Origin of the sequence: Roseibium sp. MMSF_3412, assembly GCF_030733265.1 — a bacterium.
Taxonomy (GTDB): domain Bacteria; phylum Pseudomonadota; class Alphaproteobacteria; order Rhizobiales; family Stappiaceae; genus Roseibium.
Window position 1 is genome coordinate 173,015 of the sequence record NZ_JASHJI010000008.1, and the last position, 54,347, is coordinate 227,361.

Consider the following 54,347-nt stretch of genomic DNA (forward strand, 5'->3'; position numbering starts at 1 on the left):
ACTTCGCAATTCGGGGTTCGATTGCGCAGCTTTTCCTGCATCAGAATGGTGTAAGCGCTGACCTGGATGAAGAAGATGAACCCATTGCACCGGAAACGATCGCAGAAGAGCTCAGCGAATATACACTTGTTGTGAGGTGCAACGGATAAGCCCGTCGCGGCGCTTCTCCTGACGGGACGCCTTACCGGACCCGCATTGAACCGGGCACCAGGAGTGCCCGTTTATTCCGTTCTGCGCCTTTGGGATCGGCCCTCACAAAAGCGGCTTGGCCACGTTTGTTGCTGAGTGCATCGCATGATCCCTGTGCCGCTCGAAGGATACGGCAATCACCCGCGTCCACTTGATTGTTCAGGTGATTTGTGACTGTTATCATTCACAATTCCATGCCTTTGACCCGCTTATCGGAAACCACGACAATGACCACCCCCGCCTATGACGACCAGAACGTGTTTGCCAAGATCCTGCGGGGCGAGCTGCCGAGCCACAAGGTGTTCGAAGACGAAAAGACCCTCGTGATCATGGATATCATGCCGCGCGGCGACGGACACATCCTGGTTGTTCCCAAGGCCCCGTCACGCAACATTCTGGATATCGAAACAGACGATCTGAACGCGGTCATGGCCACCGTCCGGAAAATGGCTCACGCCGTGATCAAGGCGTTCGGCGCGGATGGAACGACCATTCAGCAGTTTTCCGAGCCCGCAGGCGGACAGGTCGTGTTCCACACCCATGTCCATGTCATCCCGCGCTTTGATGGCGTTTCTCTCAGACCCCATACCGGCGAGATGGCCGACAACGACATCCTTGCAGCCAACGCCGAAAAGATCCGGGCCGCCCTCGCCTGACCGTGACGCAGTCCAGCAAAACAGCCCGGCTCTACACCTTCCAGCGAACTCCGGTGCTGGAGCTTTTTGATGCGGACGGGCGCTACCTGCCTACCTGGCCAGGAACCGGTGTCATGGGCCGGCACCGCACTGCCTATGAATTCGTCAGCAGGTATATGTGCAAGATCGGCCTGTCGGAGGGAGTGGCTCCTCCGGTCTGGACATTCGAGACCGATCCTGGAGAACTTGAGCTGCTCGCAACGATGCTCCTGTCCGATCACGAATTGTCGCAATCGGACTATGTCACGCTTGAGCTGATGGTGCCTGAAAACCGGATCCTGCGCACGTCCTACAGCGCCTGGTGCGACCTCTACTTCTCTTGCCTGGAGACCGGAAAGATCGAAGACGATGGCAAGTGGCTCGATTGCAGTCCCACGGACGAATACCCGTCACATACCGCGCAGGCCATCCTGCCTTACATAATGAAAAAATGGGTCAGAAACGTCGTGCCGCTCAAGATTCCCAAGATTGATTGATAAGTTAAATTTAAGTGGTTTATTAATGAATGTACCGTAGCGTTAATTAGCGATCCCCAAAATCGCTTCGCAACCTCGTGAACGTTTCTCCGTGTACCCTATCCTCGTTCACGAGGTTGCATTCCTTCCCGAAAATAACCTTGAGTAAACTGCTCACCGCGCCCGGGCTGCCGCGGCCGTGTCGTGGTATTCGTGCAGTTCCACAATCCGGTCGTTTTTCACCGTGAAGAACAGGGCCAGTTCCGTTTCACGGGAGACGCCGGTGTAGCGGCTGGTCATCTTGACGCTGATCTGTGCCGCAGCACGGTCGCCGGACACGATGATGTCCGTCAGACGGTATTCATCGATTTGCCAATCCGCCTGTATCCGCTCGATCGCCTTCCAGAAAGCGCCGATACCTGCGCAATCCGCCTGATATGGCCCCGTCTCCGCGTCGGCGTGAATACAATACCGGATATTGTCATGAAGCAGCGAGGAGACAGTTTCAGCGTCTCCCCGGTTGTAGCACTCAATCGCATTGCGGACGACTTCTTCGGTTGTCATCGAAACTTCCTCGCAAAAATGAATTTCGGACTTATCGACAGGTTGGTGCCGGGCTTGTGAAACAGTGGCGCACCACCACCCGGTTGCTCCCTGTTGCTACTCCCGGCAATTGAGGCAACGTTCGAACGTTCCCGTTTCCAGCGAACCAAGCTGCTGAAACAGGCTCAGGAAATCGAAATGGTTGAAAGCATCAATGATCTGATCGTCCGAGAAACGCCCATAGACGGTGCCCGTCATTCGCACGCGCTCGCCCGTCCGTCGAGATGTGCCCTGAAACTCGCACAGCGCGCAAAGCCACTCTCCGGATGTGATGCTGCGCTTGATCTCGATCCTCACGTCCTTCACAAGACCCAGCAATGCCCTTTGAAAGACCTTGAACTCCTCCGGTCCGAGCATCTCGTGTTCTCTGAATTCGTCTTTGCCACCCTTGGTTTGCTCTCCCAAGCCAACGGCACGGCCGTCCGGGACGAACATTTCCTCAATGGCGGCTTCGTCTTCTTCGCTCCACACGCGCCGGAACCACGTCTCAAGTATTTCAAGATTTGTCATGGAAAAAATGTCCCCCCTAGTTTCAATACGGCCACTATGCCATGTCCGGTTGAAATCACGAAGAAGTATCGTAAGGGAAGGTAACGCCGTTCAGGCACACTCAATCAGGAAGTCCGGCCGCCCTGGCTGCCTCCTCTTGCTCTCTGGCCAGATTCTGATCCTCCTGCAGAACCTTCACAGGGGCCGGCCGCTCAAAATATCTGGCGGTGTATTCCTTGAATTCATCAAATTCCGGCACGATCCCGAACATCATTCCCCATCTGAGCCCCATGGACCACAGGACATCCAGCGCGGTCAGCCTGTCACCCAGGACATAGGGACCTCTCGACAATTGCGCGCGCATGTTCTCCATGACCGTGTCGAAACTTCCATAAGGCGACATTGATTGCGGCGGTTCTTCACGCTTCAGCGCCCGATCGACCAGCGCTGGCTCGAAGCACGACGCCATATGGACGAACCAGCGCAGATACGGGCCTCGCAGCGGATCGTCGACCGCTGGTGTCAGTCCCTTTTCCGGGAAGAGATCGGCAAGAAAGATGTAGATGGCAACCTGCTCGGTCACGACCGTTTCGCCATAACGCGCTGTGGGAACCTTTCCCGCCGGGTTGATCGCCAGGAAGTCAGGCTTTCTGTTCTCGCCCAGCTTGAAGTTCAACACATTGAGGATGTAGGGCGCGCCCAGTTCTTCAAGAAGAACCCGCGCACCCGTGGCACGGGTCTGCGGTGCATAAAAGAGTTCCACCTGATGTGCCATGTCGCACTCCTGATCACGGTCAGAGAGCCTAGCCTAACCGATCCACCAGCCACCAGCCACCGATCAGAAATGCCTCTGCAGCCAGAACACCGACGATGACCTTTTGCCGGGACATGAAGAAAGCCGCAAAACCCGCGCAGGAGGCGGCGATGCGCAGCCACATCGGCGTTTCACTCAAGACGCCCTGGGGGAACAGGATCAGCTTCGAGATCAGCCCCGCGACCAGAGCCGTCGCGACACAGCGCACCCAGATGAGCAACTCGCTGTCTTCCCGAAGCCTGCCGCTGGCGAACACGCCGATCCAGCGCCAGACATCCGTCGCAAGCCATCCCGCCACAAGGATCATCACGTAAGGCCACCACCAGGTATCGCGGATCAGGGCCTCGGTCATGACAGCCCCTTCCGGACGATCTTCATGCCGAAAAAGGTCGCCGTGCCGCCGATGAGTCCGGTCCACAACAGGTCAAGGCCCGGCAGATAGAGGTAGACAACCGGCCCGAGGATGAGCCCGACAACCATCGCGGCCTTGTCCACATTGAGACGTGCGGCCCCCCAAAGCGAACAGAGGAAGTAGACCGGTGTCAGCAAAACCAGGGCACCGGCAACAACGTCCGGCAATCGTTCCACGGCCATATAGGCAATGCCGGTCATGCAGAAGACGAAGGATGTCACGCCCGACCCAAACCCGGAAAAATACGGCAGACGCGCCTCGCGCGGCAGGTCCGGCAAGGTGCGCATGGCGAACACCCAGGCGGTGACCGCGACGAAATGCGAGGCAATCAAAAGATGCCAGTTCTTGGTCTTGCCCGGCACCTTGACCATCGGCATCAGCGCCATCGTCATCGGCATCAGACGGACGGACGCCAGCGCAACGGCAAGCGCCGCAGGGACCAGCCCCATGCCCGAAGACAACGCACCCGTGAGAACCACGATGGACGGCAGAGCCCAGATGAGACCGGTCATGGCCAGCGTTTCGGGAAGAGAAAGGCCCGTTTCGCGCGCCAGTCCGGCAAATCCGACAAAGGCTGCGGTCAGAATCAGCGCCGGTATCGAAATCGACGCACGCATGCCCAGGAAGAACCAGTCTCTCCCGGTTCGCGCCGGAAGATCAGGCGGAGGCGTTTGCGCAGTTCCTTCAGGAACGGTCATTGGAGGGGCACTCAGGACTCGAAAAAAATAATAAGGCAGCCTTACATTTTGCGAATGGTTTTGTCCAGTTCACGCAGCACTAAACCGACCGCGTCAACCCGCCGTCAATCCGGATGTTCTGCCCCGTTACATAAGCCGCCGCGTCGCTGGCGAGGTAGGAGATCAGGCCGGAGACTTCGTCAGACCGGCCGTAGCGGCCCATCGGGATCCGCGCGCGCCGGTCGTCCTTTTCCGGAAGACTGTCGATGAAGCCGGGAAGAATGTTGTTCATGCGCACGTTCTGTTCCGCAAACTTGTCGGAAAAGAGCTTGGCGAAGCTGGCAAGGCCTGCGCGAAACACCCCTGACGTCGGAAACATCGGGTCGGGTTCAAACACGGCGAAGGTGGAGATGTTGAGGATCGTTCCGCCACCCTGCTCCGCCATGATCGGGGCAACAAGCCGGCTCGGCCGGATGACATTCATCAGGTAGTAGTCCATGCCCCTGTGCCAGTCCTCGTCGGAAATCTCCAGAATGTCGCCCTTGGGCCCATGCCCTGCCGAGTTGACAAGAACATCAATCCGACCATAAGCATCGAAAGATTTTTGAACAAATGACTTCAAGTCGTCCAGTTCAAGATTCGATCCCGTAAAACCCACGCCGCCAAGCTCTTCAGCGAGAGCCTCCCCCTTCCCGGATGACGACAGGATGGCGACATAGAAGCCGTCGGCGGCCAGGCGGCGCGCAGCGTCCGCCCCCATTCCGGAACCGCCTGCGGTGACAAGCGCAACTTTTTTCTCACTCATGTCCGACTCCTTTTGTTGCCCACAAACTAGAGCATTCTCCGACCAATTTGCATCATTTGACCGAGCTGCTTTTTCGCGCTGGCGAGACGGTTCGCCCGCCGCGGTGTTTCCCACCACAAGGGTGAACCAACGATGCCAGAGCGAAAAAGGGCCCGGCCAACCTTGATGTTTGTCGCTTGAATGCGGTCCACAATGGGTGAGCATATCCTGCCCATCGTCTGCGTTGTGCCACTTGCACGGTGCACCGCATCGCGTCTCGTGACCCGCCTGGCCGAGTGAGACGGATATCCTCATCAAATGCTCCAAATTGGTCGGAGAATGCTCTGGGAGTTGATAAGCCGGTCTACAAACTAAATTGTCGACCCGAAGTGACGACTGGCGGGAACGGCCTTCGTTTTCAGGCCACAAATAAGCCCCGGACGATGTCCGGGGCTTCAATCTGTTTCTGCTGTCAGGTCAGTCCGCCAGCGGCACCTTGGGCACCAGGCTTTTCTTGGAAGACCCGCCCTTGCCGCCACCGGACGACTTTGACTGCTTCGCTGCCGTCGCTTTCGCGGCAGGTTTGCGGCGCCGTTTCGGCTTGGGCTTTGCTTCCGTCTTGGCCTTCGGTTTGGGCGGGCTCGCCCGCTCCTCAACGCTCTCAAGCAAGAGCCCGTTGCTGTCCTCGGAGACGGAGACCTTGACCATGCCGCCCTTCTTGAGCTTGCCGAACAGAACCTCGTCGGCAAGCGGGCGTTTGATATGCTCCTGGATGATCCGCCCGAGCGGCCGTGCACCCATCTGGTTGTCGTAGCCTTTGGTCGCCAGCCATTTGACCGCATCGTCGGTCAACTCGAAGGTCACGTTCCGATCCGCCAGCTGCACTTCCAGCTGCATGACGAATTTCTCGACGACCTTGTAGACCACTTCCATCGGCAGGTTGCCGAACGGGATGATCGCGTCGAGACGGTTCCGGAATTCAGGCGTGAACAGCTTGTTGATCGCTTCCGTATCGTCGCCCTCACGCTTGATGCGGTTGAAGCCGACAGGCATTTTCGCCATGTCCGAAGCACCGGCATTCGTCGTCATGATGAGGATCACGTTTCGGAAATCGACCTGCTTGCCATTGTGATCGGTCAGCTTTCCGTGGTCCATCACCTGCAGAAGGATGTTGAACAGGTCCGGATGCGCTTTTTCGATCTCATCCAAGAGAAGAACACAATGCGGATGCTGGTCGACACCGTCGGTCAACAGGCCGCCCTGGTCGAAGCCGACATATCCCGGAGGCGCGCCGATCAGCCGCGACACCGTATGCCGCTCCATGTATTCCGACATGTCGAAACGGATCAGTTCCACCCCGAGCGAGGACGCAAGCTGACGGGCCACTTCCGTCTTGCCGACACCGGTCGGGCCGGAGAAAAGGTAGCTGCCTATCGGCTTGTCCGGCTCGCGCAAGCCCGCGCGTGCAAGCTTGATTGCCGAGGCAAGCGTTTCGATGGCCGAATCCTGGCCGTAGACGACGCGCTTCAGATCCTTGCCGAGATTTTCCAGCACTTCCGCATCGTCCTTGGAAACGGATTTCGGCGGAATGCGTGCCATCGTGGCAATCGTGTTCTCGATTTCCTTGACGCCGATGGTCTTGCGGCGACGGGCTTCGGGCACCAGCATCTGAGACGCGCCCGTTTCATCGAGAACGTCGATCGCCTTGTCTGGCAACTTTCGATCGGAGATGTATTTCGCCGAAAGCTCCACGGCCGTCTTGATGGCATCGTTCGTGTAGCGAACCTTGTGGAAGTCCTCGAAATAAGGCTTCAGGCCCTTGAGAATATCGATGGCGTCCGGAATCGTCGGCTCATTGACGTCGATCTTCTGGAACCGGCGCACCAGAGCACGGTCCTTCTCGAAGAACTGACGATACTCCTTGTACGTTGTCGAACCGATGCAACGGATCGCGCCCGAGGCAAGAGCGGGCTTCAGAAGGTTCGATGCGTCCATTGCGCCGCCGGATGTCGCACCTGCGCCGATGACCGTATGGATCTCGTCGATGAACATGACCGCACCCGGGAAATCCTCGATCTCCTTGACGACCTGTTTCAGCCGTTCCTCAAAGTCGCCGCGATAGCGGGTCCCGGCCAGCAGCGCGCCCATGTCGAGCGAGAAGATGGTCGCGTCCAGAAGAACATCCGGCACGTCCTCGTTGACGATCCGGTGTGCGAGACCTTCTGCAATTGCTGTCTTTCCGACGCCCGGGTCGCCGACAAACAGGGGATTGTTTTTCGAACGGCGGCACAGGATCTGAATGGTGCGCTGGATTTCACTGTCGCGCCCGATCAGCGGATCGATCTTGCCACTCGTTGCCTTTTCATTGAGGTTGACGCAATAGGCTTCGAGCGCATCGGTTTTCTGACTGGATTTTTTCTCTCCTTCGGAGCCCGGCAGGATGTCCTCTTCCTCCGCCCCCTCGACGGGGCGCGCCTCGGACATCCCCGGACGTTTCGCGATGCCGTGCGAGATGTAGTTGACCGCGTCGTAGCGGGTCATATCCTGGTCCTGCAGGAAATAGGCAGCGTGGCTTTCGCGTTCGGCAAAGATTGCAACGAGCACGTTAGCACCCGTCACTTCCTCGCGCCCCGACGACTGGACGTGAATGACAGCACGCTGGATCACTCTCTGGAAGCCTGCCGTCGGCTTGGAGTCCTCGTCACTGTCCGTAACAAGATTGTCCAGCTCCGTCTCTATGTATTCAAGCAGGTTCCGGCGGATCGTATCCAGATCGACGTTGCAGGCCCGCATGACCGCTGCGGCGTCCTGATCGTCAAGCAAGGCCAGAAGCAGGTGTTCCAGCGTCGCATATTCCTGCTGCCGTTCATTGGCGAAGGCAAGAGCCTGATGAAGGGCTTTTTCAAGACTGCGTGAGAAAGAAGGCACGTAGATTAGTCCTCACTTTTTTTCCATGACGCATTGCAGAGGATGCTGATGCTTGCGCGCAAAGTCCATGACCTGGGTGACTTTGGTTTCAGCGACCTCGTAAGAGAATACGCCGCACTCGCCGACACCGTGGTGATGCACATGCAACATGATACGCGTGGCTTCCTCCCGGTTCTTCTGGAAGAAACTCTCCACGACGTGGATGACAAACTCCATTGGAGTATAGTCGTCATTCAAAAGCAGCACGCGATAGAGATTGGGCCGCTTCGTTACCGTTTTCGTCCGGGTGACAACAACCGTCCCGGTGTCGCCACCGTCGTTGTCATGATCGGAGCCCGCTGACATTGCCGTATCTATCGCCTCGTTCATTCCGGCAGTTACCAGTATTTGTATCTCGTGACAGTTGCCTTTCGGCAATCAGTCCGGCTACGGGAACCCACGGTCTCTCTCCGGGGGCATTGGATCTTCGCTGATAATCCTGCCGCGCAAGCGGCGCTTGCGCAATGGTCGATTTCATCAAGATTTAGGTGAACACCTCTTTTGGGACAGGAGCGTCCCCGTCAATGAGGAATGTAGGTGTCTGAAATTCGAATAAAAGGTCCGGGCGGCACACAATTCGGTGTCTGTGTACTTTCACCTGTGCACCACATTCGAAAACTGGGTAAATCTGTGCATATAAAACAAAAACCCGGCTGCGAGGAGCCGGGTTCGATCTTCATACCGTCGTGAAACGGAGTGTCCGCAAGCTTACTTGGCCATTTTGCCGAGTACACCTTCATATGGCTTGTAGGCGTCTTTGGACATGTCGGTGACCATTTCACCAAGCTTTGTCATTTCGCCGACAAAACCTTCATAGGCGGTTTTGACATAGTCTGCCTGAGCTTCGAAAGCCTTGTCCAGCGACTTGGAAGCAACCAGCTTCTCAACAGCAGCTGTGCCTTCTTCAAAAGACTTCTTCTGATAGTCGGCGACTTCGGCTGCAATCGCCTGGAAGCCTTTGCTCATGGAACCGAAGGATTCCATCGCCATGTCCATGTTGTCTTTGCTCAACTTCTGCAAGTCATCCAAGTTGTTCATCATCTACCTGACCTCATCCAGCGGACCGGATCGAGAAGCCTTTTGGCACGGCTTGACAAGACGTCCGGTGCGCGTATCGCGTTACCTATAGGAACGTGTTCGTAATGCACTGCACAATAACTGTCAAGGTTATTTTGCATTGCAACAACAACCATTACGCGAATTTAATTCCACCTATCCCATAAGGAGAAACCCGCTTCTGACATGCAATTGCCGATTGCGGGTCTGGCGATGAAACAGATCCCGGGAACTGGACGACACGTCTCAAAAACTCCAATATTGAGCAACACAATGCTGGTCACCAACATGGGCGAAACCGGCTTTTAACAATTAATTTTCTATTTTTACGTAGAAATACAAGTGGAGTAAAAGCATTTTGTTGAATTAATTTGAAATTAACAAATAAATTAGAGCTTAATAAAGCATTAACTCTAATAAAAAACTACTCGTCACAGTGGTTTTTCTGCAATTCATTTACACATTCGTAACCGTGATTCCATCAAATAAACCGGACATCACGGAGCATTGCGTTGGATCGCGGGGGTGGAAGATTCAGCCCGCAATTCTCCAGACTGAAATATGTGACCCGGATTGGGAATGTAACAGTGTTTGGTATGCGTTCTTTTCGCATTGTTCGGTCGATGGCTCGGATCGGCAAAATTCTCGCTCTCAGCGGCCTGGTGTTCGCTTTGCCGGCCGCGGCAAATGCAAACCCGAAATACGCGGGCATCGTCGTTGACGCCAAGACGGGCAAGACCCTTTACGCTTCCTCTGCAGATGCGTACCGCTATCCCGCCTCCCTCACCAAGATCATGACGCTCTATGTTGTCTTTGAGGAACTCGAGGCAGGTCGTCTTTCCCTCAATTCCAGACTGAAGGTTTCCAAGTACGCAGCTGGCCGGCCACCGTCGAAACTCGGCCTGAAGCCCGGTAAGACCATCAAGGTGAAAGACGCCATTCTGGCGCTCGTGACCAAGTCCGCAAATGACGTCGCCACCGTCGTCGCCGAAAACATCGGCGGGTCGGAGAAGAAATTTGCCGAACGCATGACCCGCACGGCGCGCGCTCTTGGCATGAAAAAGACGACGTTCCGCAACCCGCACGGCCTGCCGAATTCCGGGCAACGCACGACTGCGCGGGACATGGCCACTCTCGGACGCGCCATTCAGGAGCACTATCCCCAGTACTACAGCTACTTCAAGACGCGTTCCTACAAGTATGGCGGCCGCACCTATGGCAACCACAACAAGCTGCTCGGCAGGGTCAAGGGCGTGGACGGGATCAAGACGGGTTACATCCGCGCGTCGGGCTTCAACCTGGTGACGTCGGTGAACCGCAACGGTCGTCAGATTGTTGCCGTCGTCATGGGTGGACGCTCCGGTGCCTCCCGAAATGCCCAGATGACCAAGCTGATCAACCGTTATCTCTCCAAGGCGAGCCGGGGCAAGAAAACCGTACCGGCCATCGCCAAGGGCGGAGCAGCGCCCATCTTCGTCGCTTCGGCACTTAAGGCACCTCCACTGCCCAAGGCGAAGCCCGGCAGCCGGCAGGCGCCTGCAAACGGTGCACCGATGGTCCTTGCATTCAATGCCAATGCTCCGAAAACCGCTGTGCCGGTGCCTTCTCCGACCAGCGCTCCGGCGGTGGTAAAGACCACAGCGAACACGGCCCCGAAAACCATTCCAGGCTTCGGAGAGACCGTCCCGGTTCCGCCCAAGCTGGTCAAGCAACGGTTTGACGAAACATTTGCAGTTGCGACCGCATTGCCCCCGATCCCGCGTGAAAGCCCAGGCCTGAACCTCACGACAAACTCGACCGGTAAAAAAGCGTTGCAGGACGCAGCGAGAAGTGCGGCAACAAGGTCAGCCGGCGTCGAGCCTGCGCGCAGCAACAACCCGGTTCCCGCAAAGACGATCACCGTGGAAACAGTGAAGATCGAAACGGTCCCGGCTCCCGAAACCGTAAAAGCTCCGGCAGCAATCGCGATCGCTTCGGTGGCCGCGGCACCCCGGGTCGAACCGGAAACACGCGGTGACAGTGTCACTGTCGCAACGAGCGACAGGCCGGACATCAAGCCGGGCTGGCAGGTTCAGATCGCCGCATCGGAGTCGGAAAACCAGGCAGTTGCCCTTTTGAAGAGGGCCAAGTCCAGAACCGGCTCGGCCCTTCGCGGACGCAGTCCTTACACGGAACCCGTCGATGCCAACGGACAGACCCTATACCGGGCACGTTTCGTGGGCTTCGAGAACAAGACCGCAGCGCGCAGAGCCTGCAGAACTCTCAAAAAGGCAAAATTCGCCTGCTTCGCCATCTATCAGTAACAGCGTAACGGATGTCCTCAATGTCTTCTGAGAAGCGTGTCTTTAGCCTCGTTGATTTTCGCCGCGAGGAAACCGGATCCCCCCTTGTCGGGATGAACGCGCAGCATAAGCCTGCGGTGCGCGGCTCGAATTTCCGCGTCCCCGGCATCGGGAGAAAGCCCCAGGATCTCGTAGGCCTCCTCATCTGTCATGGGGCCAGAGCTCGCCGGGCCTCCCTGCCCCTCTGCTCCATCCGACTGGAAGTGTTCACGCCATCCGGCAAACCGGCGGTCGAAATAAGCTTCGATTAATTTCAGGCTCTGGTCGTCCTGCTGGCATTCCTGCCAGAAGGCGTGAAGCTGCTCTTCCCTCAGTTCGTCCAGATTTCGGCCCTGGAAACTGCCTGCCAGAACAACACCTGACATTTCGCCGGTGTCATGGTCCAGTTCCATCTCGATCATTGCAGTTCTGACCCGCGAGCGTTGACCGGATGACTTGTCGGGCTTGTACGTGCCGGTCAGACCACCCAGCCCCGCCAGTCCGAGAAGCGACAGACCGAATCCGATCGTGGGAATGGCGAACATGAAACGGCCGGTGACAAGGAACACCGCTCCGAGCAGCAACAAGGCGACGCCGCCAAACGTACGTACCTTGCGCGCCAGGTCTGCGGGGTTCGCCTGAACAAAGCTTCGCGCACCGAAGATCACGGCGGCGAGCAAGATCAATCCAAAAAGAAAATAGAACATCAGCCAGGCTTGATTTGCTGCAACAGCAGACGAGCGCCCTGCCCGCCTTTCTTTTCCAGCGCCTTGAGAGCGCTGTGCCCACCACTTGCAAAAACCGCGACCGCCTTCAAGAGCTCGGCAAGTTGCTGCGCCGAACCGGCATCAAATGGGCAATATGCACCTTTGGTCAGGCGCGCCATCTCGCGGAAGGCCTGCTCAGCCACCGCATCGCGCCCTTCCTGAAAAAGAAACATCGGAACACCGAGCAATCCGAGTTGCCCGGCCTTGTCGCAAAGCATGTCGACGTCTTCCTCCATGCAGTCCCCGACATATACCACGGCCGCGATTTTCTCGTCCGCCGCTGACTGTAGGGCTGCGGACAGGACCTTGCCGATCTGCGTGCGCCCTCCCTGGACGGAAATCCGGCTCATTGCCCGGGCCAGTTCGTCGCTCCGCTCGAACCATCTGGACGCCCTGCATTCACCGAACCCGCGGAAATAGACCAGCTTGATTCTCAGGCCGCCTATCTTTCCCGCTTCCTGGAACATTTCAGCCTGGATGTGGCAGGCCCTGTCCCAGGTCGGCTGACGGCTCATCGTGGCATCAAGGGCAAAGATCAGACGCCCGGCACTCCCTGACTGGGGCTTGATTGTTTTCGCTTTCTCCAGAAACGCGGACACATCGTCGACGGTGGACGGGCTCTGCGCGTCCTGCCGGAGGGGTGTCCCAACTGTGCCGTCTCTGGATTTTGCCATGCTGTCTTTTCCCTGCCGCACTCTTTCACCAAGAAAGTGGGCATGTGAGCGCTTTTTGACAAGTTTACATCGGCTTTCCAGGGTCCATACCCTAGGGTACGGACCCATAAATGACGCCGATTTGGCGGCAGAAATGGCAAAATCTCGGGAGGAAGCGTGTGCAGAGCGGGCTTTTTGCCCGGTCAAGCGCGGTGACGCTGCGAGGTGAGGCCATTTTGCCGTCCTTTGGATTTGGCCGTTTTGGCCATCTGCCACGTCGCGAAAGGCTTGAAAATGAACCACATTTCCTGCGCTTTCACTCCTCGCAGTTAGTCAAAACGATCCAAACCAAATTGACTTCATTTATGGGTCCGTACCCTAAAGCAGACAAAGCTCCACAAGGTCGCGCCGCATCGCATCCGGGATGGTGTGTGCGTCGCCTGCTGCGCGCATGTCAGCCGGGGCGTCCCCCGGTTTCAGATACCGCCAGCCCTGAAACGGTCTCTTGGGCTGATAGCGCGTCAGGATCAGTCGCGGTTCGAGCACGAGGTCGCAGCGCTTGATGCCGCCTTCGTCGGTAAAGGGACGAATATCCAGCAGATGCTGGCGAACCTGGATCTTGCCCTTGATGACCCAGTACAGTGATCCCCCGTCAAGAAGTTCGTCCTTGCGGGTCGGCACCATCCGTGTGGTATGCGTTGTCACTTCCTCGCGCCCGGCGAGCCTTGCCTGTTCGACGCGATAGTCCACCCAGGCCTGGAGAGATTCCGCGCTATCGGCACCCACACATAATTTCACCAGATTTAAGGTCATCCTTCTGAACTAGCAGGCTTGTGGTCAACGTCAAGCTGACACGCCGAAACGCGGTGGATTGTGCACAGGCGCGCACAGCAAATCCTTGCACCCTACGGCGAACAGGGGTCTCATTGCGTCCATGGACGTGTTTGTAACCGGCGGCACCGGGACAATCGGCGCTGCCGTCGTGAAAAACCTGATATCGAAAGGAAGCCGCGTCATTGGGCTTGCACGCTCGGAGGCTTCCGCCGACAGGTTGCGCGCGCTCGGCGCAAGCGCGTTCCCGGGCGATTTGCAAACCCCCGAAAGCTGGATTGGGCGGGCCGCGTCATGCGATGCCGTCGTGCACACAGGTGCGACTTTCACCGGCGACATGGGACGCATTGACCGCCTGTCCATGCTGTCGCTGAAGCAGGCCGCAAGGCACAGGAAGCAGCCGCTGAAACTCGTCTATACCGGCGGTATCTGGCTTTTTCCCGCAACCGCCGGAACACAGGTGATCACCGAAAAAACGCCCTTTTCACCAATTCCGGCGTTTCGCTTCATGGCGGAGACAATCCGCACGCTTTCCCACGGCACCGACCTCAACCTTGTGGTCATCCATCCGGCTCTTGTCTGCAGTCTCACGGAAGGACCGATCGCCCGGATGACAGAGGCACTCAGGGACAAGAAGCCGTTCAGGACCTCGGCCTCACCGGAAACGATGTGGCCGCTTGTCGAAGCAGATGATCTGGCCTCGCTCTATGTGCTCGCACTCCAGCAGGCACGATTCAGAATGACCCTGCTCGCAAGCTCCATACCCGGCATTTCGGTTGGGCACCTTGCAGCACACATATCCGCACGACACGGTTTGCCGCTCGAGATCGAAACAACGGAAGCCGGGACATCGCCGGAAATTCAAACCGGATTTGACGCAGGTTACGCTCTGTCGCAGCAGGTCGATATTGCCCACACCAAGCGCACGGTCGGCTGGGAGCCTGAATTCGCGACCATCGAGGATCTCGTCGTTACGCTTTCCCGCTAGCCGGCCAGGGCTGGACGAACGAGGGAACTGCGTCCGCGAAAAGTCTTTTTCAACCTGTCTTCCCTATCATGCGGGCATCCAACAGACAGGACGTCTCATGAAAAGACTTGCAGCTGCACTTCTGGTTCTGGCCATCACACTCGGGCCCGCACTGGCGCGCTCGGAATACGCCGAGGGCCTGTTTTCAATGGTCAACACGGCCGCTTTTTCCGAGGTGAACGGTACAAGGGCATCCCTTGGCATTGAACGGAAGTCGGCGGAGGTCGCAGTGGCTTTTCTCACAGAAGACAGGCTCAACCTGACGATCGGTGCAGCCGATATTGTTCTTTTCCCAATCACGTCCGGCCTGGATGGATTGGCGTGGGACGCGCAAGGCACCGGCCTGCTTCACGAAAGCGATGTCGAGGCGCTCAATCTGTCCCAGATGCCGGAAAATGTACCGGCATGGGGCGCTGACCTGGCCTGGCCGGGCCTCGGAGCTGCAAGACTGGTGCTGTTTCCCCTGGGCGTCGACGCCTATGCCGGGTTCCTGATCAGCAATCCGAATGACAGGAAGATCGTGCGGCAGATGGAGTTCAGGCGGATCAGCGGTCCGAAAGACAGGCCGAACTGATCCTCAAAATCTCGGCGGGAAACCGGAATCAAAAAAGGCGTGGCCATTGACCACACCTTTCGATCATGAACGCGTCCGTCTTGCTTATTGTGCGACGGCGACGGCGTTGTTCGCGCTTTCAACATCGTTGAAAAGAAGGATCATCGTTAAAGCGAGACCTACCGCAGCGACAGTCCACAGAGTGACGCTCCAACAGGATTTCTGCACGTTTTCGTCCATTAAAGCCCTACACTTTTTTGCGGCGCCGATCCCCTGCATTTTCGAATGTGGCGCCATTGAGGCGACGAAGTAAACGAACCTTTACCAATTCGCAAGCGCAAAAAAGGTGCAGCTGCCAACCGATTTTTGCAGAGCAGAAATCCTTTCATTTTTTCAGCTGCTTATGCTTATTTTAGACCGTTGCGCCCAACTGAAGGTTTTGCCATGCATGCTCTTTCCAGCCTGGATATCGCTGCTGCCACCTGGTTTATCGCCGCCTGGTTCGGCTTCAACCTCATCGTCGACGTTACGTCATTGCGCCACAAGACGCTGTCAAGCGCGATGGATGACTACCGGCGCGAATGGATGCTGTCCATGTGTGAACGGGAAGTCCGGATCATGGATACGGCGATCATGTCCGGGTTGCAGCAGGGAACGGCCTTCTTCGCATCCACCGCACTGCTCGCAATCGGCGGAGGCTTCGCGCTTCTTGAAGCAACCGACCGCATTGTGCAGATTGCCGGTGATCTCTCGATCCCGGTCGAAAGCAGCAGAGCACTTTGGGAAATCAAGGTGCTCGGCCTCATGCTCATATTTGCATACGGGTTCTTCAAGTTCGGCTGGGCCTACCGGCTCTTCAACTACGCCAGCATCGTGATGGGTGCCGTGCCCGAACATGACAGCGCCAACAAGGAGGAAATCCGGAAAATGGCGCGCAAGGCCGCGGAACTCAATGTCCTGGCCGGGCGTCATTTCAACCGCGGTCAAAGAGCCCTCTTCTTTGCGATCGGCTTTCTTGGCTGGTTCGCAGGGCCTTTTGTCTTCGCGGCATGCACACTTGCCGTTCTGCTGGTTCTCCTGCGGCGTCAGTTTGCCTCGCGCGCAAGAGCGGCTGTGCTCTCCGGGCAGTATCCAAGCTTGCTTTCATCCGACAAGTCGGGGGAATAGACGGAAACCGGATCATCGAAGCCCTTCACCCGGTACTGGCCGAAGAGCCCGGACCTGCAGCCCATGATGTCCGACAACGCATCGGAGACAAGCACTTCGCGATGCAGATCTTTCGCAAGTTCGGCAATCCGTGCGGCCAGGTTGACGACCGGGCCGACCACCGTAAAGTCAAGGCGCGTCTCGCTACCGACATTGCCGTAGAAGACATCACCCGCATGAAGCGCGATCCCGACACTCAGATCGGGCGTAACCGCACAGGTGTTGCTGGTGTTGATCGACTCGATGCGTTTGAGGGTTTCGCGCGCTGCAAGCAGAGCCCGCCTGGCGGCGTCGCGCGCTTCATTCTCCGTTTCATAGGGAAAGATCGCCATGACCTCGTCACCGATGAACTTGAGCACTTCCCCGCCATGCGCCTCGACAGCAGCCGTCATCGCACCGAAATACTTGTTCAGGAACGACACGATCATGTCCGGGGGAAGCGTGTTGGAGAGCCGGGTAAATCCGCGAATGTCGGCAAAGCTGACCACTGCCTTGATGGTCTCGCCCTGCCCGCGGCGGGTGGTCCCGTCCAGAACCTTTGAGCCTGCGCGCCGCCCGACATAGGTATCAAGCACCGTTTCGGCGGTCCGGCGCAGGGTCTTGAGTTCGCAAACGAGTCCCAGAGGTCGGACAATCGACTCAAACACGCCGATATGCGTTTTGGTGAAACCGGCAGGTGCCTTGGAAGCAAATGTCACCACCTTCACCGAACCGTCGGAAAACGGCATCGGCAGCGCAATGTAGTCCGTGTACCCCTCATCGCGAAGCTCAACCGTGATCGGAAACTCTTCGGCCGTTTCAGGAGCTTCACCGAGCTTCACCCGAACAGGTTTGATCGTCTCGTGCACGCGTTTGATCGGGCTGGTCTGATAATCCTCGTCCGAACTGTTTTCGGCCGTATAAAGACGCAATTCGCGTGTTCCCGAGCTTGTCCAGACGGATCCTTCCGCGCGGACATTCGGATGAACGACCCATATACCGGTGGTCGCCCTGTCCACCGGCACGTGCCCTTCGCGAAGCCGCACGGCCATTTCACTGATAACTTCCAAAGTGTCGCTGAGATACGACGCGTCGCTATAAAGCCATTGCACAACGTCTGCCGCGACAAGCGGTGCTTCCAGGACCATCTGCCCAAGCCCTTTTGTTCCCTGAGATGACCCTGATATGGTGCGTCGCAACGCAAAGTGAAAGAGGCAAAATCGGCATAGCGTTAATCCTGCGCTGTTTTCACTCCCCCGCCGCGGGAAACAACACCGGGATACGCCCGGTTATCCGGTAAGCGAGCAGCCCCAGCCACTCCCTGAACGCCAGATCAAATCGCCGTAATCCCTTCGAGGCGCCGGAAAAACCAAGTCCCCTGTCTTCCAGACCGCGTGTCCTGTAGTCGACCGGATAGGCGGTGATCCCGGTCCAGCCAGCCTGTTCAAAAACGCCCATGGCTCTCGGCATGTGATAGGCGGAGGTGACAAGCAGCCAGGTCTGGCCGGGACGCGGTTCGACCAGCTTTTTGGTCAGAACGGCGTTTTCCCAGGTGTTTCTCGAGGCATCTTCGAGAATGATCCGCCCCGGCGCAATTCCAAAATCCTCGAAAAGCCTTGCAGCCCCCTCGGCCTCTGTCGCCTGGGACTGGATGATGACACCTTTTCCGCCGGTATGAATCACCAGCGCGTCGGGCACGGCTTCGGCGAGCCGTGCGGTGATCGTGATACGCTCCCCCGATGTCGTCAGAGCCGTGTCTCCACGCCCACCGGTCACCACGGTATCGACAGCACCGCCCAAAACGATGATGCCATCAACCGATTCGATCTTGTCAGGACGCGGGAACCTCTCCTCCAGCGGCAGGATGAGCCAGTTTGCCGCTGGCGAAATGCCACATACGACCAGTCCGAAAACTGCCAGCCAAACCAGACGGATACCGGTCACCGGCCATCTGCTGAACGCATTGAGCAGCAATCCCAGCAGCGCCAAGACAATCAGAAAATTTGAGGGTTGGACGAGAAAATACCCGACCTTGGAAATGTAAAAGAACAATCCTGGAGCCCATTTCCGTTTTTTCGTGATTGGAATTTATCTTCGCGTCACGTCCAAAAAAATCAGATTCACAAATTCCGCAGATCTCACCGCAACAGTTTTCCATAACTAAAACAATAATGTGGCAGATAGCGGAAGATTTCGTTTCAGACAGATTTCAGAAAAAGATCGAATGAAATCAATTTAGAAAAAACAAAATAAGCCAAAGACTTAAGTTCCATACAGACAAATCCGATCTGTAAATCAATTGTCACGTTTTGCAGCGAAAGTGCGGTCGTTTTCCTGGTTTCCGCTACGTCGAAACGAGGAGGACGGACAGTTGGTTCCTGCTCAAAATTATTGTCGTTTTTCACAAAGGCGATAACCGTGATCGAAGTCACAGGGCCGTGAGCTGAAGTGAGGCATGCTGTGTGTGTTGAACCAAGACACAGTCGAGGGTAGCCAAATGACACTCTATTTGAAACTCGGTGGACGCGAAGCAATGGTAAAGGCAATGCCACGCCTGCGCGCCAGACTTGAACAGGATCCCTGTTTCGATATCTCGCGGCTCCAGAAGGAATTCGAGCGCGGCGACGATTTCACGGAATTCCTGATTTTCCTGGCCGGAGGAGCACCTTTCTACGATGGCAAACCGATCTGCGAACTTCTGTCGCCCATCTGCACCTGCAAGGATGTTTACGAGCGATTCGTCGATCACCTCGTAATGGTGCTGCTTGCCGGCAAGAGAAGCGTCAATGACGAAAGCGATCTCCGTCAGCTGATGGCGACGCTGCGCCCCCAGGTACTCGATCCGAAACCGGTCGCTCCGATCATGGTCTATTCGGTCGAGCAGGAATTGATCAGCGCCTGATCACAAAAGCAGTTTTTCAAACAAAAACGCCGGCAGCAAAGCACCGGCGTTTTGTTTTGCAAGGTCGAGTAATGTCAGCCCAGCTCTTCCACGCTGGTGACAACCTTACCCACGAGACCGTAGTCGATCCCCTCTTCCGGGCTCATCCAGTAGTCCCTGTCGGTGTCTTTCTCGATCCGGTCAATCGGCTGCCCGGTCGCATCCGCGAAAATCTTGTTCAACCGATCGCGCATCTTGATGATTTCCTTGGCCTGGATCTCGATATCGGTCGCCATGCCGCCGGCACCACCTGACGGTTGGTGCAGCAGGAAACGCGTATTGGGTGTGCAGAATCGGTTTTCCTTCGGCACCGACACATAGATGAGCGCACCCGCGCTTGCGACCCAGCCCATGCCGAGAATGCGCACTTCCGGCGCAATGAACTTGATCGTGTCGTGGATCATGTCACCGGATTCAACGTGGCCGCCGGGAGAGGACACAATCACCGTGATCGGGTCATTGGAAACCTGTGCCAGGGCCAGCATCCGCGCGCACACGTCGCGCGCCATGTCCTGGGTTACCGGTCCGGTGATCAGCACCGTGCGGGCTTCGAAAAGGTGCTTGTCAACCTGGATGGAAGGCTGGCTCTTGGGTTTGTCGTCTTCGTCGTCGTCGAGACGCGCAGGCACATTCGTAGCGTAGTTTTTCATGCGCAGGATTAAGCTCCCTTTGCTGTTGAGCCGGCTGGACCGACAGTATCTGGCAGATTCGCGGCTGATGGCGCCGCGCCTGTTTGGACCATGTGTATGCGAACAAACGACCGCTCGCAAACCTTGAAAGCCTGAATAGACCGAAAAGAGTTATCAATCTGGGAACATTGCCACCTTCCTGGCATCTATTTGCCCTGGGGCGGACTTTCTTCCACCGCGCCATTCCTGCGTCCGACAACGAAATGCCAAACAAGAAGAAACGCAAATGGAAGAGACGGCCACACGAACCACAATGTGGAGAGCCCTGACGTCAGAAGGTTCAGCACGAAAAAGAACCCGATCAACACCACACAGGTTCGAACCCGTCTTGGCTGAACCCGCAGCCAGCGCCGCGCCTGTTCAAAACCGTTGGCGACCGCCTGCGTATCTTTGTCCCATTCGGGATGAGCGGAAGCGCCGGCCTCCTCCTGCCCGTTTTTCTCAGGATCATCCGCGATCGCGGCCGGCGCGTTGCGCCCGCCAAGCCGTACCGAATAGGTCTCGACCGGTTCGCTGACATTCTTGACGGCCTGCGGCCCGAGCGGCTCGAAACCGAGCGCGACTTTCGCCTTTACCTGGTCGTAGACGGATTGCGACAGCATGATTCCGCCACGCGGAGCCAGTTCCTGTAGACGCGCCGCAACATTGACACCGTCACCATAGATGTCATCCCCCTCGACCATGATATCGCCGAGATTGATCCCGATGCGAAAATCCATCCGGTTCATTTCGGGAAGATCGGCATTGCGGAGCGACAACTCGTTCTGGATTTCCACGGCACATTGGACCGCTTCGATCACGGAGGCGAATTCGATTATCACGGCGTCGCCCCAGGTATTCACAATCCGGCCGTTGTGACGGTCTGTCAGCGACGACATGACGTCCCTGTACGCGCGTAACCGGTCAAGCGTACCGTCTTCGTCCCGCTCCATGAGCTTGGAATATTGTGCAACATCCGCGCACATGATCGCCGACAGACGCCGCTTGACCCGTTGCATTCTGGATACCCCTGAAACCTACAGCTTAGGAATGGGAAGCCGGGGAGCAAATTGCAAGGAAAAACCGGTGAAAAACCCGATCCATGTGAGGGCGTCAGGAGCCGCTGCGCGCCAGGTTTCGCAGGACTTCCAAGGCTTCTTCAGCTCGCTCGGCGGGAACGAAAACGTGGTCGTGAAAATAGGCAGCGACCACATTGGCCGAAATCCCCTCTCTGGTCAGGGCTGCCGCGATGGCCGCAGTCAGGCCAACCGCCTCGAGCGATGAATGCACGGTCAACGTGATCCTGCGGAACCATTCGGCATCTGCAAGGCCCAGCTCCCTTGCGCGCTCGACCGGCAGGATCGCCGTCGTGCCCTCGGTTTCCGCAAAAAGACCAACCGCGTCATATTCGACGAGATCCTGAAATGACCGGTTAGCGAATGTGCAGAACACATAGGGCTCCGGATCGAGCATCGGACGCATCTGCGCAATCAGGGTTTCCAGGTCGGTTTCGCCGGTCATGTCTTCCATCCGTCTGTAGTTGTCTACGTCCGAGCCGCAGGACCGCTCTTGCGAGGTCTCCGCTCAAACGTCTGACATTGTGGTTGCGCGAGACCGGGTTCCAGCTCACGCCTTCGCCGCAAGGGCCATGTTGCACAGCATTTCAAACATGATCGACACCCCAAGGAAGGCCGTTGCCCCCGCCTGGTCGAACGGAGGCGAAACTTCCACGAGATCCGCCCCGACAATGTTTACACCCTCCAGAAGCCTGGCAACCTGCAGCGACTGAAACGAATTCGGCCCGCCCACCTCGGGCGTTCCTGTTCCCGGAGCAAATGCCGGGTCGACGAAATCAATGTCATAGGACACATACGTTTCTTGCGAACCGGCGATCTCCCTGGCTTCGACCATGACGTCTTCCGGTCCACGCGCGTGGAACTCCTCGATCGGCACGACACGAATCCCGACACTGTCTGCAAAGTCCCTGTCTTCGCTGTCATAGGCGGTTCCGCGAATGCCGATCTGAATAACCCGCTTCGGGTCCAGAAGCCCTTCCTCGACGGCGCGTCTGAAGGGTGTGCCGTGGGTGTACTGCATTCCGCCGAAATAGCTCTTGAACAGATCCGTATGACTGTCGAAGTGGATCATTCCCAAGGGCTTTTCCTTCGCAAGCGCGCGCAGGATCGGCAGCGAACACAAGTGATCTCCCCCGGCAGTCAGGGGCCGGATGCCTTTCTGGCGAACCCGGTCGTAAAACGCCGTCATGCGTGTGAGGCTGTCATCGACGCTCGCCGGGTTCGGTCCGACGTCCCCCAGGTCCGCACAGTTGGCGAGCTCGAAGGGGCGTATGCCCGTCGCCCCGTTCTGGGCCCGGATCATCGTCGACATATCCCGGAGCTGTCTTGGCCCATGGCGAGGCCCTGGCCGGTTGGTGGTTCCACCGTCCCATGGCGCGCCGATGAGACCTATTTCAACCTCCGCGATCTTCTCGTCTTCAAGCGCCACATGCGGCAGCCGCATGAACGTCGGGACACCGGCAAAGCGCGGCAGGTCGAGCCCTGATACCGGGCGGAAAAACGGATCGGTCATGGTGTTGGCCTGAGTTCGGATTTTTCGATTTCGTCGCGGGTAACCATTTCTGGCAGAATCTGCCGGTTGTTCAACAAAAACCGGACTACCAGGCAATCGGTTTTCCGAGATGATCGAAAAAACACCCGGTTTCAGCAGATGACAGGCCTTCAACAACCTGCAGCAAACGCCGCGCTGCGACGCCAGGCTCCTGCACCTCAAGACCGGTTTTGGTGAATTTCTCGGTGAGCGACGTTCTGACCGTTCCTGGATGAAGCGCGACGGCAATCGCCTCGGGGTTGCGTCTGGAAAGCTCGATGGCGGCGGTCCGCACGATCTGGTTAAGACCGGCCTTGGCTGCGCGATAGGCATACCAGCCGCCAAGCCTGTTGTCGCCGATGGAACCGACCCGCGCGGACAGGGTCGCAAACACACATCTGCCTTCCCTTGGAAAAAGCGGCAGGAAGTGTTTCATGAGCAAGGCCGGTCCGATGGTGTTGACGGCATAGGATCGGGCAAGATGGGCCGGATCGATTTCCCGCAAGCTCTTCTCCGGCCTGGAGCCGTCCAGCGCCAATGCGCCGCTGGCATCGAACACCAGCCTTACCTCTCCTTCGAGAGATTTCAGATGATCCGCACTGGCCTTGATCGTCATTTCGTCAACAAGATCCAGCGGCGGGTTCGACTGTCGGCCAAGACCGACGACCTCGTCATAGCTGCCGGAGGCCTTGACCGCTTCCACGACCGCAGACCCGATCCCGCCGGTGGGGCCGACAATGACGGCTATCTTGGGAGACATTTGCAATCCTGACTGTTTCTCGGAAATCACTACGCAGCAACGCAGCTCCGGGATTGCTTTCACGTGCAGGAAAAACCGGAACTCAGATGGTTGCCGACCAGATCCCGTCGACAAATTCAGCTTCATCATCGCCAGGCCAGGGCGGCATGGAAATGCAGATGAATTTCAGCGGCGATACTCCGTCGCATCGATACTGAAACGCCGTCCCGGCAGGAATATCGATCGAGACGCCGGCAACCAAATCCACCGTGCTCGCGTCTTCGCCGTCAGAACGCCAGATCTGCCCCTGTCCCTCAAGGACAAACCAGAATTCACTGACGCTTTTGTGCCGCGTCGCACGGTTGATCTGACCGCCGGGAACGGTCGAATGGATCATGTTGCCGGTCGGACCGTCCATCAGGAACCGGATGTCCGCACCCGCGGGCGATTTGGCATCAAAGCTGTCTGACAGGATTGTCTGCTTCACAGTGGTTTCACCTTCCCTTGGAGACGCAGAAACAACGTCTCGGCCGGGCATTCTTGCAGCACCCAATCAAGCTGTCGAGCCGACCGCTATGCCGTCTTGTTGAAAATCTCCCGGCCGATCAGCATGCGCCTGATCTCGGATGTTCCGGCACCGATTTCGTAAAGCTTGGCGTCGCGCAACAGGCGGCCGGTCGGATATTCGTTGATGTAACCGTTGCCGCCCAGCAACTGAATGGCATCAAGGGCAATCTTCGTTGCGTTTTCCGCCGCATAGAGGATCGCACCCGCCGCATCCTCGCGCGTCGTCTCCCCGCGGTCACAGGCCTTTGCGACTGCGTAGACATAGGACTTGGTCGCATTCATCGTGACATACATGTCCGCCACCTTGCCCTGAACAAGCTGGAAGGTTCCGATCGGCTGTCCGAACTGCTCGCGCTCGTGCACATAGGGCATGACCACATCCATGGCCGCCTGCATGATCCCGATGCATCCGGCGGCCAGTACGGCACGCTCGTAGTCCAGCCCGGACATCAGCACATTGACGCCCTTGCCGACCTCTCCGAGCACGTTTTCCTCCGGCACCTCGCAGTCCTGGAAAACAAGTTCGCCTGTTTCCGACCCGCGCATACCGAGCTTGTCCAGTTTCTGGGCAACAGAGAAGCCGGGAAAGTCCTTTTCGACCAGGAATGCGGTGATCCCTTTCGGTCCGGCTTCCGGATCTGTCTTGGCGTAGATGATCATGGTGTCTGCGGAGGGACCATTGGTGATCCACATTTTCGAGCCGTTCAGGACATAGCGGTCTCCCTTTTTCTCCGCACGGAGCTTCATGGAAACAACATCCGAGCCCGCACCCGGCTCCGACATCGCCAGCGCCCCGAGATGTTCGCCGGTGATCAGTTTTTCAAGATAGCGCTTTTTCTGATCGTCTCGGCCCCAGCGGCGCAACTGGTTGACGCACAGGTTCGAATGCGCGCCGTAGCTCAGCCCGATTGACGCCGAGGCACGGCTGACCTCCTCCATGGCAATGCAGTGCTCCAGATAACCAAGACCCGAGCCCCCCCAGTCTTCTTCAACGGTGATGCCGTGAAGCCCGAGTTCTCCCATTTCCGGCCAGATTTCTCTCGGAAACCAGTCTTCCCTGTCGATCTTTTCCGCAAGCGGTGCAATCCGGTCCTGGCTGAAGGAACGAACCGTGTCCCGCAGCATGTCGGCAGTTTCGCCCAGGTCGAAATTGAACCCGGGAAAATCGTTGCGAATCATAATTTTACCTCCCGGCGACCTGACATCAGGTGCGCGTGTAACGTATGGAATCGCTCAGCTCGCCGATCCGGTCATAGAGCAGCCGAGCGCGTTTGTTGTCTTGATTGGTGTGCCAGTAGACCTTGCCGCTGGCTCCGGGTTCCTTGTCCGCCGCCGCGTAAACCGCTTCGATGAGCCTTCGCCCGGCGCCAGTGCCCCTCGCCTCGGGGCTTACGTAGAGATCTTCAAGGTAGCAGACCGTCTCCAGTGACCATGTGCTGTCGTGAAACAGGAAATGAACGAAACCGACCACTTCACCGTCGCGCTCAGCGACAAGGGCAGAGTGTGACCCCGGCGCAAGCAGGCGTTTGAACATTCCGTCGGTGACTTCCGGGGCAAGGTCCTGCTCGTAGAATTCCAGGTAGGCTGCCCAATGCCGGTCCCAGACGGGTCTGTCGGCGGATGTCAGATCGCGGATCAGAATATCAGTCATGGTTCAATCCTTCACGCCCTGAACGCTGACCAGTGTGAACAGGCCGGTGGCCACATGAACCTGCAACCCGTCTTCAAGACCGTAGACATCCGCCTTTGCAATGGTCAGCGTTCTGCCAGGTTTGACCACCCGTCCCCTGGCCAAAAGAACGTCCTGTTTCGCAGGATTGAGCAGATTGATCTTGTATTCGCTGGTGAGTACACCGCAATCCCCGGCGAAGAGCGACAGGGCCGCGTATCCCGCAGAACTGTCGGCGATGGACGACGTCGCCCCGGCATGAAAGAAACCGTGCTGTTGCGTCAGATCGCGGCTCATTTTCAGTTCTATATCCACAGCGCCCGGGGCAACATGCACCAGTTCGGCACCGAGATGACTCATGAAGTGCTGCATGGCGAAACTGTGCCGGACACGGCTTTCCCAATCCGGGTCTCTGGGACTCAGGTTCATCGCTCAATCACTCCCGACGCGCACTTTACCGGAAAGTTCCGCGATCCGTGACTTCGCTCCGGCCTCGACTTCGTCAAGTTCCAGGAGGGTCAGTTCAATGTCGCGTTGCTTTTCCAGGAGTTCATCTCGGCGTGCCGCAATCTTTTCAAGTAGCAGCTTCAACTGACCCGTCTCACCGGGTGACGAGGCGTACATCTCGATCATTTCCTTGATTTCATTCAAGGAAAATCCGAGGCGCTTGCCGCGCAGGATGAGTTTGACACGCGTTCTGTCGCCGGGTGTGTAGAGCCGCTGGCGGCCGCGCCTTTGCGGCGTGACAAGCCCCTGGGCCTCATAGAAGCGCAGGGTTCGCGTCGTGATATCGAACTCCTGCGTCAGTTGGGTGATCGTGAAATAGCGCTGCATGCCCGCTCCTTGGTGCGAGCACAGTTCAGTCTTTTTACGTTAAAGTCAACACATCTATTTTTTATTATAAATTACAGCGTATTAAGCGCTAGGTCTTCAGATCATTTACCGCCGCTTCGGCATTCAGCACGTTCAGATCAACGTTACCTGAAATTCCCTTGATCGTGCCGCTGTCCTGATACTGCCAGAGAACCCAGTTCTTCGTATAGGAAGGCGAATGCCAGATTGAACGGGTCCATAGCCGTCTGTTGAGCCCCTGCCCCTTCAGATAAGCGCGGTAGAACTCTTCCGGCGCATACAATATGACCTGCTTTCCGGTCGTGAGCTCGACCTGGGCGACGAAGTCGGAAATTTCTTTCAAGACATCGTCGACCGGCGGCCTTCTTGCGCAGTTGCTGCTGAATTCAAGGTCAAGAACCGGGGCGAGCATGTTCGGGTCTTCCGGCAAAACGTCGAGGAAATTCCTCGCTTGGTCCCGGCCCGGTTTGCACAGGCTGAAATAATGATACGCGCCACGGGCAAGGCCAACCGAGCCGGCCCCCGCCCAATTGCGCGCAAATGCACTGTCCTTGAAATCGCCGCCCTCGGTTGCCTTCATGTAGACAAAGGAAATGTCGTCACCGGCAACTTCGGTCCAGTCGATCTCGCCGAGATGGTGCGACACGTCCAGACCGCGTATCGGATACTCGTCCCTGTCGGGTTCCCAGCTCATGAAAAAAAACGCCGCTCCACCGATCGAGATCACGCACCCGACCACCACGTAGAAAACCGTTCGGAATATTGCCTGCAAGAACTTCATTTTGCCACCCACATCCAAGGCGACACGAATTTGCCTCAAAATTCTTAAGATTCACGATAGAAAATTCGGCCAGAGCGGCGGTGCCGCGAGTTCAAGAACGTTTCCGTCAGGATCGTTGAAATAGAGACTGGTTCCGCCTGCCGGCCAGACCACTTCGCTGATGATCTCGACTGCGTTGGCCTTCAGATAATCGCGCCAGGCCTGCACCGCGTCTGAGCCGATGCGAAACGCAAAATGGCTGTTTCCGGAGGTGTGATGGCCGGGAACGACCCCGCCCTTTGTCTCAACGTCTTCGCCGGTATGACCGCGATGGAACACAAGAAGTGCCTGTCCCGGACCGGCATCGTAGGCAAACAGTCTGTCGCCCGCGACCATTCTTTTCAGCCCGAGAATGTGCGAATAAAATTCATGGGCGGCGTTCATGTCATCCACATAGACCGCTGTTTCCAGAACACCGGCGATCTCAGGTCTGTTCATTCCCAGGTCCTCTTTGCATGGAGACACCATTATCGCTCACGACACAGACTGCAAAAAACGCCTCAGCAAAATCAACTAAAAGATGCAGGAAATCTAAGATAATACCTAAAAAACATAGCTGAATGAAGCAAAACGATTTGCCATTTCAAGACCTCGTGTGTGAAACTTTGCGCAGCAATCAAGATTCGATAAATTACAATATAGAATGAAAACGTACCGTCTGGGGCACAACGGGACAGAATGACAAAAAAACTCACTTCCAGCGCGCTCATGCTCGCAAGCCTTTTGTTTCTTCTTACTTTTGGGAACGCCAAGGCCGACTTTCCCGTCACTGTCATGGGGCCGGAAGCGCCTGCGGACAAGCGCTACGAATATGACCGGGCGGTGATTGAACTCGCCCTGGAAAAGACAGAGGCAAAATTCGGCCACTTTACAATTCGCGATGCTTTGGCCGGCCAGAACACCCGGCGAGCTCTGATAGAAGCTTCGAACAACAAATATTCGAACTTCATAATCAAGGCGTCCATGAGCAATGATTTGCCGGAAAGTCTCGCAATCATTCCTTTCCCCGTTGATCTCGGGATCGTTGGTTATCGCGTCGCATTTGTTTCGGAGAAAAACAAGAAAGCGCTTTCAAAGGTGAAAACGCTCGAAGACCTGAAGGATTTTGAGGTCATTCAGGGTCTTGGCTGGCTCGACACCCGCATCCTCAGGCATCATGGCTTTCGTGTACGGACGAACGCGGAATACCAGCCGATGTTCTCCATGGCCGCTCTTGGCCGCTCGGACCTGTTTTTCAGGGGAGCCAACGAGCTTCTAGACGAGTGGCAAGCGCATAGGGACATCCCCGGCCTCGCGTTCGATGAAACCGTTTCCGTCTATTACCCTCTGCCCAGGTTCCTTGTGACTGCGCGCGAAAACAGTGAACTGATCGAACGCGTCCATGAAGGGCTTCTGATTGCTTACGAAGACGGCTCGCTGCAGGAACTGTGGGAAGACAAATATGGTGCCAGCATCGAGTTCGCCAATCTGGGCGGCCGCAAGATCTTCCGCCTGGAGAACCCGTTTCTGGAAGGGCTCGACCCGTCCTGGCAACAATATGTCTACCAGGTCGGGTCCGAGTTGACGCAGTGACCTCACTTTCAGGCCACCTGCGGCAATGGCGTCCTTCAGGCGAGCGTCAGTTTGACGTCGATATTGTTGCGCGTGGCATTTGAATAGGGGCAGACCTGGTGGGCTTTTTCGACAAGCCTTTCAGCCACTGAGCGGTCAAGCCCGGGCAGGGAAACCTCCAGGGCCACCTCAAGACCGAAACCGCCTTCCGACCGGGGTCCGATGCCAACGGTGGATGTGATCGAGGTGTCTGCCGGCACGGCGATCTTCTCCTGACCGCCGACGAATTTCATGGCCCCGATGAAACACGCCGCATAACCGGCCGCAAACAGTTCTTCCGGATTGTTTCCTTCACCGCCGGCACCACCCAGTTCCTTGGGTGTGGCGAGGTTCACCTTGAACGACCCGCTCAACGTTTCCGCGGCGCCGTCACGGCCTCCGGTTGCACGCGCTTTTGTCTCATATAGCACTTCGACAGTCATTTTTCTGCACTCCTATCCGCATGTAAATAGGACCAATTCTCAAACTGGCCTGTAAATTTATATCGTGCACGATATATTTTATGCACATAAAGCACGGCGCATCCGCCGTCAACTGGTTGCGACCATATCGCGCACGACTTATAAGGTGACGCATGAACGAAAAGACTGACCAGATGTCTCTTCTGGACGCGATTGGAATGCCCGCCTCCGAAGAGACCCAAACCCGCAAAAAAGACGATCCGGACAGCGCCAAGGCGCCACGCGCACGAAAGGCGTCTGAGCCCGCGGAGCGCAAGAAAAAGCCTGCGCGCTCCGCAAAGGCCAAGAAGGCGGCGTCAAAAAATGATGCGTCCGATTTGTCCGACGGTGTTGAGGGTGAACCTGTGCCTGCAAGCGATGCGCACTTCGAAACACGCGCGGACACGTCAACGCCTCTGCCGCTCGACAGGTTTATTTGTTTTGCGCTTTATTCCGCCAACCACGCCATGCACAGCGTCTACAAGGACCTGTTGAAGGACGTCGGTCTGACCTATCCGCAGTTTCTCGCAATGACCGTCCTATGGGAAAAGAACAACGTCCCGGTCGGTGCGATCACCTCAAAGCTTCAACTCGACACGAACACGCTTACCCCGCTGCTGAAGCGGCTTGAGACAATGGGACTGATCACACGGACACGGAACTCCAAGGACGAGCGGCAGGTGATCCTAAAGCTGACGCGCAAGGGCCGCGCTCTTCAGAAAAAGACCGAGGACTTCAGCACCTGCATCCTGTCCTCGACCGGCATCAGCATGGAAGACGTCATGGATCTGCAGAGCCGGATCATGAAGTTGCGGGACAATCTGCGGACGGCGGGATCGACCTGACAGCAAAGGCAAGGCGCCTCAGAAAGGCAGGCCGAACCAGAGCGCGGCGATCCCGAGAAACGCGAAAAACCCGACAACATCGGTAACCGTTGTCACGAACACACTTGACGCGATCGCCGGATCGACATTCACCCGGTCCAGAACAATCGGGATGAGCAGGCCGGACAGGCCGGCAAACAGCATGTTGATGATGATCGCGCCTGCGATCACCACGCCGAGGCCGGGACTTGCAAACCAGAGCCAGGCCGTAACCCCGATCAGGACGGCAAGCGCTACACCGTTCAGGGCACTGACCAGGATTTCACGGTTGAGAACACGCAGCATGTTCCGGGCACCGAGTTCCTGGGTTGCGATGCCCCGCACGGCAACGGTCATGGTCTGTGTGCCGGCGTTGCCCCCCATCGAGGCAACGATCGGCATCAGCACGGCCAGGGCGACCATCGCCTCGATGGTGTCCTCAAAGAGCGCGATCACGACCGATGCAAGGATTGCCGTCCCGAGATTGACCACAAGCCAGGTCAACCGCGATCGCGCGATGGTGACGACACTGTCGGATATTTCCTCATCGCCAACCCCCGCCAGGGCGCGCAGATCCTCTTCCGCCTCTTCCTGGATGACGTCGACGATATCATCGACGGTCAGCACGCCGACGAGACGCTCGTTTTCGTCGACCACAGCAGAGGACACGAGGTTGTAACGCTCGAAGCGCCGCGCGACTTCTTCCTGGTCCTCGGTCGCAAGAACCGCCTGGCGCGTTTCTTCCATGATCGAGGTGACCTTCTCCGCTCGCTTGGTGCGCAGGATCTTGTCCAGATGCACCGATCCAAGCAGTTTGAAGGCCGGATCGACGACATAGATCTCGTAGAAACTGTCCGGCAGATCCCGCGCTTCGCGCATGTAGTCGATGGTCTGTCCGACGGTCCAGAAGGGTGCCACGGCGATGAATTCGCTCTGCATCCGCCGCCCAGCGCTTTCCTCCGGATAATCCAGTGCCTTCTTGAGCTGCGCCCGGTCCGCATAAGGCAGTTCTTCAAGGATCGCCGCCTGATCGTCTTCATCCAGGTCTTCCAGAATGTAGACGGCATCGTCCGAATCCAGGTCACCCAACCCCTCGGCGATGACTTCGTTCGGCAGGTCTTCCAGAACCTGGAGGCGCACGGCCTCATCGGTTTCCGTCAGGGCCGTATAGTCGAATTCCTCGCCAAGGAGACGGATAAAGGCAGCGCGTTCGTCCGCATTCAGCGTTTCCAGCAGATCGCCCGTGTCGGCTTCGTGGAGATCGCCCGCGAGATCTCTCAGGCCGGCGCGGTCGTCGGCTTCGAGCGCCGCTTCAACCGCCGCAATGAAATCGGGATTGAGGCGGTCTTCCTCGTCGCGCACAGGTATGATCGGAGCGGTGGAGGTGTCGACGTCAAGTTCAGCTGCTTCGCTCATCCCTCGCCTCCCTCGCTGCGCAGATTGCCTGTCCCTTGCCCAGAACTAGCCCGTGCCACAGCAAAGTGCCACCGCAAATGCCGCCCTGGTCCACAACTGTGATCCGTTTTAGTCGAGCAGCGTTCCCAGGTGTTTTTCGACAGGGAACGGATTTGTTCAAAATCCGGCACAGCCCCTGGAACGGGCACGGCTTCTGAGCTGCTCCAGATACGCCCGGGTCGCCTTTGGTAGAATGTTCTCGCTGGACGAAATGCAGCGCTCCGCGCGCCGGAAGGCCCGCTTGGCACGCTCGCTCGTCAGGCACACCCTGCCCTCTGACAGCGTCTCCTGCTCGACATACCAGAGCTGCTGACAGGTCATCGCCCCGAAACGCGCGGGATCTGTCTTGAAGACCTGTGCATCGACGCTGTGAGGCAGTCCGGCGGCAAACAGGAGAACCCAAAATATGCGCAACCTGTGCATTGCCGAACCCTTCAAGGATGGTCTGCGTACCTGTCGAAAGCCGTCACCAGAACTCCTTACACGGTAGGGTGAGAACAGGTCAAACCTCCATAACGCGCAGGTTTCACCGGACTACCCGGTGGACGAGAACGCCAGGAACCATTGTTGCGATCGGGAAACTTCTTGCACGAATGGGCAGGCATTGCGGACATGTCCCGCGAGACACTGGTGTCTCCCGGGCTTGGAAGGCCCGCTTCGGTGAAGGTCGATTGTTCGGAAGGTCAAAAAACAAAAGGCGTCCCGAAGGACGCCTGTTGAACCAGCGAGGTATCTGGTTGTCATGGTGCGGTCGAGAAGACTCGAACTTCCACGGGTTTTACCCCACAGCGACCTCAACGCTGCGCGTCTACCAATTCCGCCACGACCGCATATTCGATTGTTCCGTCGCCGTTCGGCGTCGAGGCGCTCCGTGTAGCAAAAGGATTTTGGGGGCGCAAGAGCAGAATTTGCAATAATTCACAGACGCAGGAATTTTCTTCAGGATCGCATCAAAGCGGCCCGTCCGTCCGCATCGGGCGGATCTCAGGCGGGCGCATCAGCACTTCGGTGATCGAGATCCCGATCCGCTCGCCCAGAAGAACGACCTGCCCGCGTGCAACCAGCGTGTTGTTGGCGTAGATCTTGACATCGTCATCCTCGCTCACGTCGAGGTCGATGACCGCGCCGCGGCCCATGCGCAGGAGCTGGTGAACCGGCATCTCGCTCTCGCCGAGCACAACGGAAATATCGACTTTGATTTCGTCAAAGGTGGTCATCGGACATCAAGATCCTTAAATAGGGCGAACCCGCAAGCCCCGCACCATACCATGCTCCGGCCAGCCAGCTCAAAAAACAAAGAACTGTCATCCACATGTCACCTGCCGAAAGAGATGCGCTTTCCTTCAGTTTTCTGCCGATTCCAGGGTCTGAACCCGTGGAATGGAAGATAACGGATGACCTGGTGGATTACGAAACCGCGCTTGCGGAAATGGACGAGCGGGTGGAGAGAATCATTTCCGGCGAAGCACGCGAACTCGTCTGGCTGCTCGAGCATCCTCCGCTTTACACGGCCGGAAAGCGCGCGGACGACACCGATCTCGTCACACCGGATCGCTTCCCCGTCTACAAGACGGGCCGCGGGGGCCAGCACACCTATCATGGGCCCGGCCAGCGCGTTGCCTATGTCATGCTGAACCTGAAAAAACGGCATCAGGATGTTCGCGCATTCGTCACCGCGCTGGAGGCCTGGCTGATCAACTCGCTCTGGCACTATCATGTCCGCGGAGAACGCCGCGAGGACCGGGTCGGTGTCTGGGTGCAGCGCCCCGAACGCGGCACAGCTCAAGAGGACAAGATCGCCGCGATCGGCATCCGGCTGCGGCGATGGGTGACCTTCCACGGCATCAGCTTCAACGTCGACCCGGAGCTGGAACATTTTTCCGGCATCGTCCCGTGCGGCGTGAGCGACCACGGCGTCACCAGCCTGGTCGATCTCGGCATTCCGGTGAGCATGGCGGAAAACGACACCGTCTTGCGGGCGGAGTTTGAAAAGATATTTGGCCCGGTCACCTGAAAGGGCACCAGCGGTTTCAGTCCATGGTTCGACACGCGTCGATAAAGGTCATCAGCCGGTCAAGCCCGCCGGGCTGCCAGCCGTGCTGCCGGAGCCTGGACGTATCCATGACGCCCGGCACAGGGGTCGCCCTCTCCGGCAGGTTTGATTGTCTTCCAGTGTGCTGTGAAAGCAGCTTGAGCAGGTCGCGGCGGTCCAGCAGGAGATCGGAAACGTTGAAAACGTCAAACCGGTTTCCGTCCATCTGAAGAACGCGTGAAACGGCATCTGCCAGGTCGTCGCCATGAACCTCCGTTGCGCAGCGGGGTTCAATGTCTTCACCGGTGCGGAAGGCTTCAAACACTCCGGACCATTTGTGTTCGCTCGTTCCGGGTGGAACTCCGTAGACACCGGTCACGCGCAGGGCAACCCCGGAAAAGCGCGCGTCAGCCAGCTCTTCCAGGGCCCGCTCCCCGTCAAGTTTCACCTGCCCGTAAAGGCTGTCAGGCGCAGGTTCGTCCGTTTCGACAAGCGTTTCACCGCGCCGCGCATCGCCATAGACCGCGCGGCTCGACAGGAACACGGCCCTTCGGCACCCGGCCGTCTTCGCAGCTTGAAACAAGGCAGTTGTCCCTTCGACATTCAGTTTTCTGAAAAGGTCTGGGTCTTGCCCCTCCCCACCCCGGAATTTTCCCGGCTCATGGTGGAGCGCACAATGAATGAGGGCATCGGCAACCGGCAAACCGGGTGCCACATCGGAGAGGTCGTAACGGGAAAAGCCGGACGCGATATCATCGACCGGCTTGCGGCCCAGCGCAATCATCCGATGGCCTTCTTTGGCCAGGCGAGCGGTCAGAAACCGGCCGATCGTGCCGCTTGCGCCCGTGATCAATATCCGCATTCAGGAGGCCTGTTGATCTGTCCACTCACGTGGTCCGGCAAGGTTGGCGATGTCAGCCGGAATGCCCTCTCCGGTCGCAAATGCCCGCCATAGGTCAATCAGCGGCCGAAGCCGCTCGCACTTGTCGTGCCCGGCCTGCCACGGCTTTTCGTACTGGTAGTGAAGCACATGGATCTGTTCCCAGCTCCAGAGGCCCGGCAGGTTGAACCAGACATATTGCAGCATGTTGTAGAAAACCGGCAGACCGTGCCAGTCCGGAAAAAACGTTTCCAGAAAGGTCTGGTCCGTCCGCCGCCAGAACGCATCCGGCCTGTCCAGCGCCGCCATCATCGCGTCAAAGGTCGCCAAGTTGGGTCGCGCGGTAAAGACACCGCTGTTCAGACGATGAAAATCTTCAAGGCTTTCATAGACATTCGGCGCCGCGCAGAACTCGGGATAGTCGAACAGCCGGTCGCAGTTCTTCAGAACCAGCGCGTCCGCATCAATGAAAACCACACGCTCATAGTCGGTGAGTTGCCAAAGGCGCATCTTGACGAAATTGTCGAGCGGCGTGTGGAAGACGGGCTTCCCGCCTTTTGTGAACGGTGCCGCCTTGTGAAGCCGTCCTCGCTCGTGGCGCTCGTTGAAGCCGGGCGACGTCTCCAGCCGTGCGCAGCGGGCAAGGCGCGGAGCGAATCCCTTGAGCACCTCCATGTCATCGTCGGCAACGCCCGGGGTGCACAGCACCACCAGGTCCGCTTCCGTTTGCGTCCGCCGCAAGGACCGCAACAGCGCCGACGCGCCCAGAACATAATCGCGGTTGGTCACCAGCGTCACATAGGCTATCCGCGAACCGGCTGGCCGGTCGAAGGTCGGTCCCTCACACATCTGCACCCTCAGGACACCGACTTGAGGCGCGGGTGTTCCGGATCATGCTCGATTTCCGTGGCGATGTCCCGCGTCCAGGCGGAAACGGCCGGAACACGGCTTCTGTCGACCCGGTAGGCAAAGGCCTTGGCAACATCGACAACTTCTTCAAGCAGGCCGTCTTCCAATCGGATCGGGTCGAGCCCGAGTTCCAGGAACTGCTTGTTTTCAACGACGAGATCGTTTTCCGCCGCTTCCTTCCTGGGATTGGGCAGATAGGCGACCTTGGCGCCGGTCAGTCTCGAGATCAGTTCGGCAAGATCCCGGACACGGTGCGTTTCCGTCATCTGATTGAAGACCTTGACCCTGTCGCCGGTATCCGGCGGATTTTGCAAGGCCAGTTCAATGCAGCGCACCGAATCCTGTATGTGGATGAAGGCGCGGGTCTGGCCACCGGTCCCGTGGACAGTCAACGGATAGCCGATCGCGGCCTGAATGAGAAAACGGTTCAGGACCGTGCCATAGTCGCCGTCATAGTCAAACCGGTTGATCAGCTGCTTGTGGCGCCGGGTCTGGTCCGTATGCGTTCCCCAGACGATCCCCTGGTGCAGATCCGTAATCCTGAGCCCGTCATTCTTGGCATAGAACTGGAACAGGAGCTGATCGAGACACTTGGTCATGTGGTAGATCGACCCGGGATTGGCCGGATAGAGGATCTGCTGATTTGCAGTTGTTCCGGAAAGCGTTTCCACGCCGACATCAAGATAGCCTTCCGGGATCGCCGCACCAACGTTAGAATAGCCGTAGACGCCCATGGTTCCGAGGTGGACGAGATGCGCATCGAGGTCGAGTTCGACCATGGCGTTGAGCAGATGATGGGTCGCGTTGACGTTGTTGGTGACGGTGTAGTTCTTGTGCTGATCCGACTTCATCGAATAGGGCGCGGCCCGCTGCTCGGCAAAGTGAATGATGGCGTCCGGGCGGTTGTCCGACAGCCACGCCTTGAAGACTTCATAATGCTCCGCAATGTCGATCAGGTGGAACTGGATCGTGTGACCCGTTTCCTGTTTCCAGATGCGGGTACGTTCCTGAATGGAATCCATCGGCGTCAGGGACTGGACACCCAGTTCCGCATCGATCCAGCGACGGCTCAGACTGTCGATGATGTGGACATCATGGCCAAGGCTCGACAGATGCAGGGATGTGGGCCAACCGACAAATCCGTCGCCGCCGAGTATCGCAATTTTCACTGAAAGTCTCCCTTGTCCGACGACTGGCCGAGCTGCCGTCACGTTGTGATTGTTTCACATGAGAGATCAGATCATTGCGATGATTCAGTGACATTTCAACGTTGAATTTCCAAATTGATATATAAGCACCGATTTTCCGCTCCCGACTACGCAGTTTCCCGGACTTCAAAATCCCCGTCGGGCGCAGCGTCCTGCCGGGTCTGTGTCACGGCCCTCACCCTGGCAAAGGTCGGGCCGCGCCACAGGTGTTGAAGCATGTCGGAAACGGCATCGGACGGGCCGGACAATACGGCCTCGACCGCACCGGTCTTGCGGTTCCTGACCCAGCCGGAAAGACCTCTGCTGACCGCAGCATCGGCACACCAAGCACGGTACCCGACGCCCTGAACGCGCCCTTCTACGACGACGTGAACGGTTTCAATCTCGGACATGCCTCGTCTCCGCATGTGAGTCTGAGGTTAGTGCACCGAAAGAGGACACTACATCCCGGTCACTGGATACTCAGGCCCTGTGCACTCAAAAAGTCCGCTATGTCCTGCGGCTTTTCTGCAACCAGAACCGGCTGCTCCGCTTCCAGCTCTTCCCGGCTGCCGTAGCCCCACAAGACGCCGATACCGGCCACCCCGTTTGCATTTGCGCCGATGAGATCATGCTTGCGGTCGCCGATCATCAGTGTCTCTTCGGCGGACAGGCCTTCTTGTTCCAGAATGTGGGCGATAAGCTCCGCTTTTTGCGAACGCTCTCCACTCAGCTCCGAACCGTAGACCTTACCGAAATGCGGCATCAGTTCAAAATGCTCGACGATCTTACCGGCATAGGCGTGCGGTTTCGACGTGCATACGTGCAGATCGAGCGATGCGCCGCCGAGTTGCGTCAGAACACCAGGAATACCGTTGATCAGCGTGTTCTCGTAAAGCCCGGTCACGGTATAGCGTTCGCGGTAATGCGCCACCGCCAGATCCAGGTCGGACCGCTTGGAGGTGTTCAGGAGAACTTCGAAACTGTCCCAGAGAGGTGGCCCGATGCACCAGTGCAGGTCTTCCCCTTCAGGAACGGGTGCGCCCATTTTTTCCAGCGCATGCTGGATCGAACGCGTTATGCCCTCGAACGGATCGGTCAGCGTTCCGTCCAGATCGAACAGGAGTGTCGTGAAAGACATGGGTCCTCGGGTGATGCATCATGAAAACAGCCCGGAACAGAGATGTTCCGGGCTGTCTGATTACGTTTCCAGGCGGGACCGTGTCAATCGCGGGCTTTAAGAAAACTCCATGATCACGGCGTCAACCGCCAGGCTGTCGCCGGGCGCGGCCTTGATCGCGGAAACCACGCAGTCGCGCTCGGCGCGTAACACGTTTTCCATCTTCATCGCCTCGACAACGGCAAGCTGTTCGCCCGCCTTGATCTCCTGGCCTTCGGTAACGGCGATGGACACCACGAGCCCGGGCATCGGACACAGCAGCATCTTGGACGTGTCCGGCGGCAGTTTCTCCGGCATCAGCGCGTCCAGTTCGGCCACGCGCGGCGTCATCACTTTCGCGACAACCGAATAACCCTGCCAGTCGAGCCGGTACCCGCCGGTGACAGGCCGGATCTGAACAGTGACACTGGTGGAACCGACCTTGCCCGACCACATGACGTCGCCCGGACTCCAGTCGGATTCCACGTTCATCACCGGGCCATCGCCAATGGCAACATCAAGTTCGACCGGCGTGCCGGGATACCCGGCCGCAATGCGGATCGGTACGTATGTCTTGTCCAGCTTGACCACCCAGTCCTCCCGCATCTCGCCGGAATGCGGACGCAGGCGTCCGGGAAGATGGTCGAGACGTTCGCGTCCGAGCGCACCCATGGAAAGCGCCACGGCGGCAAGTACCGCGTAGGCGGCATCGTCCGGAACCGCCGGAGAAAAGCCGTCCGGGTACTCATCGGCAATAAAACTCGTCGCCAACTCGCCGGACCGCCAGCGCGGATGGTTCATCAGGGCCGTCAGGAACGGAACATTGTGCTGGATGCCGTCGACATAAAACGCATCGAGTGCCGTGCTCATCGCATCGATTGCCTGGTCGCGGCTGGGGGCATGCGTGACCAGTTTTGCGATCATCGGATCGTAAAACATCGAAATCTCGGATCCCTCGACCACGCCCGTGTCATTGCGGACGGTTACTCCGTCGCTCGCGACTTCCTCGGGCGGCTGGTAACGTACGAGCCGACCTATGGACGGCAGAAAATTGCGGTAAGGGTCTTCGGCATAGATCCTACTCTCGACGGACCAGCCGTTCAGCTTGACGTCTTCTTGCGAAATCGAGAGTTCTTCCCCGGCTGCAACGCGGATCATCTGCTCCACCAGATCGACACCGGTGATGAGTTCGGTGACGGGGTGTTCGACCTGCAGGCGCGTGTTCATTTCCAGAAAGAAAAAGCTCTTGTCCTGACCGGCGACGAATTCAACGGTTCCGGCGCTGTCGTAATCGACCGCCTTCGCCAAGGCGACCGCCTGTTCGCCCATTTTCCGCCGGGTCTCCTCGTCGAGCAGCGGTGACGGTGCTTCTTCGATGACCTTCTGGTTCCGCCGCTGGATCGAGCACTCACGCTCACCGAGGTAAATGGCGTTGCCGTGCTTGTCGCCGAGGACCTGAATTTCAATATGACGCGGGTTTTCGATGAATTTCTCGACGAAGACGCGGTCATCACCGAAAGACGAGGCAGCTTCCGATTTGGACCGGTCGTAGCCGTCGCGCACCTCGTCGTCATTCCAGGCGATGCGCATCCCCTTGCCGCCGCCACCGGCCGACGCCTTGATCATCACGGGGTAGCCGATGTCCTGTGCGATCTCGACAGCCTGTTCCGCCGTTTCTATCACGCCCAGATACCCGGGAACGGTGCTGACCTTCGCATCGTTGGCGAATTTCTTGGATTCAATCTTGTCGCCCATCGCCTCGATGGCCCGCGGATTGGGTCCGATCCAGACAATGCCCTCCTTCTTGAGCGCTTCTGGAAAACTGGCGCGTTCGGAAAGGAAGCCGTAGCCGGGATGAACCGCTTCAGCACCGGTCTGCTTGCAGGCGGCAATGATCTTGTCGGCGATCAGGTAGGATTCGGCTGCTGCCGCCGGACCGATATGAACGGCTTCGTCCGCCATCTCGACATGCAACGCATCCCGGTCCGCGTCCGAATAGACCGCGACGGTCTTGATCCCCATGCGGCGGGCGGTCTTCATGACCCGGCAGGCGATTTCACCCCTGTTGGCGACGAGAATTTTCGAAAACATGCATTTCCACCCGGCTGGATTGTTTCCTTGGTTTTAGGCCCCGTGCTGCGGCGGCGCAACTTAGCCAAAGGGCGAGCGGTCAGTGCCGGATGGCACCGCTCTTAACGCCTGGTAACTGACACGGCACACGGATCCATTGTCAGCATTACGTAAAGTTAAAGGTTTTCCCTGATAATTTGACCAATAGTGGGGTACTGACATGAAACGTCTCGTTGCATTTCTCTTTCTCACCCTTGCGGTACCGATCACCGCGCAGGGTGAATCAATCGGCAAATGGCATAGCGGTGATGTCAACGGTTTCACGCGCTACTGGACGACAAACGATGTCGGCTCCAATTTCGTGGTCTGGTGTCACCCGCAAAGACAGATCAACGGCACGTTGCTGCATGTCGAGATTGAGGGAAGGATGCCGCCGCCCAACAGCCGCGTGCGTGTGATCCTCGATTCCAGCGTTCTCGACGTGCCCGTCAACGAGCACGGCTACATCGGAACCGGATGTCCGGCCTGCTCGGACAGCTTCGGATATATCTGGCACAAGATCCGTTCGTCCCGCACCCTGGCCGTCAAATTCCCGGACGATACGTATGCCGGATTTTCGCTGAAAGGCGCGCTGAATGTGCTGCCTGGCAATGTTTGCCCCACCGATTGGCAAAAGCGAAATGACAGGTCCTGACCTGGCTCCCTAGGCCGCGCCTGGCACTCTTCAACAAAGGATCGCTTTATCTGCCACGTCAACCTGACGCTGGTGTATCAGTGCGTTAAATGGCATTTTATGTGCCGACGGTCACATTGGTTTCTATCCGCCTGACGCAAAATAGCGGTTGAACTGACCAAAAGACGCCAGTCACCAATGGAGGCAGATATGAAAAATCGTCGTCTTGCAATCGCGGCTGTTTTGCTCGGCAGCATTGTCTGGACATCCGCTGCTCATGCAAGGCCGGACCTGCGTCAGATGAGCTGCCGCCAGGCGCAGAACATGGTCAAGCAGCATGGCTCGGTCGTCTTTACGACAGGGCGGCACACTTACTCCATGTTCGTGTCGAACCGCAGCTTCTGCGACTACAATCAGGAACTCTTCGTCCAGTACGGACCGACCAAGGACAATCGCAAATGTCCGGTCGCCTATGAATGCCGGGAACCCCTCTTCCCGCGCGGCGGCTTCAACCGTTGGGACTGAACGCAAGCGGGCCGGTTTTACCGGCCCGTTTCGTTCAGAAGCATGCAGGATTGCTGCGAAAACAGCGTCAGAGCGGAATGTTGTCGTGTTTCTTCCAGGGCGTTTTTTCCTGCTTTGATCTGAGCAGCGCCAGTGCCCTGGCAACGCGGCGGCGGGTCGAATGGGGCCTGATCACATCATCAATGTAGCCGCGTTCGGCGGCAACGAACGGATTGGCGAAGCGGTCTTCATAGTCTTTTGTCCGCTTTGCAATCTTTTCCTGGTCACCCAGTTCGTTCCGGTAAAGGATCTCAACCGCGCCTTTCGCCCCCATCACGGCAATTTCGGCGCTCGGCCATGCGTAGTTGATGTCGCCGCCGATATGCTTCGAACTCATGACGTCGTAAGCGCCGCCATAAGCCTTGCGGGTGATCACCGTAACTTTCGGGACCGTCGCCTCGGTATAGGCAAACAGAAGCTTCGCACCGTGCTTGATCAGCCCGCCATATTCCTGTGCCGTACCCGGCAGGAAACCGGGGACATCGACGAAGGTGACAATCGGAATGTTGAAGCAATCACAGAACCTGACAAAGCGTGCGGCCTTGCGGCTTGCGTCGGAGTCCAGAACGCCAGCCAGAACCATCGGCTGGTTGGCGACGATCCCGACGGACCGGCCCTCGATCCGTCCAAAACCCGTCAGGATGTTTCCGGCAAACCCTTTCTGGATTTCGAAGAAATCACCTTCATCGACCGTCTTGAGCACCAGTTCCCGCATGTCATAGGGCTTGTTCGGATTGTCCGGCACAAGCGTATCGAGACTTGTGTCGATGCGGTCCGGGTCGTCGTAGTTTGTCAGTTCCGGCAGGTCGGCCTGATTGTTCATCGGCAGGAAATCGATCAGCCGCCGCATTTCCGACAGGGCTTCCACGTCGTTGTCGAAGGCACCGTCCGCAATTGACGACTTTGTGGTGTGAATGGACGCGCCGCCCAGTTCTTCGGCCGTCACCGTCTCGTTTGTCACAGTCTTGACGACGTCGGGACCGGTGACGAACATGTAGGACGTGTCGCGCACCATGAAGATGAAGTCGGTCATTGCCGGGGAATAGACATCGCCGCCCGCACAGGGTCCCATGATCAGCGAGATCTGCGGGATGACGCCGGAAGCCAGCACGTTTCGCCGGAACACCTCCCCATAACCGCCAAGCGCGGCGACGCCTTCCTGGATACGGGCACCGCCGGCATCGAACAGGCCGATGATCGGCGCACGGTTCTGGAGCGCCATGTCCTGAAGTTTGGTGATCTTTTCAGCATGGGCCTCGGACAGCGAACCGCCGAAAACGGTAAAATCCTTGGAGAAGACATAAATGGTCCGGCCGTTGACCGTGCCCCAGCCCGTTACAACGCCATCGCCCGGAATATGCTGTGCATCCATGCCGAACTCGGTGCAGCGGTGCTGTTTGAACATGTCGAACTCTTCAAAAGAGCCCTCGTCCAGAAGCGCCTCGATACGCTCGCGAGCGGTGAGCTTGCCCTTCGAGTGCTGTGAGTCGATCCGGCGTTGACCACCCCCGAGTCGGGCCGTCTCCCGGCGTTGTTCCAATTCGGCCAGCACTTCTTTCATCAGGTCCTCCCGATACGCGTTTTAAAGAGGCCGTACCATGTTCCACGCATGAGGCAAAGTCAGCATATGGGCTTAAGGAAACCGGTGAGGCCGCTTTCAGGCGCTGCTCAATCCGTAGGCGCGACGGAGGACGTCAAACCCCGGCGGCACCGCGCGAAGCAACACTGTCACCGGCGGCAGGACGTTGGCGGACAAGAGGTTTTCGCTGGCCGTGGTCGCACGAGTGTTTTTGCCTGCGGTCTGCATATCCGAGATAGTGTTGCCCAAACACTGGGCAACAAAGCCGAGATATTGTTCTTTGACACACCTCAGAATTTTGTCATGATTGCAAAACAAGCAGAACAGGCAAAGGGGAGGCAATGGCGGACGATCGGACTTTCTTCAACGAAATGCTCGACGATGCTGGTGGACCACGATCACCTTACTCAAGGCTCGCGACATGGCTCGAAGACAAACCCGCTAACTTCCTTACAAAAAAGAGCCGGGATGCGGAGACAATCTTCCGCCGGCTCGGGATCACCTTCGCTGTATATGGTGCGGAAGAAGCAACGGAACGGCTGATACCGTTCGATCCGATTCCCCGCATCATTTCCGCTTCCGAATGGCGCAAACTGTCCGCTGGCATCGACCAGCGCGTCCGTGCGCTGAATGCGTTCATGCACGACATCTACCATCGTCAGGAGATCCTGCGCGCCGGCATCATTCCCGCTGACCTCATCCTGCAGAACGAGGCCTTCCTGCCCGAGATGGCCGGGTTCACACCGGCCCGCAAGGTCTATGCGCATATCATCGGGACGGATCTTGTGCGGGTTTCGGAAAACGAATTCTACGTTCTGGAAGACAACACCCGAACGCCGAGCGGCGTGTCCTACATGATGGAAAACCGCGAAACGATGATGCGGCTTTTCCCGGAGCTTTTTCAGACCCACGCCGTCGCACCTGTGGAACAATATCCCGAACTTCTGCGCCGCACGCTGGAAAGCGTTGCTCCCGATCCGTCAAAGTCGGCACAGACCATCGTTGTGCTGACGCCGGGTATCTACAATTCGGCCTATTTTGAACATGCGTTCCTTGCCGATTCCATGGGCGTGGAACTGGTCGAGGGCCGGGATCTTTTTGTTGATGCCGGCAAGGTGTTCATGCGCACGACGCGCGAACCCGAACAGGTCGACGTGATCTACAGGCGCATCGACGATGCCTTCCTCGATCCCCTCACCTTCAACGCGGACAGCATGTTGGGTGTACCGGGACTGTTCGACGCCTACCGCGCAGGCAATGTCACGATCTGTAATGCGCCGGGGACCGGGATTGCCGACGACAAGGCGATCTACGCCTATGTACCCGACATCATAGAGTTCTACACGGGGCAGAAACCCATCCTCAACAATGTTCCGACATGGAACTGTTCGCGGGCCGACGATCTAGCCTATGTGCTCGACAATCTCGAAGACATCGTGGTCAAGGAAGTCCATGGATCCGGCGGCTACGGCATGCTGATCGGTCCGACGGCATCCAAGCGCGAGATTGCCGAGTTTCGAAAGGTTCTGGAAGCAACGCCTTCCAACTACATCGCCCAGCCGACCCTCGCGCTGTCGGCCTGCCCGACTCATGTCGCCTCCGGTGTCGCACCCAGGCACGTGGATCTGCGGCCCTTCGTCCTGATCGGCGATCAGGTCCGGATCACACCGGGCGGACTGACCCGCGTCGCGCTCAAAAAAGGATCGCTTGTCGTCAATTCCAGCCAGGGCGGCGGCACCAAGGATACCTGGGTACTTGAGGACTGACACCTGATGCTCGGAAGAACCGCCTCTTCACTCTTCTGGATGTCCCGCTACCATGAGCGGGCCCAGAACGTGGCCCGCCTCCTGGAAGTCGCCTATCGTGGTGCCATCATATCCCATCGCGGACAGGAACACGGCACACACTGGACCTTCGCCCTGACCTGTTCGGGCTGCGAGGCAGAATTCTCGGAAAAATACGATGAGCTGGGCATCCGCAACCTTGCGTTTTTCCTTCTGTTTTCAAAAGAGAATTCGGTAAGCGTGCGCAACAGCCTCGAGCTGGCGCGAAACAATGCACGTGCGGTGCGCACCGGTATCACTGCTGAACTCTGGGAAGCGATCAACACCACCTGGATCGAATTCACCGAGGTCAACCCGCAGACCATCACCCAGGAAAGACTGCCCGACTTTCTTGCCTGGGTGAATCAGAGGGCACACCTGTTCCGCGGCGCACTCCTGAACACGGTGCTCCGAAACGACGGCTATTTCTTCTCGCAGATGGGCAATTTCGTCGAACGTGCGGACAACACGGCGCGGATACTCAACACGCAGTACTGGTCGCTCCTGCCGGACAGCGACATTCTTGATGACGGCTCGATGGAAAAATACCAGTGGTCGGCGATCCTGCGAGCCCTGTCGGGCAGGAGGAGCTACCGCTTTGCCTATCCCAACGCCCGGCTGAAAGCGTTCAACATCGCGGAGTTCCTGATCCTCAGGAAGGAGATGCCGCGATCGCTCGCGCATTGCTATAACTGGATTGCGGACACCGCGGAAGACCTGTCCCAATTCTACAGCTCGCAGGAGCCGAGCCTGGCAATGGCAAAGGAAATCGCAAAGAGCCTTTCTGAAAAGCAGATGCGGGAAATCTACCAGGACGGACTTCACGAGTTCCTCAGCGACTTCATCGGCAGGAACAACCAGTTCGCATTCGAGCTTTCCAAGGACTACAACTTCTCCTGACCGAACCAAACTGCAACCGGGTGCCGCATGCAACTGACCGTCCGACATACAACTCGATACCGCTATGATGCACCGCTTGCGAATGCCATGCAGCAGATCCGCCTGACACCGGAAAACGGACCGGCACAAAAGGTGATCGAATGGTCGATCGATGCCCCCGGCATTTCCCGCGCGACGACCTACAAGGATGCGTTCGGAAACCGCGTGCACATGGTTTCGCGCAGCGAACCCGTCGAAGACGTGGAAATCGTTGCGGCCGGCATTATCGAAACGCAGGATACCAACGGGATCCTGGGGCATGAGCCGGACGCGACCGTTCCTCCGCGAATCTATACGCGTATCACGCCCCTGACCCAGCCGAACCAGGCAATCAGAAGGCTCGCCGCGCACGCGGAAGATGAGGACCGGATTGCCGGTTTCCATGCGCTCATGCACGCGATCCGGGACAAGGTCGACTACAAGGTCGGCGTTACGGAAACCCACGCTCCGGCAGCTGCGGCCCTGGCTGCCGGTGAAGGTGTCTGCCAGGATCACGCCCATATTTTCATCGCCGCGGCCCGCTCCCTTGGCGTCCCTGCGCGCTACGTCTCCGGTTATCTTCTGCTGGAAGACGAGCAGGCCTCCGAAGCGCACCATGCCTGGGCCGAAGTTCTGATCGAAGGTCTCGGCTGGACAGGTTTCGACGTCTCCAATGCGCAATGTCCCACGGACCGTTATGTCCGCCTTACCGTCGGTCTGGATTCGCGTTCCGCCGCACCGATCAGAGGCATACGCTTCGGCGGCCTCGAGGAAAACCTGCAGGTCGAGGTCGACGTGACCCAGGCCGTTTTTCAACAGCAGCAATAAATGTCGTTTTTCCAGCGCCCAATTCCCGTTCAGTGTGGTAACAGATCGAAGGGGAATGCCGGAGGGGCTGATTGAATGACATATTGTGTCGGCTTGAAACTGGACCGTGGGCTTGTGTTTGCCGCAGACACACGCACCAACGCCGGTGTCGATAACATTGCGACCTACAAGAAGCTTCACGTCTGGGAAGAACCCGGCGAACGCGTGATCACGCTCCTGTCGGCGGGTAATCTCGCCGTGACCCAGGCGGTCGTCTCGCTCCTCAGCGAACACATTACCTCGGCCGACAACGACCGCGCGACGCTCATGACAGCCAAGACCATGTTTCAGGTTGCGCGGCTCGTTGGCAGTGCCGTGCGGGAGGTCAAGTCGATCGATGGCGAATCGCTTGCGACCAGCGCAGAAAACTTCTTCGTCACATTCATTCTCGGTGGCCAGATCGAGGGCGAGGAACCGCGGATGTTCCAGATCTATGCGGCCGGAAACTTCATCGAAGTCGGAGAAGACACGCCGTTTCTTCAGATTGGCGAGCACAAATACGGCAAGCCGATCCTCGACCGCGTCACCAGAGCCGACATGCGTCTTGGGGAAGCTGCGAAACTGGTGCTGCTGTCCTTCGATTCCACCATCAGGTCGAACCTGTCCGTCGGCATGCCGATCGACATGCTGCTCTACAACAAGGACACCTTCTCGACCGACCGGCAGGTGCGGATCGAACAGGACGATCCGTATTTTCAGAAACTGTCGCAAGGCTGGTCTGAAAAACTGCGCGCGGCCTTTGGCGAGATTGACGAATTCGACGTTTGAAGAGCGGCACAGGCCTGTCAGAAAGGCGTCACAAACCGGCTTTAGAAGCGGACCGACCGACCCGGAGTAAATCTTCATGAGCAGCGGCACCGCGAGCGAACTCGATCCTGTCACCTGGACGCGGGAAACCTCGCAGGAACCGCTGGAGGCGAACGATCTCGCCCTGAAGGCCGTCAGGGACATGATCAAGGCCGGAAGACGCACCCAGATTGTCGAGCTTCTGAAGCGCTGGGATCCCATTGACGTGATGCAGCTGCTGACCCGGCTGCGGCTCAAGCAGGCACGCAAGCTCTTCCAGTGGTTGCCTGCAAACCCGTCAATCAAGGTTGTTGCGGAGCTGAGACCAGAATTCCGGTCGATCCTGATGGAGGAATCGACCCTCGACCAGTTCCGCGACATTCTCGCAGGTCTCGACCCTGAAGACGCGATCGAGATTCTCAATGAATTTCCCGACGATGTCGCCGACGAACTGATTGCGCGCCTCCCCGACCTGGAAGATATCGCGACCCGGGGCACCTATGCCGACGATACGGCAGGCCGGGTCATGGCGCGCAAATTTGTCGCCCTGCGCGAAGATTGCACCGCCGGTGAAGCCGTTGAGCAGATGCGCGAGGAAGCCGACCGGATAAGAAGGATCTTTACGGTCTATGTCACCGATGCGGACGGACGGCTTATCGGGACCGCTGAAGTCGGGAAACTCCTGCTTGCCCGGGACGATGTGCCGCTGAAGGACATCATGAACCGGGATGTCATCGCCGTTTCCACCGATACGGACCAGGAAGAAGTTCTTCGTCTGGCCCGGAAGCGCGACATGCGCACGGTTCCGGTTGTCAGCGGCGAAGGACATCTCATTGGCCGGATAACACCGAAACAGTTGACCCGGATCGCGGCGGACGAGGCCAATGAAGACATGCTGCTGATGAGCGGCGTCTCCGGAGAGGCACGCTCGGACGATACGGTTTTCCGGATCGTTCGCGGACGCCTTCCCTGGCTTCTCGCCGGGCTCGTCGGTGCGAGCGTGGCCGCAACGGTTGTCGGTTCCTACGAAGACCAGCTCGCCGAAGCGGCGATCCTCGCCGCCTTCATTCCCGTGACCATGTCAATGGCCGGAAACGCCGGTCTTCAAGCCTCCGCTGTCGCCGTCCAGGGGATCGCAACCGGTGCGCTCTGGTCCGGCGACATCGTTTTTCGGCTGATGAAGGAGTTCTTCGCAGCCCTCATCAACGGTGCCGTTGCAGGGACCTTGCTGGGGATACTTGTGCTCGTGGCGTCTTTGATCGTGCCGCTCGAAGCGCCGGAACGGCTCGCACTGGCAACGTCGCTGTCTTTGCTCTGCGTAACGACGCTGGCGGCGATGGTCGGGGCAACGGTGCCGATTGTCCTGGACCGGATCGGCATCGATCCGGCAATGGCCATCGGCGTCTTCATCACCTCGTCCAACGACGTTCTGGGCGTTCTGATCTTTTTCCTTATGGCGACCACGTTCTACATGGCGTGAGCGTCAGGACGCCATCCGGCTGGCCGCACCCTTGCGACTGCCTTGCGGCAATCATCACACGAAGATAAGAAAGCGCCGGCCCACCGGGAACGCTCAGGTCGTTTGCAGGATCAGGACCGCGGCATCGAATTCGGTCCGTTTGTAGGCGCGGATCTGCGCAGCTTCGGCGTCTTCTCCCCACCGCTCGATATTGTGGTCCTCTTCCACATGAGCCGCCGTCCAGGCCGCATCCGCGTCAATTCTGCCCTCACGCAGGCCAAGTGCGAGCAACGCGGAACCTGTGAGGCTGGTAATCGTATGAAGCGCGGCAAGACGAAGTGCCGTTTCGCCCGCTAAACGATCCCTGTAGGACGCAAGAAGATCCTCCGGCTGAGCGGCATGGATCACCCCTTCAATCAGCGAAAACCTGCCTCCCAGCAATTCACCGGCCCAGTCAACGACCGGGTCCCAAAGCGCCCGCTGCGTGTCGACGAGGCTCTGCGGGTCGTCGGCGCGATAACAAAGCGCGTCGTTGCCGGCGAACCTGACAATGTCGTCAAGCACGTCTGCCGCGCGTACGCTCACCGCATCCAGCGCCGAATTTGTGATCCTGGTGAGCGGCATCGTCGCCGGATTGATTTCTTTTTCCTGGGCAGCCCATTCCGCAGATACGGACGCGGCAAGTTTTTCGTTTGGCAGCGCAAGCGCCGCCTTTCCGGGTGTTTTCACCGGTCTTCCATCGAGGTGAATGACGTAGCCGCCATCGGTTTCCGCATAGGCGGCTTCCTTGTAGAAACGCTTTGGAAGTTCGCGTTTGGAGAGTTCGCGTGCGCGCTGCTCCGGATCCTTGGCCGCTTCCTCATGCAGAGTATCAAGAAAGTCGCGCATCAAACTGTTTCCTTGTCCAAATTCAGGGTTTCAGACAGCGCATCATCCAGGTCATCGAAACTGTGAATAATCCTGTCGGCACCTTCTGCGGCGAGCCGCGAGTGATCATGATAACCCCACGTGACGCCAATGGTTCTTATGCCCGCCGATTTGGCCATGGCCATGTCGAACCCGGTATCGCCGATCATGACCGAGTTTTCCGGACGCACGCCCGTTTCCGACAAGGCCCGTTCGATCATGTCGGGATGCGGCTTGGACGGAGAGGTATCGGCCGTCTGGATCGTCGCGAATTTGCCGTGCAGTCCATGCGTGTCCTGCATGTGTTTCACGCCGCGCAAGGCCTTGCCGGTCGCGATGCCGAGCAGGACATCTTCCCGGGCGTGAAGCCGTTCGACGGCCTCCCGTGCGCCTGCATAGAGCGGATCGATTTCGAGCCCCTCCGCGCGCCTTGCCCATTTGGCCTGGCGATACGCTTCGGCCATCGCGGGCACCTTCTCAAGATGGGCTTCTCCGACAAGATCAGTAAACGCCTCTTCGAGAGACCGGCCCACGATCGACAGTGCCGTCTTGCGGTCCGGCATCGGCAGTCCCACGGCTTCGAACCCGACCTGAAGCCCATGAAAAATGGTGTTCTGACTGTCAACCAGCGTACCGTCGACATCGAAAATGATCAGATACATGAGGAAACCTGTGCCCGTTCAGCCAAGGCCCGCATGTGCAGTGTTTTACGGTCCGGGTCAAGGGACATTTCGCAAACGGGCAGCTTGCCGCCTCGCCTCGCCTTTCCCGGCTCGCCGGACCGGTCGGGCGAAGCGGGCAAAGCGTCCAAAGACGGCCATGTGGAAGCGGTCTTTGCCTGGAAAACCCGATTGAGTCAGATGTGCCTGAAATTTGCCTTTTTATGGTGGTTTGGGGAGCCTGCACTGCCCGTAAGGTCTTGTTAACCATGTTCGTAAACCGTCCGGTTACCATACCCGCGGATACTCGTGCAGGTGGTTGGACGCAGTCGTTTGGGACAGGTTGTCACCAAATCCGAACAGTTTTGGAACGCAGTCGTGTAACTGTGTCCAGTGGGATGGTTTTGCCGGAATGCAAGAGATCGAACAGCAGACACCCGCCAGGCATGAGGCGCTGAAGACGCCGCGCAAGTTTCCTTTGCGCACCTTCAGTGTCGTGTTTGTCTTGGCAGCGCTCGCCCTTACCATGCTTGTCTATGGACCGGCACTGACGTCATCGGACAACCGCTTTGCCATGCCAGACCGGGACCAGGCCGTTCTGGCACTTGTCACACCGGTTTTACCGTCGCCGCTGCAGCGGCAATCGAGTGTCTCCACCGCTCCGTCTTCGACCGGTGTTTCCACACCAACCAACCAGTTGCCTGTCGAGGAGACCGCAGTGCCGTTCGGAAATGAACGTGTTGCAGTGTTTTCAAATCCTGCAGCGGCTCTGGACATCGAGCGGGTCAAAAAAGTCGCCAAGTTCAAACTTGCAGCCAAACTCGCTCATCTCAGGTTTGCCCAGCACCTGGCCATTGCGCGGGCTGAACGCGTTGCGGCTGCCGCGCAAGTGGCGCTGGCCCAACCGGCCGTTGTTGCGCCCGTGGCAACGGTTCGTGTACCTGGCACCAAGCCGCAAGCACCTGTTCGCTCCGTGGCTGTGCGTGCGCAGCCTGACGAAGAGGTTTCGCAAACCCCGGCCCCCGTGCTCGCCTACGCCACTCCCGGCATCCCGGAAGAGCAGAACAAGAGTGGGTTCGGCGGACTTGGCAAGATCTTCAACGGTCTGAAGGGCGGCCTTCCGGGCCGTGGAAGCGGCATTGCCGTCTACGATATCAGCGCGGCGGTCGTGCACATGCCGGACGGAACGAAGCTTGAGGCCCATTCCGGCATCGGTCACCGGAAGGACAATCCGAAATACGCCCATGTCAGGAACCTTGGGCCGACCCCGCCCAATATCTACGACCTGAGAATGCGCGAAAGGCGGTTCCACGGGGTCGAGGCCATCCGCATGCTGCCAAGAGACCTGGCGGCGATGAAGGGACGCGATGGCATGCTTGCACACAGCCCCCTGCTCCGCCGCACCAACGGATCTCACGGCTGTGTCGCCTTCAAAGACTACAACAAGTTCCTGAAAGCCTTCAAAGCCGGCAAGGTAAAGAAAATCATCGTTGTTCCCTCGATGGAGAAACTGCCGAAATACATGGCAAAGCTTAATCGGGGCACCGACGCCTGAGTTCGGCTGAACGTCTTGCCCTCATGCGTCAGATTGGCTAAAGACAGAAAAGTCCCGTCCGGAGCTTTTCCTTGACCAAGATACTGGCTGTTTTCCTGATCCTGATTGCCGCCATCCAGGTGATCAAACCGCTCGGTTGGCCGGGTCTCAAAAAACGCTCCGACGCATGGAAATTCGTCGCCGGTGTTGTCGCGGTGACCGTCTTGTCCGTCATCGTCAGCGCCCTGTTCCAAGGGCTTTAGGTCAGACGGCGAGCGGCACTTCTACCAGACCGGGGTTTGTTTCCAAAGAGGCAGGAACCAATGGGCGAACAAGCCACCCTTCACCTGATCTGCGGAAAAATTGCCGCCGGCAAGTCAACGCTGGCCCGCAGCCTTGCAAATGCGCCCGGCACGATCCTGATCCGGGAAGACGCCTGGCTGTCCGAGTTGTACGGCGACCAGATGCAGACCCTCGCCGACTACGTAACATTTTCAGCGAAGCTGCGCTCGGCGCTTGAACCGCATATCGTCGACTTGCTGCGATCGGGACTTTCCGTTGTCCTGGACTTTCCTGCGAACACGGCCGAGTTGAGGCGCTGGATGCGCCGCCTGTTCGAAACGGCGGGCTGTGCGCACGAGCTTCACCTGATGGACGTCAGTGACGAGATCTGTAAGGAACGGCTACGGAAGCGCAACGCTTCCGGAGAACACGAATTCCAGGTGTCCGACGAACAGTTCGACCGCGTCAGCCAGCATTTTCAGCCGCCGACAAAAGCGGAAGGGTTCCAAGTCCGCATACACCAGGCGTAGCGGCACTCGCGTTCTGAACAGCCTGCCTGGTTACCGCTTGATCAGGGTCTCGTCCGGATCATCTGCTTCCGGATCGTAGTCGCTGGCATTGAAACCCAGAAGGTTCCAGGTCTGTTGCATGTGCGGGGGAAGCGGCGCCGACACGTCGATCATGCCGTGACCAGACGGATGGGGAATGACAATACGGCGTGCCAGAAGATGCAGCCGGTTCTGGATGCCGCCGGGAAGCTCCCAGTTCTCGATGTTGAAGTATTTGTCGTCACCAATGATCGGGTGGCCGATGTGAGCGGCGTGCGCCCTGAGCTGGTGGGTCCGGCCAGTGACCGGCTTCATGGTAACCCAGGAGAGTTTCTGTGCCGACTGCTCGAAAACGGAATAAAGCGAAACCGCATGCTGGGCATCATCGTCGCCCTGGCGGGTCACCCGCATCCGCTCCTCGCCTTCGCTCCGCGCCAGAAAGGTCGAAATGCGCCCCTGTTTGGGCTTGGGAACGCCGGCCAGCATGGTCCAGTAGATCTTGCGCGTGTTCCTGTGCCGGAAGGCCTTGGTCAGTTCCTGCGCCGCCTGGCGCGTCCGCGCGACGAGGATGATCCCGGACGTTTCGCGATCGAGCCGGTGCACCAGACGCGGCTTGTTGCCCTTGCGGTCTGTGAACGCCTCCAGCATGCCGTCAAGATGCCGCTTGAGACCGGAACCGCCCTGCACGGCGAGCCCGGCCGGCTTGTTGAGAACCAACACCTGATTGTCCTCAAACAGCAGCATTTCCTCGATGGCTTTCCGGTCATCGGCAATCAGTTTCGTGGATTTGGGCTTCGCATTCTTGCGGTCATCCGCCGGAACATCGACTCCGAGCGGCGGGATCCGCACCATCTGTCCCTTGGCGATACGCGTGCTGGCCTCGGCCCTTTTTCCGTCAACGCGCACCTGACCGGTGCGCAGCAGTTTCTGCAGACGGCCAAAGCCGAGACCCGGATAGTGGGTCTTGAACCAACGGTCGAGGCGCATGCCCGCTTCGTCGGCGGTCACTTTTTTCTGTTCAATCGCGGACATCTTGTTCTCAGAACCATTTGCGATCCGGCCGGATCGCTCTCAACCGGGTTGTTTGTTCTCCCCGGGCGGAAATTCGTTCCGCTGCGTATAGGCGCAATCCGGCGCAATTGGAAGGGAAACTTAGGTAACGACCTGTCGCGCAATGGCCAGGCCGCCAAAGACAGCTGCGATGGACAGCAGAACCGAGGCGACGACATAGACCATTGCAAGAACGGTGTCACCGCGTTCCCAGAGCACCGAGGTATCGAGCGAAAAAGCAGAGAACGTTGTGAAGCCGCCAAGAATACCGGTGGCGATGAAATACCGGACCGTCTGGACATGCTGGAAATCCGATTTCACCAGCCACCCGATCAAGAGGCCCATGGCAAGGGAACCGACGACATTGACCGTGAGTGTTCCGACTGGAAATCCGGATCCGAACAGGCGCAGACTGGCAAGGGCCACAAGATGCCTTGCCCCTGCCCCGAACGCCCCACCCAGCATTACAAGAAGAAGATGTTTCAAGGTCTTCTCGACTTCGTCTGACTTTTGCGGCTAAAGCCGCGTACCATGCAGGTTCGCATTCGTAAAGCGACGGACCGGACCTTGCACAAAATCAGGTTTGTTTCCCGTATTTGAATCTGAACTTTTCACCGCCGATATAGGCAACACCGTTTCCGCTTTTGTAGTTTTCTTCAATATTGAACCAGAATGTTCCTTCATTGCCGTCCGTGCAGACAAAGTTACCCTTGCCATAGCCACTTGCCAGGTCGTTGGCGGACTCGAACCGA

Annotated in this window: 63 protein-coding genes and 1 tRNA gene (2 of these 64 running past the window's edge); 21 read left to right on the forward strand and 43 right to left on the reverse strand. The window is 57.9% G+C overall.

Annotated features, from left to right (window positions below):
* From RBB49_RS15865 to RBB49_RS15875, 3 genes are all read left to right on the forward strand, one after another.
* On the forward strand, positions 1-149 hold the end of the coding sequence (locus tag RBB49_RS15865; RefSeq protein ID WP_306143829.1) for a serine protease. The gene continues 1,339 nt to the left of window position 1, outside the view; 149 of the gene's 1,488 nt are visible here — the last part of the coding sequence; its start codon lies beyond the left edge, outside the window; it ends in the stop codon at positions 147-149.
* Positions 150-416: 267 nt separating this feature from the next.
* On the forward strand, positions 417-845 hold the full coding sequence (locus RBB49_RS15870; protein WP_306143830.1) for an HIT family protein: 429 nt from the start codon (positions 417-419) through the stop codon (positions 843-845).
* A gap of 2 nt (positions 846-847) precedes the next feature.
* A complete protein-coding gene (locus RBB49_RS15875; RefSeq protein WP_306143831.1) occupies positions 848-1,360 on the forward strand; it encodes a hypothetical protein in 513 nt (170 codons plus the stop codon).
* Between the two features lie 153 nt (positions 1,361-1,513).
* Here RBB49_RS15875 and RBB49_RS15880 read toward each other — a convergent pair whose 3' ends face one another.
* The 9 genes from RBB49_RS15880 to RBB49_RS15920 form a co-directional block, all read right to left on the reverse strand.
* Entirely contained in the window at positions 1,514-1,903 is a 390-nt protein-coding gene (locus RBB49_RS15880; RefSeq protein WP_306143832.1) for a nuclear transport factor 2 family protein, read from the reverse strand.
* Positions 1,904-1,999: 96 nt separating this feature from the next.
* A complete protein-coding gene (locus RBB49_RS15885; RefSeq protein ID WP_306143833.1) occupies positions 2,000-2,452 on the reverse strand; it encodes an ester cyclase in 453 nt (150 codons plus the stop codon).
* A gap of 100 nt (positions 2,453-2,552) precedes the next feature.
* Positions 2,553-3,206, reverse strand: a complete 654-nt coding sequence (locus RBB49_RS15890) for a glutathione S-transferase family protein (RefSeq protein WP_306143834.1) — start codon at positions 3,204-3,206, stop codon at positions 2,553-2,555.
* A gap of 28 nt (positions 3,207-3,234) precedes the next feature.
* Positions 3,235-3,597 carry an AzlD domain-containing protein gene (locus RBB49_RS15895; protein WP_306143836.1) on the reverse strand — a complete coding sequence of 121 codons (363 nt, stop codon included), beginning with the start codon at positions 3,595-3,597 and terminating at the stop codon, positions 3,235-3,237.
* On the reverse strand, positions 3,594-4,355 hold the full coding sequence (locus RBB49_RS15900; RefSeq protein WP_306143837.1) for an AzlC family ABC transporter permease: 762 nt from the start codon (positions 4,353-4,355) through the stop codon (positions 3,594-3,596). Before RBB49_RS15900 ends, RBB49_RS15895 begins: the two co-directional genes overlap by 4 nt.
* A 79-nt stretch (positions 4,356-4,434) precedes the next feature.
* Positions 4,435-5,139, reverse strand: a complete 705-nt coding sequence (locus RBB49_RS15905) for an SDR family oxidoreductase (protein WP_306143838.1) — start codon at positions 5,137-5,139, stop codon at positions 4,435-4,437.
* Between the two features lie 456 nt (positions 5,140-5,595).
* Positions 5,596-8,046, reverse strand: a complete 2,451-nt coding sequence (clpA, locus tag RBB49_RS15910; RefSeq protein WP_306143839.1) for an ATP-dependent Clp protease ATP-binding subunit ClpA — start codon at positions 8,044-8,046, stop codon at positions 5,596-5,598.
* Between the two features lie 12 nt (positions 8,047-8,058).
* Positions 8,059-8,391: an ATP-dependent Clp protease adapter ClpS gene (gene clpS / locus RBB49_RS15915; protein WP_306143918.1), complete on the reverse strand. Its 333-nt coding sequence runs from the start codon at positions 8,389-8,391 to the stop codon at positions 8,059-8,061.
* A 402-nt stretch (positions 8,392-8,793) separates the two neighbouring features.
* Positions 8,794-9,126, reverse strand: coding sequence for a phasin family protein (locus tag RBB49_RS15920; protein ID WP_306143840.1), 333 nt, complete (start codon positions 9,124-9,126; stop codon positions 8,794-8,796).
* A 638-nt stretch (positions 9,127-9,764) separates the two neighbouring features.
* On the opposite strand from RBB49_RS15920, the gene RBB49_RS15925 reads away from it, so the two are divergent.
* On the forward strand, positions 9,765-11,444 hold the full coding sequence (locus tag RBB49_RS15925) for a serine hydrolase (protein WP_306143841.1): 1,680 nt from the start codon (positions 9,765-9,767) through the stop codon (positions 11,442-11,444).
* Positions 11,445-11,461: 17 nt separating this feature from the next.
* Here RBB49_RS15925 and RBB49_RS15930 read toward each other — a convergent pair whose 3' ends face one another.
* From RBB49_RS15930 to RBB49_RS15940, 3 genes are all read right to left on the reverse strand, one after another.
* Positions 11,462-12,169 carry a DnaJ domain-containing protein gene (locus tag RBB49_RS15930; protein ID WP_306143842.1) on the reverse strand — a complete coding sequence of 236 codons (708 nt, stop codon included), beginning with the start codon at positions 12,167-12,169 and terminating at the stop codon, positions 11,462-11,464.
* Positions 12,169-12,903, reverse strand: coding sequence for a VWA domain-containing protein (locus RBB49_RS15935; RefSeq protein WP_306143843.1), 735 nt, complete (start codon positions 12,901-12,903; stop codon positions 12,169-12,171). The genes RBB49_RS15930 and RBB49_RS15935 overlap by 1 nt, the downstream gene beginning before the upstream one ends.
* A 357-nt stretch (positions 12,904-13,260) precedes the next feature.
* Positions 13,261-13,695 (reverse strand): DUF1489 family protein, encoded by a 435-nt coding sequence (locus RBB49_RS15940; protein ID WP_306143844.1) that lies wholly within the window; start codon positions 13,693-13,695, stop codon positions 13,261-13,263.
* 121 nt (positions 13,696-13,816) lie between these two features.
* Here RBB49_RS15940 and RBB49_RS15945 point away from each other — a divergent pair, with 121 nt between their 5' ends.
* The 3 genes from RBB49_RS15945 to RBB49_RS15955 all read left to right on the forward strand — a co-directional run bounded on the left by RBB49_RS15945 (position 13,817) and on the right by RBB49_RS15955 (position 16,460).
* Entirely contained in the window at positions 13,817-14,701 is an 885-nt protein-coding gene (locus tag RBB49_RS15945) for an NAD-dependent epimerase/dehydratase family protein (protein ID WP_306143845.1), read from the forward strand.
* A 97-nt stretch (positions 14,702-14,798) separates the two neighbouring features.
* Entirely contained in the window at positions 14,799-15,314 is a 516-nt protein-coding gene (locus RBB49_RS15950) for a hypothetical protein (protein WP_306143846.1), read from the forward strand.
* A 423-nt stretch (positions 15,315-15,737) separates the two neighbouring features.
* Positions 15,738-16,460 (forward strand): DUF599 domain-containing protein, encoded by a 723-nt coding sequence (locus tag RBB49_RS15955; RefSeq protein ID WP_306143847.1) that lies wholly within the window; start codon positions 15,738-15,740, stop codon positions 16,458-16,460.
* On the opposite strand, the gene RBB49_RS15960 is transcribed toward RBB49_RS15955, so the two are convergent.
* Positions 16,379-17,626 (reverse strand): adenylate/guanylate cyclase domain-containing protein, encoded by a 1,248-nt coding sequence (locus tag RBB49_RS15960; protein WP_306143848.1) that lies wholly within the window; start codon positions 17,624-17,626, stop codon positions 16,379-16,381. The genes RBB49_RS15955 and RBB49_RS15960 overlap by 82 nt on opposite strands.
* Positions 17,627-17,726: 100 nt before the next feature.
* A complete protein-coding gene (locus RBB49_RS15965) occupies positions 17,727-18,422 on the reverse strand; it encodes a YdcF family protein (protein WP_306143849.1) in 696 nt (231 codons plus the stop codon).
* A 553-nt stretch (positions 18,423-18,975) separates the two neighbouring features.
* Between RBB49_RS15965 and RBB49_RS15970 the strand changes: the two genes are divergently transcribed.
* Positions 18,976-19,380 carry a Clp protease ClpP gene (locus RBB49_RS15970; protein ID WP_306143850.1) on the forward strand — a complete coding sequence of 135 codons (405 nt, stop codon included), beginning with the start codon at positions 18,976-18,978 and terminating at the stop codon, positions 19,378-19,380.
* A gap of 74 nt (positions 19,381-19,454) precedes the next feature.
* Here RBB49_RS15970 and RBB49_RS15975 read toward each other — a convergent pair whose 3' ends face one another.
* The 12 genes from RBB49_RS15975 to RBB49_RS16030 all read right to left on the reverse strand — a co-directional run bounded on the left by RBB49_RS15975 (position 19,455) and on the right by RBB49_RS16030 (position 27,779).
* On the reverse strand, positions 19,455-20,069 hold the full coding sequence (locus tag RBB49_RS15975) for an ATP-dependent Clp protease proteolytic subunit (protein ID WP_306143851.1): 615 nt from the start codon (positions 20,067-20,069) through the stop codon (positions 19,455-19,457).
* 185 nt (positions 20,070-20,254) lie between these two features.
* On the reverse strand, positions 20,255-21,106 hold the full coding sequence (locus RBB49_RS15980; protein WP_306143852.1) for an adenylate/guanylate cyclase domain-containing protein: 852 nt from the start codon (positions 21,104-21,106) through the stop codon (positions 20,255-20,257).
* 94 nt (positions 21,107-21,200) lie between these two features.
* A complete protein-coding gene (locus RBB49_RS15985; RefSeq protein WP_306143853.1) occupies positions 21,201-21,608 on the reverse strand; it encodes an ACT domain-containing protein in 408 nt (135 codons plus the stop codon).
* Positions 21,609-21,713: 105 nt separating this feature from the next.
* Positions 21,714-22,676 (reverse strand): agmatinase, encoded by a 963-nt coding sequence (locus RBB49_RS15990; RefSeq protein ID WP_306143854.1) that lies wholly within the window; start codon positions 22,674-22,676, stop codon positions 21,714-21,716.
* Positions 22,677-22,761: 85 nt separating this feature from the next.
* Complete coding sequence (locus tag RBB49_RS15995; RefSeq protein WP_306143855.1) at positions 22,762-23,454, reverse strand: SDR family NAD(P)-dependent oxidoreductase; 693 nt, start codon at positions 23,452-23,454, stop codon at positions 22,762-22,764.
* Between the two features lie 82 nt (positions 23,455-23,536).
* On the reverse strand, positions 23,537-23,920 hold the full coding sequence (locus RBB49_RS16000; RefSeq protein ID WP_306143856.1) for a cupin domain-containing protein: 384 nt from the start codon (positions 23,918-23,920) through the stop codon (positions 23,537-23,539).
* A gap of 86 nt (positions 23,921-24,006) precedes the next feature.
* Positions 24,007-25,179, reverse strand: coding sequence for an isovaleryl-CoA dehydrogenase (locus RBB49_RS16005; protein ID WP_306143857.1), 1,173 nt, complete (start codon positions 25,177-25,179; stop codon positions 24,007-24,009).
* Between the two features lie 25 nt (positions 25,180-25,204).
* Positions 25,205-25,651, reverse strand: coding sequence for a GNAT family N-acetyltransferase (locus RBB49_RS16010; RefSeq protein ID WP_306143858.1), 447 nt, complete (start codon positions 25,649-25,651; stop codon positions 25,205-25,207).
* A 3-nt stretch (positions 25,652-25,654) separates the two neighbouring features.
* A complete protein-coding gene (locus tag RBB49_RS16015; protein WP_306143859.1) occupies positions 25,655-26,098 on the reverse strand; it encodes a PaaI family thioesterase in 444 nt (147 codons plus the stop codon).
* 3 nt (positions 26,099-26,101) lie between these two features.
* Entirely contained in the window at positions 26,102-26,503 is a 402-nt protein-coding gene (locus tag RBB49_RS16020; RefSeq protein ID WP_306143860.1) for a MerR family DNA-binding transcriptional regulator, read from the reverse strand.
* Between the two features lie 88 nt (positions 26,504-26,591).
* Positions 26,592-27,302, reverse strand: a complete 711-nt coding sequence (locus tag RBB49_RS16025; RefSeq protein ID WP_306143861.1) for a GH25 family lysozyme — start codon at positions 27,300-27,302, stop codon at positions 26,592-26,594.
* 51 nt (positions 27,303-27,353) lie between these two features.
* Positions 27,354-27,779: a VOC family protein gene (locus RBB49_RS16030; RefSeq protein ID WP_306143862.1), complete on the reverse strand. Its 426-nt coding sequence runs from the start codon at positions 27,777-27,779 to the stop codon at positions 27,354-27,356.
* A gap of 240 nt (positions 27,780-28,019) precedes the next feature.
* Between RBB49_RS16030 and RBB49_RS16035 the strand changes: the two genes are divergently transcribed.
* Positions 28,020-28,913, forward strand: a complete 894-nt coding sequence (locus RBB49_RS16035; RefSeq protein ID WP_306143863.1) for a hypothetical protein — start codon at positions 28,020-28,022, stop codon at positions 28,911-28,913.
* A gap of 35 nt (positions 28,914-28,948) precedes the next feature.
* Here the strand turns inward: RBB49_RS16035 and RBB49_RS16040 are convergent, their stop codons facing one another.
* Positions 28,949-29,374, reverse strand: coding sequence for an organic hydroperoxide resistance protein (locus RBB49_RS16040; RefSeq protein WP_306143864.1), 426 nt, complete (start codon positions 29,372-29,374; stop codon positions 28,949-28,951).
* Positions 29,375-29,526: 152 nt separating this feature from the next.
* Between RBB49_RS16040 and RBB49_RS16045 the strand changes: the two genes are divergently transcribed.
* Positions 29,527-30,237, forward strand: a complete 711-nt coding sequence (locus tag RBB49_RS16045) for a MarR family transcriptional regulator (RefSeq protein WP_336623426.1) — start codon at positions 29,527-29,529, stop codon at positions 30,235-30,237.
* An 18-nt stretch (positions 30,238-30,255) separates the two neighbouring features.
* Here the strand turns inward: RBB49_RS16045 and mgtE (RBB49_RS16050) are convergent, their stop codons facing one another.
* The 4 genes from mgtE (RBB49_RS16050) to RBB49_RS16065 form a co-directional block, all read right to left on the reverse strand.
* Entirely contained in the window at positions 30,256-31,671 is a 1,416-nt protein-coding gene (mgtE, locus tag RBB49_RS16050) for a magnesium transporter (protein WP_306143865.1), read from the reverse strand.
* Positions 31,672-31,827: 156 nt separating this feature from the next.
* On the reverse strand, positions 31,828-32,133 hold the full coding sequence (locus tag RBB49_RS16055; RefSeq protein WP_306143866.1) for a hypothetical protein: 306 nt from the start codon (positions 32,131-32,133) through the stop codon (positions 31,828-31,830).
* Positions 32,134-32,453: 320 nt separating this feature from the next.
* Positions 32,454-32,540 (reverse strand) — tRNA-Leu (locus tag RBB49_RS16060).
* A 120-nt stretch (positions 32,541-32,660) separates the two neighbouring features.
* Positions 32,661-32,927, reverse strand: coding sequence for a FliM/FliN family flagellar motor switch protein (locus RBB49_RS16065; protein WP_306143867.1), 267 nt, complete (start codon positions 32,925-32,927; stop codon positions 32,661-32,663).
* A 95-nt stretch (positions 32,928-33,022) separates the two neighbouring features.
* Between RBB49_RS16065 and lipB the strand changes: the two genes are divergently transcribed.
* Entirely contained in the window at positions 33,023-33,724 is a 702-nt protein-coding gene (lipB, locus tag RBB49_RS16070) for a lipoyl(octanoyl) transferase LipB (RefSeq protein ID WP_306143868.1), read from the forward strand.
* Between the two features lie 16 nt (positions 33,725-33,740).
* Here lipB and RBB49_RS16075 read toward each other — a convergent pair whose 3' ends face one another.
* From RBB49_RS16075 to RBB49_RS16100, 6 genes are all read right to left on the reverse strand, one after another.
* A complete protein-coding gene (locus RBB49_RS16075; RefSeq protein WP_306143869.1) occupies positions 33,741-34,604 on the reverse strand; it encodes an NAD(P)-dependent oxidoreductase in 864 nt (287 codons plus the stop codon).
* Positions 34,605-35,471, reverse strand: a complete 867-nt coding sequence (locus tag RBB49_RS16080) for a glycosyltransferase (protein WP_306143870.1) — start codon at positions 35,469-35,471, stop codon at positions 34,605-34,607. It abuts the gene before it with no gap.
* An 8-nt stretch (positions 35,472-35,479) separates the two neighbouring features.
* Positions 35,480-36,700: an NAD-dependent epimerase/dehydratase family protein gene (locus tag RBB49_RS16085; protein ID WP_306143871.1), complete on the reverse strand. Its 1,221-nt coding sequence runs from the start codon at positions 36,698-36,700 to the stop codon at positions 35,480-35,482.
* 146 nt (positions 36,701-36,846) lie between these two features.
* Positions 36,847-37,131 (reverse strand): acylphosphatase, encoded by a 285-nt coding sequence (locus RBB49_RS16090; protein WP_306143872.1) that lies wholly within the window; start codon positions 37,129-37,131, stop codon positions 36,847-36,849.
* A 59-nt stretch (positions 37,132-37,190) separates the two neighbouring features.
* A complete protein-coding gene (locus RBB49_RS16095; RefSeq protein ID WP_306143873.1) occupies positions 37,191-37,859 on the reverse strand; it encodes an HAD hydrolase-like protein in 669 nt (222 codons plus the stop codon).
* Between the two features lie 96 nt (positions 37,860-37,955).
* Positions 37,956-39,968: an acetyl/propionyl/methylcrotonyl-CoA carboxylase subunit alpha gene (locus tag RBB49_RS16100; protein WP_306143874.1), complete on the reverse strand. Its 2,013-nt coding sequence runs from the start codon at positions 39,966-39,968 to the stop codon at positions 37,956-37,958.
* 199 nt (positions 39,969-40,167) lie between these two features.
* On the opposite strand from RBB49_RS16100, the gene RBB49_RS16105 reads away from it, so the two are divergent.
* Together RBB49_RS16105 and RBB49_RS16110 are read left to right on the forward strand one after the other, a co-directional pair.
* A complete protein-coding gene (locus tag RBB49_RS16105) occupies positions 40,168-40,641 on the forward strand; it encodes a hypothetical protein (protein ID WP_306143875.1) in 474 nt (157 codons plus the stop codon).
* A 189-nt stretch (positions 40,642-40,830) separates the two neighbouring features.
* Positions 40,831-41,145: a hypothetical protein gene (locus tag RBB49_RS16110; protein ID WP_306143876.1), complete on the forward strand. Its 315-nt coding sequence runs from the start codon at positions 40,831-40,833 to the stop codon at positions 41,143-41,145.
* A gap of 67 nt (positions 41,146-41,212) precedes the next feature.
* Here the strand turns inward: RBB49_RS16110 and RBB49_RS16115 are convergent, their stop codons facing one another.
* The gene (locus RBB49_RS16115) at positions 41,213-42,745 is read right to left on the reverse strand and encodes an acyl-CoA carboxylase subunit beta (protein WP_306143877.1); all 1,533 of its coding nucleotides are present in this window, start codon (positions 42,743-42,745) and stop codon (positions 41,213-41,215) included.
* 359 nt (positions 42,746-43,104) lie between these two features.
* On the opposite strand from RBB49_RS16115, the gene RBB49_RS16120 reads away from it, so the two are divergent.
* The 5 genes from RBB49_RS16120 (at position 43,105) to mgtE (RBB49_RS16140) (ending at position 48,637) form a co-directional block, all read left to right on the forward strand.
* Positions 43,105-44,529, forward strand: a complete 1,425-nt coding sequence (locus tag RBB49_RS16120) for a circularly permuted type 2 ATP-grasp protein (protein WP_306143878.1) — start codon at positions 43,105-43,107, stop codon at positions 44,527-44,529.
* A 6-nt stretch (positions 44,530-44,535) separates the two neighbouring features.
* Complete coding sequence (locus RBB49_RS16125) at positions 44,536-45,486, forward strand: alpha-E domain-containing protein (protein ID WP_306143879.1); 951 nt, start codon at positions 44,536-44,538, stop codon at positions 45,484-45,486.
* Between the two features lie 27 nt (positions 45,487-45,513).
* Positions 45,514-46,332, forward strand: coding sequence for a transglutaminase family protein (locus RBB49_RS16130; protein WP_306143880.1), 819 nt, complete (start codon positions 45,514-45,516; stop codon positions 46,330-46,332).
* Positions 46,333-46,407: 75 nt separating this feature from the next.
* Positions 46,408-47,139, forward strand: coding sequence for a proteasome-type protease (locus tag RBB49_RS16135; protein ID WP_306143881.1), 732 nt, complete (start codon positions 46,408-46,410; stop codon positions 47,137-47,139).
* A 76-nt stretch (positions 47,140-47,215) separates the two neighbouring features.
* Positions 47,216-48,637, forward strand: a complete 1,422-nt coding sequence (mgtE, locus tag RBB49_RS16140; RefSeq protein WP_306143882.1) for a magnesium transporter — start codon at positions 47,216-47,218, stop codon at positions 48,635-48,637.
* 93 nt (positions 48,638-48,730) lie between these two features.
* On the opposite strand, the gene RBB49_RS16145 is transcribed toward mgtE (RBB49_RS16140), so the two are convergent.
* Together RBB49_RS16145 and RBB49_RS16150 are read right to left on the reverse strand one after the other, a co-directional pair.
* Positions 48,731-49,504 (reverse strand): ATP12 family chaperone protein, encoded by a 774-nt coding sequence (locus RBB49_RS16145; protein WP_306143883.1) that lies wholly within the window; start codon positions 49,502-49,504, stop codon positions 48,731-48,733.
* Positions 49,504-50,184: an HAD-IA family hydrolase gene (locus RBB49_RS16150; RefSeq protein ID WP_306143884.1), complete on the reverse strand. Its 681-nt coding sequence runs from the start codon at positions 50,182-50,184 to the stop codon at positions 49,504-49,506. Before RBB49_RS16150 ends, RBB49_RS16145 begins: the two co-directional genes overlap by 1 nt.
* A gap of 409 nt (positions 50,185-50,593) precedes the next feature.
* Here RBB49_RS16150 and RBB49_RS16155 point away from each other — a divergent pair, with 409 nt between their 5' ends.
* The 3 genes from RBB49_RS16155 (at position 50,594) to RBB49_RS16165 (ending at position 52,527) form a co-directional block, all read left to right on the forward strand.
* Entirely contained in the window at positions 50,594-51,736 is a 1,143-nt protein-coding gene (locus RBB49_RS16155) for a DUF2778 domain-containing protein (protein ID WP_306143885.1), read from the forward strand.
* 71 nt (positions 51,737-51,807) lie between these two features.
* Positions 51,808-51,978 (forward strand): hypothetical protein, encoded by a 171-nt coding sequence (locus tag RBB49_RS16160; RefSeq protein ID WP_306143886.1) that lies wholly within the window; start codon positions 51,808-51,810, stop codon positions 51,976-51,978.
* A gap of 60 nt (positions 51,979-52,038) precedes the next feature.
* Positions 52,039-52,527 (forward strand): ATP-binding protein, encoded by a 489-nt coding sequence (locus tag RBB49_RS16165; protein WP_306143887.1) that lies wholly within the window; start codon positions 52,039-52,041, stop codon positions 52,525-52,527.
* 30 nt (positions 52,528-52,557) lie between these two features.
* On the opposite strand, the gene RBB49_RS16170 is transcribed toward RBB49_RS16165, so the two are convergent.
* The 3 genes from RBB49_RS16170 to RBB49_RS16180 form a co-directional block, all read right to left on the reverse strand.
* Positions 52,558-53,577 carry an RluA family pseudouridine synthase gene (locus RBB49_RS16170; RefSeq protein ID WP_306143888.1) on the reverse strand — a complete coding sequence of 340 codons (1,020 nt, stop codon included), beginning with the start codon at positions 53,575-53,577 and terminating at the stop codon, positions 52,558-52,560.
* 120 nt (positions 53,578-53,697) lie between these two features.
* Positions 53,698-54,081 (reverse strand): fluoride efflux transporter CrcB, encoded by a 384-nt coding sequence (gene crcB / locus RBB49_RS16175; RefSeq protein WP_306143889.1) that lies wholly within the window; start codon positions 54,079-54,081, stop codon positions 53,698-53,700.
* A 91-nt stretch (positions 54,082-54,172) separates the two neighbouring features.
* Positions 54,173-54,347: the 3' end of a hypothetical protein gene (locus RBB49_RS16180; RefSeq protein ID WP_306143890.1), read on the reverse strand. 350 nt of this gene lie beyond the right edge of the window; only the last 175 of its 525 coding nucleotides appear in the window; its start codon lies off the right edge, out of view; the stop codon is at positions 54,173-54,175.

Bases quoted from the DNA above. Each gene is read 5' to 3' on its own strand.
- RBB49_RS15870 (WP_306143830.1), top strand. From the start codon at position 417: ATGACCACCCCCGCCTATGACGACCAGAACGTGTTTGCCAAGATCCTG.
- RBB49_RS15880 (WP_306143832.1), bottom strand. From the start codon at position 1,903: ATGACAACCGAAGAAGTCGTCCGCAATGCGATTGAGTGCTACAACCGG.
- RBB49_RS15885 (WP_306143833.1), bottom strand. From the start codon at position 2,452: ATGACAAATCTTGAAATACTTGAGACGTGGTTCCGGCGCGTGTGGAGC.
- RBB49_RS15890 (WP_306143834.1), bottom strand. From the start codon at position 3,206: ATGGCACATCAGGTGGAACTCTTTTATGCACCGCAGACCCGTGCCACG.
- RBB49_RS15895 (WP_306143836.1), bottom strand. From the start codon at position 3,597: ATGACCGAGGCCCTGATCCGCGATACCTGGTGGTGGCCTTACGTGATG.
- RBB49_RS15900 (WP_306143837.1), bottom strand. From the start codon at position 4,355: ATGACCGTTCCTGAAGGAACTGCGCAAACGCCTCCGCCTGATCTTCCG.
- RBB49_RS15905 (WP_306143838.1), bottom strand. From the start codon at position 5,139: ATGAGTGAGAAAAAAGTTGCGCTTGTCACCGCAGGCGGTTCCGGAATG.
- clpS (WP_306143918.1), bottom strand. From the start codon at position 8,391: ATGTCAGCGGGCTCCGATCATGACAACGACGGTGGCGACACCGGGACG.
- RBB49_RS15920 (WP_306143840.1), bottom strand. From the start codon at position 9,126: ATGATGAACAACTTGGATGACTTGCAGAAGTTGAGCAAAGACAACATG.
- RBB49_RS15925 (WP_306143841.1), top strand. From the start codon at position 9,765: ATGGCTCGGATCGGCAAAATTCTCGCTCTCAGCGGCCTGGTGTTCGCT.
- RBB49_RS15930 (WP_306143842.1), bottom strand. From the start codon at position 12,169: ATGTTCTATTTTCTTTTTGGATTGATCTTGCTCGCCGCCGTGATCTTC.
- RBB49_RS15935 (WP_306143843.1), bottom strand. From the start codon at position 12,903: ATGGCAAAATCCAGAGACGGCACAGTTGGGACACCCCTCCGGCAGGAC.
- RBB49_RS15940 (WP_306143844.1), bottom strand. From the start codon at position 13,695: ATGACCTTAAATCTGGTGAAATTATGTGTGGGTGCCGATAGCGCGGAA.
- RBB49_RS15945 (WP_306143845.1), top strand. From the start codon at position 13,817: ATGGACGTGTTTGTAACCGGCGGCACCGGGACAATCGGCGCTGCCGTC.
- RBB49_RS15950 (WP_306143846.1), top strand. From the start codon at position 14,799: ATGAAAAGACTTGCAGCTGCACTTCTGGTTCTGGCCATCACACTCGGG.
- RBB49_RS15955 (WP_306143847.1), top strand. From the start codon at position 15,738: ATGCATGCTCTTTCCAGCCTGGATATCGCTGCTGCCACCTGGTTTATC.
- RBB49_RS15960 (WP_306143848.1), bottom strand. From the start codon at position 17,626: ATGGTCCTGGAAGCACCGCTTGTCGCGGCAGACGTTGTGCAATGGCTT.
- RBB49_RS15970 (WP_306143850.1), top strand. From the start codon at position 18,976: ATGACACTCTATTTGAAACTCGGTGGACGCGAAGCAATGGTAAAGGCA.
- RBB49_RS15975 (WP_306143851.1), bottom strand. From the start codon at position 20,069: ATGAAAAACTACGCTACGAATGTGCCTGCGCGTCTCGACGACGACGAA.
- RBB49_RS15980 (WP_306143852.1), bottom strand. From the start codon at position 21,106: ATGCAACGGGTCAAGCGGCGTCTGTCGGCGATCATGTGCGCGGATGTT.
- RBB49_RS15985 (WP_306143853.1), bottom strand. From the start codon at position 21,608: ATGACCGGCGAAACCGACCTGGAAACCCTGATTGCGCAGATGCGTCCG.
- RBB49_RS15990 (WP_306143854.1), bottom strand. From the start codon at position 22,676: ATGACCGATCCGTTTTTCCGCCCGGTATCAGGGCTCGACCTGCCGCGC.
- RBB49_RS15995 (WP_306143855.1), bottom strand. From the start codon at position 23,454: ATGTCTCCCAAGATAGCCGTCATTGTCGGCCCCACCGGCGGGATCGGG.
- RBB49_RS16005 (WP_306143857.1), bottom strand. From the start codon at position 25,179: ATGATTCGCAACGATTTTCCCGGGTTCAATTTCGACCTGGGCGAAACT.
- RBB49_RS16010 (WP_306143858.1), bottom strand. From the start codon at position 25,651: ATGACTGATATTCTGATCCGCGATCTGACATCCGCCGACAGACCCGTC.
- RBB49_RS16015 (WP_306143859.1), bottom strand. From the start codon at position 26,098: ATGAACCTGAGTCCCAGAGACCCGGATTGGGAAAGCCGTGTCCGGCAC.
- RBB49_RS16020 (WP_306143860.1), bottom strand. From the start codon at position 26,503: ATGCAGCGCTATTTCACGATCACCCAACTGACGCAGGAGTTCGATATC.
- RBB49_RS16025 (WP_306143861.1), bottom strand. From the start codon at position 27,302: ATGAAGTTCTTGCAGGCAATATTCCGAACGGTTTTCTACGTGGTGGTC.
- RBB49_RS16030 (WP_306143862.1), bottom strand. From the start codon at position 27,779: ATGAACAGACCTGAGATCGCCGGTGTTCTGGAAACAGCGGTCTATGTG.
- RBB49_RS16035 (WP_306143863.1), top strand. From the start codon at position 28,020: ATGACAAAAAAACTCACTTCCAGCGCGCTCATGCTCGCAAGCCTTTTG.
- RBB49_RS16040 (WP_306143864.1), bottom strand. From the start codon at position 29,374: ATGACTGTCGAAGTGCTATATGAGACAAAAGCGCGTGCAACCGGAGGC.
- RBB49_RS16045 (WP_336623426.1), top strand. From the start codon at position 29,527: ATGAACGAAAAGACTGACCAGATGTCTCTTCTGGACGCGATTGGAATG.
- mgtE (WP_306143865.1), bottom strand. From the start codon at position 31,671: ATGAGCGAAGCAGCTGAACTTGACGTCGACACCTCCACCGCTCCGATC.
- RBB49_RS16055 (WP_306143866.1), bottom strand. From the start codon at position 32,133: ATGCACAGGTTGCGCATATTTTGGGTTCTCCTGTTTGCCGCCGGACTG.
- RBB49_RS16065 (WP_306143867.1), bottom strand. From the start codon at position 32,927: ATGACCACCTTTGACGAAATCAAAGTCGATATTTCCGTTGTGCTCGGC.
- lipB (WP_306143868.1), top strand. From the start codon at position 33,023: ATGTCACCTGCCGAAAGAGATGCGCTTTCCTTCAGTTTTCTGCCGATT.
- RBB49_RS16075 (WP_306143869.1), bottom strand. From the start codon at position 34,604: ATGCGGATATTGATCACGGGCGCAAGCGGCACGATCGGCCGGTTTCTG.
- RBB49_RS16080 (WP_306143870.1), bottom strand. From the start codon at position 35,471: ATGTGTGAGGGACCGACCTTCGACCGGCCAGCCGGTTCGCGGATAGCC.
- RBB49_RS16090 (WP_306143872.1), bottom strand. From the start codon at position 37,131: ATGTCCGAGATTGAAACCGTTCACGTCGTCGTAGAAGGGCGCGTTCAG.
- RBB49_RS16095 (WP_306143873.1), bottom strand. From the start codon at position 37,859: ATGTCTTTCACGACACTCCTGTTCGATCTGGACGGAACGCTGACCGAT.
- RBB49_RS16100 (WP_306143874.1), bottom strand. From the start codon at position 39,968: ATGTTTTCGAAAATTCTCGTCGCCAACAGGGGTGAAATCGCCTGCCGG.
- RBB49_RS16105 (WP_306143875.1), top strand. From the start codon at position 40,168: ATGAAACGTCTCGTTGCATTTCTCTTTCTCACCCTTGCGGTACCGATC.
- RBB49_RS16110 (WP_306143876.1), top strand. From the start codon at position 40,831: ATGAAAAATCGTCGTCTTGCAATCGCGGCTGTTTTGCTCGGCAGCATT.
- RBB49_RS16115 (WP_306143877.1), bottom strand. From the start codon at position 42,745: ATGAAAGAAGTGCTGGCCGAATTGGAACAACGCCGGGAGACGGCCCGA.
- RBB49_RS16120 (WP_306143878.1), top strand. From the start codon at position 43,105: ATGGCGGACGATCGGACTTTCTTCAACGAAATGCTCGACGATGCTGGT.
- RBB49_RS16125 (WP_306143879.1), top strand. From the start codon at position 44,536: ATGCTCGGAAGAACCGCCTCTTCACTCTTCTGGATGTCCCGCTACCAT.
- RBB49_RS16130 (WP_306143880.1), top strand. From the start codon at position 45,514: ATGCAACTGACCGTCCGACATACAACTCGATACCGCTATGATGCACCG.
- RBB49_RS16135 (WP_306143881.1), top strand. From the start codon at position 46,408: ATGACATATTGTGTCGGCTTGAAACTGGACCGTGGGCTTGTGTTTGCC.
- mgtE (WP_306143882.1), top strand. From the start codon at position 47,216: ATGAGCAGCGGCACCGCGAGCGAACTCGATCCTGTCACCTGGACGCGG.
- RBB49_RS16145 (WP_306143883.1), bottom strand. From the start codon at position 49,504: ATGCGCGACTTTCTTGATACTCTGCATGAGGAAGCGGCCAAGGATCCG.
- RBB49_RS16150 (WP_306143884.1), bottom strand. From the start codon at position 50,184: ATGTATCTGATCATTTTCGATGTCGACGGTACGCTGGTTGACAGTCAG.
- RBB49_RS16155 (WP_306143885.1), top strand. From the start codon at position 50,594: ATGCAAGAGATCGAACAGCAGACACCCGCCAGGCATGAGGCGCTGAAG.
- RBB49_RS16165 (WP_306143887.1), top strand. From the start codon at position 52,039: ATGGGCGAACAAGCCACCCTTCACCTGATCTGCGGAAAAATTGCCGCC.
- RBB49_RS16170 (WP_306143888.1), bottom strand. From the start codon at position 53,577: ATGTCCGCGATTGAACAGAAAAAAGTGACCGCCGACGAAGCGGGCATG.